The organism is Alphaproteobacteria bacterium LSUCC0684, from assembly GCA_041228335.1.
GTDB lineage: Bacteria > Pseudomonadota > Alphaproteobacteria > Puniceispirillales > UBA1172.
In genome coordinates this window covers 2,006,725-2,064,395 of the sequence record CP166130.1, presented here as the reverse complement: position 1 = coordinate 2,064,395, position 57,671 = coordinate 2,006,725, and the positions used below count along the sequence as shown (strand labels likewise).

Here is a 57,671-nt window from a genome sequence, read left to right as displayed (position 1 = left end):
ATAAGCAGAATGGTGGTTAGATACGGCAAACGGTTGGCGATGAAATCCCATCCCTTCAGGCTGGTATTTGCTGGCGTGCCCGGGCATTCGGCGGAGAAACCAATAAAACAGAAATCCCATAGCAGAAAAAAGATCAGTATAAACATGCAGAAGAAGGAAACGATAATGGATTGATTTATCTTTTCTGCCTTTTTCCTGTGGTTTTCTGATGTCTCAAGATGTTTTTCGTGATTTTTAGTGGTGCGTTTTAATCCTTCGGCGGTTTTCTGGCTTTGCTGCCGGGCCAAGGCGAAAGAAAGATTTTTGACATAGTCTTCATTGCGTGGGTCAAGACGGATTGCTTCCTGAAAATCAGCTATAGCCTCATCAAAACGCCCAAGGTTAGTTTTTGCAAAGCCTCGATTGGTCCAGGCGTTGGCAAATTCCGGATTAAGCCGAATAGCCTCATTCAGGTCAGCAATTGCCTCATCAAAACGCTCAAGGTTATTTTTTACAAAGCCTCGATTGGTCCAAGTGGCGGCATTCTCGGGATCAAGCCGGATGGATTCGTCAAGGTCGAAAAGGGCCTCATCAAAGCGCCCAAGCTTATTTTTTGCAGAGCTTCGATTGTTCCAGGCGGAGGCATTTTCCGGATCAAGCCGAATAGCCTCATCATGGTCAAGTATTGCTTCTTCGTAGCGTCCAAGTTCACTTTTAGCAGAGCCTCGATTGGTCCAGGCGGCGGCATTTTTCCGATCAAGCCGAATAGCCTCATCATGGTTAGGTATCGCTTCTTCGTAACGCCCAAGGCGGTGTTTATAAGTGCCCCGATCATTCCATGCAATGGCATTTTCCGGATCAATTTGGATGGCTTCATCAAGATCGACGATTGCCTCCTCAAGACGCCCAAGTTCACTTTTAGCAAAGCCTCGATTGGTCCATGCGGCGGTATTTTCCGGATCAAGCCGGATGGATTCGTCAAGATCAGTGATTGCCTCATCAAAACGCTCAAGTTCACTTTTTGCAAAGCCTCGATTGGTCCAGGCGGCGATATTTTCCGGATCAAGCCGGATGGCTTCATCAAGATCGACGATTGCCTCATCAAAACGCCCAAGTTCACTTTTAGCAAAGCCTCGATTGCTCCAGGTATAGGTATTTTGGGGATCAAGCCGAATAGACTCATCCAGGTCAGCAATTGTCTCCTCAAGGCGCCCAAGTTTATTTTTTGCAAAGCCTCGATTGCTCCAGGCAATGACACTTTCCGGATCAAGCCGGATGGCTTCATCAAGATCAGCGATGGCGCCTTCATAATCCTCGGATTCTATTTTGGCATTGGCGGAAACAACAAGGGCCTGGGCACGTTCCCAGTCATCTTCGGCCATGTGAAATCCTCCTTATTCTGCCGTCAGGGGCAGTTCTGGTAGTTGCTGGAAAGGCATTGCCGGGAGAGCCGCTGCGCTTCAAGAAGGGCATCGGGGGAAAGTTCTGCGGCAGTAATATCCCTGGCCTTTAGTGCTGTGGCATCCCCATGGGTGGCGGCGATATTGAACCAGACATAGGCTGCCACATAATCCCGGGGCACACCCTGCCCAAGAGCATACATCACCCCCAGATTGACCTGTGCCTCGGCAAATCCCTGATCGGCGGCGCGGCGATACCATCGGGCGGCTTCGGCGTAATTTTTGGGTACGCCCTGCCCAAAAAAATACATCACCCCCAGATTGAACTGTGCCTCGGCAAGCCCCTGATCGGCGGCAAGGCGGAACCATTGGGCGGCTTCGGCATCATCCTGAGGTACGCCATCACCATTGAGATACATCACCCCCAGATTGTGCTGTGCGCTGGCATCTCCCTGATCGGCAGCGCGGCGATACCATTTCGCGGCTTCGGCATGATCCTGGAGCACGCCCTCACCCTTGTCATACATCCACCCCAGATTATACTGTGCCTTGGCAAATCCCTGATCGGCGGCAAGGCGATACCATCTGGCGGCTTCGGCGTAATCCCGGGGTACGCCCTCACCCTTGCGATACATAAGTCCCAGATTGAACTGTGCCTCGGCAAGCCCCTGATCGGCAGCGCGGCGATACCATCTGGCGGCTTCGGCATCATCCTGGGGAACGCCCCACCCCTTGTCATACATCACCCCCAGATTGTGCTGTGCCTCGGCATCGCCCTGTTCGGCCAGGGGGCGAAACACTGAAAGGGCGGTGGCGTAATCGCCCCGATCAAGGGCGGCCAGTCCCTTCTCAAGGTCCTGCGCCATTGCCGGCAGGGCCAGCAGCAGCGCCATCATTGCGGCGATAAAGGTTTTCTTGCATATTCCCATGGGTATCCTCCTCCAGAGAACGGGTTTCCCGGAGCAGAACGGATGGGCGCCGATACACATTCAGGCAAATAAAGACACGTATCTTCTGGAAGAAGACAGATGGATTCCTCCCTGCCGCCCGCGCGGGCAAAGGGATAGTCTATCAGGGTAAGGTTAACAAAACCTTAATGCCGCGGCCCTTTTAAGATGAGGGGCGGATCATCCGGCGGGGGTAAATTCGGCTGTGGCGGTCATGGCCTGCTGGCCCTGATGGTTGCGGGCTTCAAGACGGGTGAAATCATCGCTCGCGCAGAGCCCGACCCGGCGCGCAACATAAAGCGCCTGGGTGCCGCGGAAACGAAACCGGCTGAGCCGCCGTGCCGACGCATCCCCGGTTGCCATCCGGTCCGCGCCACCGCTGATCAGCGCATCGCCCGCCGCCGGGCCGAGACCGCCTGCCGCCAGCAGGGCCAGATGCATCGCCGTGAACGGCCCGTGGGTGATGATATCGGGGTAGCCTTCGGTGTGGCGGCAATGGTCCGCGTCGTAATGAATCCGGTGGGTGTTCCAGGTGAGGGCGGAAAACCGGAAAAGCTGGCCGTGATCGGGACGCCAGGCCGCCTTTTCGGTGAGCGTCTCATCCCCCTTGAGGGGCAGGCTGTCCGGGGCGTCACCCTGGCCCTTCTCACGATAGACGATGGTGCGGGTTTCCATCACCTTTCCGGCTCTGCCTTCCATCTCCCGGTCCACGGTCACGAAAACAAGCGGGCCGGTGCTGCCCTCCTTCCTGGCAATGGCGGTGATGGTGGAAACGCGGCGGATCGTCTCCCCCACGGTGATGGACCCTTCAAAGCGCATGTCGCCCGCGGCCCACATCCGGCGATGAAACGGGCCGGCCGTCGTCACATCAGGGATGAAACGGCCGAGAATCTCATGCCCGTCGGGGGAAAGCCGCGTGGCGTCGGTGGGGTTGTTGGTGAAAAAGAGATGAAAGAGCGGCGGCAACGGCGCGCCATCACGGGCAAGGGCGTTGATCCCTTCCTCCCCGAGACCGAGCATCGCCGCGGCCTGGGCCATGCGCGCCCGGTCAATTCTGTCTTCGGATGTCTCTTTGCGGCCGATGGCTTCATCAAACATATGAACTCTCCTTCCTGGTGGCGGTGCGCCACGATATCTTTTCCGCTGGCCTTTTGGCGGCAGTCGCGGTAGGTATCCGGCCAGCACCAGCCCACCGAGGATAGAGCATGAACCCGAACTTGCGCAATATTGCCATCATCGCCCATGTTGATCATGGCAAGACAACGCTCATCGACAGCATCATGAAACAGGCAGGCATGTTCCGCGAAGGCCAAACCGTGGCCGAACGGCTCATGGATACGGGCGACCTTGAAAAGGAACGCGGGATCACCATTCTGGCCAAGCCGACCTCAATTCGCTGGGGTGAGATGCGAATCAATATCATCGACACCCCCGGCCATGCCGATTTCGGGGGCGAGGTTGAACGCGTGCTTCACATGGCCGATGGCGTGATCCTGCTGACCGATGCCGCCGAAGGGCCGATGCCCCAGACCAAATTTGTCCTTGGCAAGGCGCTGGCCCAGGGGCTCCGCCCCATCGTCATCATCAACAAGATCGATCGCAGCGACGCCCGCCCCGATGAGGTGGTGAATGAAGTCTTTGATCTCTTCGTTGCGCTCGATGCCAGCGATGAGCAGCTGGATTTCCCCATTCTCTATGCGTCCGGCCGTGATGGCTGGTGCGTCGATGAGCTGAGCAAGCCGCGGGAGAATCTGCATCCGCTTCTGGATCTGATCATCGCCCATGTCCCGCCGCCGGGCCTGCCGGAAGACAAGCCTTTTGCCATGCTGGCAACGCTTCTGGACCGTGACCCTTTCCTCGGCCGCTGCCTGACAGGACGGATTGTCCAGGGCAAGGCTTCGGTCAATGACATGGTAAAAGCGATCGGTCTTGACGGCAAGGTGGTGGAACAGGGCAGGCTCACGAAACTGCTTCGATTTGAAGGCACGGAACGGGTGCCGGTGAAGGAAGCCGCCGCCGGGGATATCATCTGTGTCGCCGGGCTGGCCAAGGCATCCGTATCGGATACGCTGGGCGCGCCGGGGCTGGATGCGCCGGTTCCTTCAACGCCGATCGACCCGCCGACCATGGCGGTGACGATCACGGTCAATGACAGCCCCTATGCCGGACGCGAAGGCACCAAGGTGACCTCAACCATGATCCGGGAACGTCTTCTCGCCGAGGCCGAGACCAATGTTGCCATCACCTTTCGCGAAAGTGCGGGCAAGGATGCGTTCGAGATCGGCGGGCGGGGCGAGCTTCAGCTCGGCGTGCTGATCGAAACCATGCGGCGGGAAGGGTTCGAGATGACGGTATCACGCCCCCGGGTGCTGCTGCGCGAAGACGGCGGCATGAAGATGGAGCCCGTCGAAGAAGTCATCATCGATGTTGATGAAGGCTATGCGTCATCGGTGATCGACAGCCTCAACCGCCGCAAGGGTGAAATGGTGGATATGCGCAGTGCCGGGGCAGGCAAGACACGTCTTGTCTTCCATGCACCATCCCGGGGGTTGATCGGCTATCAGTCCCGGTTTCTTACCGAAACCCGCGGAACCGGAGTTCTTAACAGATTATTTCACGACTACGCGCCATGGCGGGGCGATATTCCCGGCCGCCGCAACGGAGCGCTCATTGCCAATGACCAGGGCGAGGCTGTCGCCTATGCCCTTTTCAACCTGCAGGATCGCGGCATGATGTTCATTCACCCGCAGGAACCGGTCTATATGGGCATGATCGTGGGCGAACACAGCCGCGACAATGATCTTGAGGTCAATGTTCTCAAAGGCAAGAAACTCACCAATGTCCGCGCTTCGGGAAGCGATGAAGCCGTGGTGCTCACCCCGCCCAGGCGCATGTCGCTCGAAGAGATGATGGCCTATATCAACGAAGATGAAGTGCTTGAAGTGACGCCGAAGAATCTGCGGCTCAGGAAAATTCATCTTTTTGCCCATGAGCGCAAGAAATACGCAAGAGCGGCATCCTGATCTAGCCCTTGAACGCCTCAAGACGCCGGGGAAGGCTTGAAATGGCCTCCTCTCCGGCATTGGCAAAGGCAAAACGCAGATATCTTTCCTGACCACGGCCGAAAAATCCCCCGGGAATGGTGAGGACCCCTGTGCGTGAAACAAGGTCTTCGGCCACTTTGATACTGTCCCCTTGCCCGGGGTGGCTTACATAGCCGAAATACGCCCCAAGCGAGGCAATCTCCCAGCCGTCCAGATGTTCAAACACATCCCTGAAGAGGCGGGCGCGGGTGGCGATCATGCGGCTGTTCTCCTGCCGCCATCCGGTGAGCGCGTCTATCATCGGGGCTACGGCACGCTGGGCTGCCCGGGGCGCACAGATCTGGATATTATCCATCACCTTGGCCATTTCAGCGATGATATCCGCCCCGGCGGTGACGGCACCGAGACGATGGCCCGGAATACAATACGCCTTTGAAAAACTGTAAAGCAGAATGACGTTATCCCGCCAGTTGCCATCCGGCCTGTCCTGCGCAAGCAGGTGATGCGGCGGGGTGGCATCAGGCAGAAAATCCCGATAGGTTTCATCAAGGATCAGCCAAATGTCGCGGCTTGCGCAAATCTCATGGATGGCATCGAGCACATCGGCGGGGTAGACGGCACCAGTGGGATTGTTGGGGCTGACCAGGGCCAGCGCTCTCGTGGCGGGGGTGATGGAAGCGCTGATCCGGGCCGGATCAGGGATGAAACCCTGTGCGGCGTCGGCGTCGATATAATTTGTCCGGATGCCCATCATCTTGAGGGTGGCTTCATGGTTGAAATAGCTTGGCCGCATCATCAGCACTTCATCCCCCGGGGCGGCCACGGTAAGCGCGGCGGTGATGAAGGCCTGATTGCACCCAGACGTGATCAGGGTTTCTTCTGCGGCAACCGGGGCGGCGTAAACCGAGCTCATATGGCTCGCATAGGCCTCACGGAGTTCATCTTCACCTTCGATGGCGCCATAGCCAAGCGAGGCCGGATCGGCGGCATACCGGCCGAGACGCTCAAGCAGGTCTGGATGCGGCGGGTAGCCGGGCACCGCCTGGGACATGTCTACAAGCGGGCCGAGGGCGCCGGAATATTGCGCAATCCAGTTCTGCACAACCGCAACCGGAGGTGCGGTGAGGGCTTTTACGGCAGGGTTCAGCATCAACACTCCATAACTTGATCTGCGATGATTAGAGCGCCGTATAAAGGGATGGTCAAGGTCAGGATTGAGGCCTGGTGGTGCCTTCGTACATCGCTTCGTTCTGCGCTGCAAGAATGCGTTGATGCAGTGCTATCGCCTCGGGGCTGAGATCATCTTGTGGCGGGTCGATCAGCTCAAAATATCCATATCTGTCTTCCCCGCGGACAAGCATGGCGAAATCGGTCTTTGCCACCTGCTGGCGGACATGGGGGGCGATGAACTGCACCGCAAGGCCGATGCGCCGCCTTCTCGATCGATTGGGCGGCGATGCGTGGAGAAGTTTGCCATGATGAAACGAGGCCTGCCCGGGGGCAAGCTCGACATGCCGGATGGCATCTGGATCGATTTCAACATCAGCTTCCTGCCCGCGGGTCAGGATATTGGTCTCGCTGAAAGTGTCGCGGTGATCCAGCATCTCGCCTTGATGCGATCCGGGCAGAAACTGCATGCAGCCGTTTTCCTGATCCACCTTGTTCAGCGCGATCCAGGCGCTGACCTGGCCGTTTGTATCGCTGAGCCCCCAGTATTTCATGTCCTGATGCCAGCTGACATAGCTTTCGGTTTCCGGCTCCTTGATGAAGAAGGTGGAACCCCAGACGAGAATATCCGGCCCGAGTATCGATTCAACCACATCGAGAAGCCGGGGGTTCCGTGCCATGGTATTGGCAAATCGAAAGAGAACATGGGGATAATTGAGCTGGCTTTTATTGCCGGCGTTGATCGCGTGTAGACGTTGTTCAAGCTCTTCCAACTCCTGGCGATGGGAGCAGATTTCCTCTTCCGTGAAAATATCGACGGGCATCAGATAGCCGTCGGCAAGGAACCGATCACGCAAGGCAGGTGAAACATGAGGGGTGATGCTGTCGGGCATGGCGGCCTCCTGCATTGGGCATATTCTGCAACGCTAGGCAAATTTCAACATTCGGGCAAACAGAATCTTCCCCCCTGATGGGGGTATTGAAGGGCCGGAATATGATGATGCGATTCCGGCTTGGCGGCGGCCGCAAGGAAGCGCATAGTCGGGGAAGTTTCTATCTCTTGGTTGGCATGTCATGATCTTTGGACCTGTTTCCCGTTTTCTAGACCAGATGCCGCCTGCGAGCCGAGGGGCTGTGCTGCTGGTGACCGGGATTTCGGTCTTCGGTTTTACCGACAATCTAACCCTTGGGGTGTCGGACATGGTCGGGGTGGGGCAGTTTCATTTCAGCCGGTCGCTGATCGCGGTCGTGTTCGTCTTGCTGATGGGGCGGATATTCCGGCTTTCGGTGGTGCCGAAAAACCTGAAGGCAGTGGCGGTCCGGACCACGTTCATCGTGATGTCGATGCTGCTCTATTTCAGCGTTCTGCCGATGATGCCGATCGCCGAAGCCGGGGCCGGACTGTTCACCTCTCCCATCTTCGTCTTGCTGTTCTCGATCCTGATTTTTCGGGAAAGGGTGGGGTTTCGGCCCATTCTCGCGGTGGCGGTTGGCAGTGCCGGTGTTATTCTGGTGCTCAAACCCGGGGCTGAAGGTTTCAGCGTCTATCACCTTCTGCCTGTTCTGGCCGGCGCGAGCTACGCCATCGGCTCCATCCTTACCTGGCGATATTGCCGCGAGGAAAGCCCGCTTGCCCTGCTGATGAGTTTTCTGATCGCCATCGGCGGTGCGGGATGCATTTATACAAGCCTGATGACCGCCTTTCCGGTGCGAGAGGAGCTGCTCAAGGAAGCGGCGTTTCTTTTCCGCGGCTGGCAGGACGTGGATATGCGGTTCTGGGTCTGGATGGCCTTCATCGCCCTCGGCGCATCGGTAGCCCTTTCCATGATGACCCGTGCCTATCAGCTGACCCGGACGTCCTATGCCACGATCTATGAATACGCCTATCTGCTTTCGGCCGGGGTGTTCAGCTGGCTCTTCTGGGGTGTTGTGCCAGGCGTGATGAGCTTTCTCGGCATTGCGCTCATCATTGCGGCAGGGGTGGTGATCACCATCGCCCAGATAGACCGCGGCAGTTCGGCCTGAACGAGGTCACGGGCATTCGGGAAGAAGGGCGGCCGGAAGCATCAGCGCAAGCCGCCCCGATTTCAGTTCGGTTTGCATCCATCCTTCAGGCAGGGATGATGTTGTGCTCCGGGCCATAGGGAAAGCCGGTGATATTTCTTGCCCCGGCCTCGGTGACCACCAGAATATCATGTTCACGATATCCGCCTGCCCCGGGCATGCCCTCGGGGATGGTGATCATCGGCTCCATGGAAACAACCATGCCGGGCTCGAGCACGGTGTCGATATCCTCGCGCAGCTCAAGCCCCGCTTCGCGGCCGTAATAGTGGCTGAGCACACCGAAAGAATGGCCGTAGCCGAAACTGCGATATTGAAGATAGCCAAGCTCGTCAAAAAGCGCGTTGAGTTCGGCGGTGATCTCGGCGCAGGAGATGCCCGGCCGGATCAGGGAGAGGCCCTTTTCATGAACCGCCACATTGGCCTGCCAGCAGGCAAGACTGGCCGCGTCGGGTTCACCCAGGAAAAGGGTGCGCTCGAGGGCGGTGTAATAGCCGCTGATCATCGGAAACGTGTTCAGCGAGAGAATATCGCCCGCTTCAAGCTGCCGGCATGTCACCGGATTATGGGCGCCGTCGGTGTTGAGACCGGACTGAAACCATACCCAGGAATCGCGCATCTCGCTGTCGGGGAACCGTTCGGCAATGGCCAGTTCCATGGCATCACGACCGGCCATGGCAACATCGATCTCGCGGGTGCCGGGGCGGATGGCGTCACGGATCGCCGCGCCGCCGATATCGGCAACCTCGGCGCCGGCGGTGATCAGGGCAATCTCTTCGGTGGATTTGATCATCCGGCTGGACATGGTGTCGGCTGCGATATCGACAAGTTCAGGCTGGCCGAGCGTCTCCATCATGGCCGCGCGTGTGGCAAGAGTCACATGATCAGCTTCAATGCCGAGGCGGCGGGACCCGGGAATGAGGGTTGAGATAGCGTGGAAATAATTGCCGCGCTGCCAGTCGGTATAGATGATGTTCTCGCCATGGCAACGCCGCCAGGGCTGGCCCGCATCGATGGCGGCGGAAACCGTAGTCACCTTATCCGCTGTCACAACCGCCGCGTAAGGGCGGCCGAACGAGCAGTAGAGGAAGCCCGTATAATACGCGATGTTATGCATGGAGGTGAGCACGGCGGCATCACAGTTGCGTTCAGCCAGGATTGCACGAAGACCGGCAAGGCGGCGTTCGTATTCCGGGGCGCTGAACGGCAGGGGGGCTTTATGACCATTTTCAAGATGCATGATCTGTGGACGTTGCATCGTCTTGTCCTTTCCTGAAGCCCGGGCTTTACGAAAAAGACAAACGCCCGGGGTTTTCATCCGGGCGTACAGGATGTGTTACATATTGCTGTAACTGGCCATGTTAGGGATGCATCCAAAAGTGTGGTGCATCCAGAGGCCAATGATCGACGCCATCGATCAAAACTTGATTTACCATAAAAACAGATGCACCGGAAGAGCGCTCAGCGCAGGAAATGTGATCAGGCGGAAAAATCTGGGTTGTGCAAAAAACGCATCACCCTGCCGTAAAATAAGCAGTATTTGTTTTCGCATTTACTGGATAAAACAAAATTGTTCTCGCCTCAACGGAAGGGAAAGGCCGCGCCCCAAAGACGGCCACCAACCTCACATCACGGAGCTGGAGATTATGGAGCTCTTGTATATTTCCGGGGTTCTGTTCCCGGCCATTCCACTTGCCATGGTGGCGATTGGTGCGCGGTACACTTCGGTTGCCGGGCTTATACGGGCGCTTCATACACAGATCATGGGCGCGTCGCCTGCCACGGGCCCGGCCGACGTGCTGACGGCGGAGCTCAAATCCCTCAGACTCCGGATCGAGCTGGTGAAATACAGCCAGTTCTTTGCCGCCGTTTCCTTTGTGCTCAACCTTGTTTCGGTGCTTCTCTTTGCCCATGGGGCGGAGATGAAGGGATTGTTCACCTATTCCGGATCGGCGGCGACGCTGACGCTCGCGATGCTGCTCTTCATGGCGGAGATCTTCTTTTCCACCCGTGCCCTCAACCTGCATATCAGCGGGATGAAAGCCCTTGGGTGATGTGCCTTCCTGGCGCCTATATTAGATGCGCTTCATAAGATTTCGCGGCGTTGCGTATTTCTCTAGACTGAAGAAACTGCACCTTTTCTTTCAGGCATGAAAGCTGGAAAGGGGGAGAAAGATGAGCACGCATAATCCGGTGAACTGGTTTGAGATCTATGTCCATGACATTGACCGGGCGCAGGATTTTTACGAAGGTCTGCTCGGGGTTGAAATGTCGCCGTCGCCAATGTCAGGCGGCGAGATGGAAATGCGCATGTTTCCTGCTGAAATGGGGGCGGCCGGGGCTACAGGTGCCCTCATCCACCATCCGATGCGCCAGCCCAGCACCGACGGGAATCTTGTCTATTTTTCGGTTGAGGAATGTGGCCTTGCGGTGGACTGGGCACGGGGGCAGGGTGCCATGGTCTTTGTTGAAAAGCAGTCCATCGGGGAATATGGCTTTATCGCCATCATCGGCGACAGTGAAGGCAATTCCATCGGTCTGCATTCCTGGTCTTGACCTGATCTGCTATAATCCTTTTGGTAAAAGGACGTGATATGTCCGCGCCGGGATGCGGCGGGCGCGGGATGGTTGCAGGATCAGGAGGGTGTTGGGGGCGTGACGCGGTTTTCAGCAAATCTGGGGTTGCTCTGGCGTGAGCTGGATCTTCCCGTTGCCATCCATCAGGCGGCGCGGGCCGGATTTGATGCGGTGGAGTGCCACTGGCCTTACGCAACCCCTGCACGCGAGGTTGCGGCGGCGCTGGCCGATACCGGCCTTTTTATGATCGGGATCAATACCTCGGCCGGCAATCGTGATGCTGGGGAGTTCGGGCTTGCTGCCCTCCCTGGCCGGGAAGTCGAGGCATGTGCCGCTATCGAAGAGGCGGTGAGATACGCCGAGGCAATCGGCGCCGAAGTGGTGCATGTCATGGCGGGCTGTGCCGCCGGCGATGATGCTGAGGAGGTGTTTTGCAAAAACCTTGACCATGCGGCACGTCTTGCGGCCGGGGCGGGATTGACCGTGCTGATCGAGCCGCTCAACCCCCGGGATGTGCCGGGATATTTTCTTGATGGGACAGCGCGCGCCGAGCGGGTGATCTCTGCCGTGGGTGCGCCCAATCTCAAACTGATGTTTGACTGCTACCATCTTGCGCTGATGGAAGGTGAGCTTGAGCCGTTGCTGAAAAAATACTGGCACCGGATTGGCCATATCCAGTTCGCGGGCGTGCCGGATCGAGGCCACCCGGACAGGGGAGATATTGATTATCCGGCCCTGTTCCGTCATCTGGAAGGACTGGGGTATACGGCCCCGCTGGGGGCTGAATATCATCCCGATGGCGGCGATACGGATGCCAGTCTTGACTGGCTGGACGCGTTCAGAAAGGCGCGGTCATCCTGAACCTTGCGCCGCAGCCCTTTCAGCGAAGCCGATGCCGCAAGCCACCGCCCTAGCGCAAGCGGGGAAAGGCCATTTCAGGTTTGTATTCAGCAAAACTTTCAAGATTCTGGCGGTTGCACTGCTCCTGCAGGTCCGTGCCAGGCTGAACCGCGGTGATGCAGGGAAAGCGGGTTCGGTATCCGGCGGTCTGGGCGTTGCCTTCCATGGCGATGGCAACGAGCCCTGCAACCTTGCCGCCCTGTTTTTCAATCAGGCGGATGGCGCCGTCCATGGTGCCGCCTGTTTCGATCCACTGATCCACCAGAAGAACACGGGTGCCTTCAGCAAAGGCAGGTTTGCGGATTTCCATATCCTGGGTGCGGCCGGAATAGTTCGAGAAACTGACGCTGTCGGTATCAACGCAGAGTTTGCCTGCTTTCCGGATCGGCAGAAAGCCGACGCCAAGACGTGTTGCCAGTGCCGAGCCAAGGACAAATCCCATGGCATCAAGCCCGCCCACCACATCACATTTCACCTCGCCGAGATCGGCCATGAGGTCATCAAGCAGATCATGAAACGCCTCGCCGTTGATATAGATGGAGGTTGGATCAAGCCAGGCAAATTTTTCGCCTTTTGTATTCGGTGACATGATACGAAGATACCAGCGGTCTTTTCGTGCCCCGTTATCTTTCGTGATGGTGGTTTCGGTCATATCTGATCCTCCATTTCCTGGCAGCGCAACATAAGCTGGTGCAGTTTCGCCGGGTCAATATTGTAAAAATCATTGTCAATATTGATGCCGGTCGCAACCATGAAACAATCAACCATTCGATAATCTTCGGCGTTTTCTGGAGTAATGCCGGAGGCAAGCGCGATCGGTGTATCCGGCAAGGCCGAACGGAAGGTCGCGATTTTGCTGATTTCGGCGGCGTTGCCGGTCGCAATGCCCGAGGTGGTCACCACATCCATGTAACCGCCGGCGATGTGGGCGGAAGTTGCGTAATCATCGGGGTTGACCGGACGCTGCTTCTTGAATGCGGTGCCGCCGAAATAAAGCCCTTTCCAGCCGGATTCAACCCGTGTCTTACTGATGGCTTCTGCTTCGGGCTGATCATCTGTTCTTTCGTCGATGCGGGCATCGTCTCCCCAATAGGCATCGATCCTGAACCCGTCACGTTCAAGCAAGGCCAGTACAGGAAATGCCTCAAGGCCGGTGACCGCCAGAAAATTGATCCCGATCCAGAAATCCGGATAGCGGGAACGAATCGAACGGATGATGGGCAGGAAGGTTGCCACATCGAAATCATGATTTATCAGAAAACATCCGCTGATCCCGGCATGGACAAGCTTGTCGATATTGGCTGCGGTCTGGCCGCGGTCAATGACATGAATGACCGGCAGGATGACCGGACCTTTTGTGTTAAATAAATGATGGAATTCAAACCTGTTCATCTTATTTTGCGGCGCCTTTTCCCTCGATATCTGGCCGGACCTGGCCCAGGTGATCTGATACAGAAGCCCTGACCCTAATGGATAGATTCTCCTGCCTGATGCTAACCACAGGATGAATGTTTTTGCAAATCTGACCGAATTGGTGAAAACTTGGTTTGCATAACAAGAATATTTGGAGGATTTCTGGCATGAAGAACAAAAGTTCAATTCTGACGCATACGCCATCACGGCGGCAGGTACTGGCTTATGGCGGGGCAACTGCACTTTCAACGCCGTTTATCTCACGCGCATGGGCCGCACCGGTTGAGATCAACATGCTGGCCTGGTACGGCCATGGCGAGCCGGATATCGTCAGCGAATTCGAAGCGGCGAACAACGTCAAGTTCAAGCCGAAATATTATGCTGGCGGCGATAACATGCTCGGCCTGATCGCCCAGTCTCCTCCCGGTACCTATGATGTCATTCTTTCCGATGGTGAATTTGTCCAGCAGCTCAACGCGGCGGGATATATCGAAGAGCTCAATGCTGCGGATTATCCTTTTGACGATATGCTCTATGAGGATTTCACGAAATTCCCGGGGCACTGGAAGGACGGCAAACTCTTTTCGATGATGGTCCGCTTCGGACATCTCGGGGTGTCGTATAACAAGAACGCCATCACCGCCGAGGAAGCGATGAGCTATTCCTGCTTCTGGAAGCCGGAAGTCAAGGGCAAGGTCGGCCATTTCGACTGGCATCTTCCAAGTCTCGGCATGATGAGCCTTTACAACGGCAATGGCGCCGGTCTCTGGGATCTTTCCGACAGCCAGTGGGACAAGGTTCAGGACACCACCCTGTCGCTTCGGCCGCAGGTTGGCGGGTATTTCGATTACGGCGGGACATTCAACTCGCTGAAGAACGGCGAGATGCTGGCGATGTGCGGTATCGGTGACTGGATCACCGGGGTGCTGGAAAAGGACGGTGCGCCGGTTGGTTCCGTGGTGCCGAAAGAAGGCGGCATCCAGTGGACGGAATCCTACTGTATCGGCAAAGGCTCCGAGAAAGCTGATATCGTGAAGAAGTTCATCCAGTACATGCTGTCTCCGGAAGGTCAGGTGAAATCGGCGCAGATGGCCGCCTATCCCGGTTTCGCGATCACCAAATCCGGTCGCGCCAAGCTGATCGAGGTTGACCGGAAGGAAGCCGAACGGACAGGCCAGATCGATGGCATGTCCAATGATCCGATTACCCTGGTCAAGGAAGGCCGTATCCATTACCGGAACATTCCTGTTCAGCAGTCGCTGGAAGACTGGAACGATTTCTGGTCCGAATACAAGAACGCATGATCGATATCGATACTGCGATACAGGGCAGGGAGCAATCCCTGTCCTGTGGACCTGATATCAGATCAGCCATTCCAGGATAGTGGTGAAATATGCCTGTTTCAGGCAAATCATCGGAAACAGGAATAACGGAGGCCGGATCTTCGGGGCTTTTCGCGCGCCTGTCTCTTTTCAAGTACAGTCTGCGTCTGCCGATCGTGATATGGCAGGCCCTTTTCTTTATTGCGCCATTGATCTTCATGGTGGCGATGTCGTTCTTCATCGTGCGCAACTACCGCATGACCGAAGCCTTCGTGATGAAGAACTGGCTCAAGATGATGAGCCGGGACTATTTCTGGGACAGTTACGCGCTGACCCTTGGTCTTGCGACGCTGGCAACGCTGGTGGTCATGACGGTTGCCTTTCCGGCCGCCTATACTCTTGCTTTCCGGGTGTCGGAGACCACCCGCCGCTGGGCGGTGTTTCTGTTGATCATCCCCTTTTTCACCAGTTATCTTGTGCGGATATTTTCCTGGTATGTGATCCTGGCGGAAAGTGGTGTCATCAATGCCGTGCTGGGCTATATCGGGCTTGGGCCCTATGTGATGCTGAATACCAAATTCGGCACCATCATCGGCTACATGACCCTGACCCTGCCGCTGGTCATCATCCTGCAGACGTTTTCGCTTGCCAATATTGACCGGTCGCTGGTCGAGGCGGCGCATAACCTCGGCTGCCGGCCTTGGCGCACCATCTTCCGTGTCGTGCTGCCGCTGGCGCGCACGGGCCTCATCATCGCGGCGGTGTTCTGTTTCATCCTGTCTTTCGGTGATTTCGTGAGCCCCTATTATCTCGGCGGATCTAAGCCGCCAACCCTGCCGATCCTGATTGTCGATACGGTCAAATCCGGCCAGCAATGGCCCCGGGCGGCGGTGGTGGCGGTGGTCATGATGGTCACGCTGTTCATCGTCGCATTTGCCGGGATTGCGGCGGCCTACCGGCGGAGAGTTTCATGAAAAGTGACCGTCTGCTCAAAGGGTTTCTGTTCGGCTATCTCGGGCTTGTCTTTGTTTTCATCTTCGCGCCGATTGTCTTCAGCATCATTTTTTCCTTTAATTCGGACCGGTTCCCGACCATTCCGCTCGGCAGTTTCACGCTGAAATGGTATGAGACAATCTGGCAGGACCCCGATGTCTGGGAAGCGGCCAGAACAAGCCTGCTTGTGTCGCTCTCGGTTGCCTTTCTTGCAACCTTTCTCGGCTTTACCACCGCCTATACGGATTATCGCTACCGGTTCAAGCTCAAGCCGCTTTATCTGGCGTTGATCCTCTTGCCGCCGACTATACCGCTGATCATCATGGCGCTGGCCATGCTGGCATGGTTTGCCAAGATCGGTCTTTCGGGGCAGGTCGTGTCGATCATCATTGCCCATACCGTGCTGACGGCACCTTTTGCCATGGCCATCATCCGTCTGCGGTTGAGCCAGATGGATCCAAGTCTCGAGGCGGCGGCCTGGAATCTCGGGGCAGATCAGTGGCGGGCGCTGAGGCGGGTGATCATCCCCTTCTGCCGTCCTGCCATTATCTCATCCTTCTGTCTGACGGCGGCTGTATCCTTTGATGAATTTGCCATTGCCTGGTTCATCTCAGGCCTCAACAAGACGATACCGGTTATCATTCTTGAAATCGTGACCGGCAATATTGATCCGCAGGTCAACGCCATCGGAAGTTTTGTCTTCCTGACCTCCATGACGCTGGTCATCATCGCCCAGGTGGTGCTGATGACACGGCAAAAGAAAGAAAAGGGAAATCATGGCTGATGCATTGGTAGAATTTGATTCGGTGGTCAAGAGATTCGGTGATTTCACCGCCGTGGAAACCATGAATTTCACCATTGATGAAGGTGAGTTCATCGCCATCATGGGGCCGTCGGGCTGCGGCAAGACGACAACCCTGCGGATGCTCGCAGGGCTTGAGGCACCGTCGGAAGGAGAGATCCGGATGCAGGGCCGGGTCATGAACACGGTGCCGCCGCATGAGCGTGATACCCCGATGGTCTGGCAGTCGCTGGCGCTGTTTCCTTTCCTGAACGCCCGGGAGAATGTCGAGTTCGGGCTTCAGATGCGCGGGGTGGATGCGGCGACGCGGCGACGCAAGGCTCTTGAATGGCTTGACCGGCTTGAAATCGGTGAATTTGCCGAACGTGACATCAGCAGTCTTTCGGGCGGCCAGAAACAGCGTGTTGCCCTGGCCCGTTCGCTGGTGACGGAACCGAAAATCCTTCTTCTGGATGAACCTCTTTCAGCGCTCGATGCCAATCTTGTCATTCGGATGCAGTCGATGCTCACCCGCCTGCAGCGTGAATTGGGGATCACCTTTGTCTATGTGACCCATTCCCAGTCCGAAGCCTTTGCCATGGCTGACCGGGTGGTGATCATGTCACGGGGGCATATCGCGCAGATAGGTGCGCCAAAGGATATCTATCGTGCCCCGGCCAACAGGTTTGTGGCTGAATTTGTCGGCCGCAACAACATCATCAGCGGCAAGGTGAAATCGGCCAAAGGCAAGACGGTGACCCTTGAGGGTGATCTCGGCACGTTTACGCTTCATCTCGGGGATAGGCCGAAGCCCGCGCCGGGCGATGCGGGGAGTTTCGTCATCGCGGCTGATCTTGTCCATCTTTCCGCAACCCGGCCAAAAGCCGCCAACAGCATTGAGTGCTCGCTGATTTCCGAGGAATTCATCGGCTCGGTGGTGACGCTTTTCCTCGAAGCCCCTGACGGCAGCGAGTTCAAGGTGCAGATCCAGGAACGTGAACTTGCGGATATGGATTTAAAGCATATGGGCAAGGTTTATGTTTCTTGGGCATCGGAACGTGCCCATTATATTGGTGCCGGATAAGTAGATGAGGAGATTTTGATGATCAGCAACCCTGTACCCTGGCCGAATGGCGCCCGCTGCGCCTGCGTGATATCCTTTGACATGGATGCGGACAGCCTCATTCATATCACCCGCCCCGATGATTCCAACGATCGGCTCTATCCAATCAGCATGGGGCGTTACGGGCCGACCGTGGCCGTGCCGCGGATTCTTGAAACCTATCGGAGGCTGGGCATCAAGCAGTCCTTCTTCATTCCCGGCTGGTGCATTGAAACCTACCCTGACGCCGTTGAGGCCATTCTTGAGGGCGGGCATGAGATCGGCCATCACGGCTATCTGCATGAAGACCCGATTGACGCACCGGACCAGCGTGCCTGGTTCGAGAAAGCGCTGGCGGTGCATCATAAATACTGCGGCGGCACCCCGGCCGGATATCGGGCGCCGGTCTATAACATCAATCAGGAAGTCGTCGATCTTCTGATCGAACATGGCTTCCGGTATGATTCGTCCATGATGGCCGATGATATTCCCTACCGGCTTGAGACAAAAGATGGCGGGCTCTGGGAAATGCCGGTACATTGGGGGGGCGATGACTGGCCGCCTTTCGCGCATTACGCCGAAATCGGATATATGATGCCGGTCAAGGCGCCGTCGGTGGGCCTGTCCGGTTTCTGGGAGGAATTCGAGGCCGCCTATGAGGCCGGAGGTTTTTTCATGCTCATCCTCCATCCTTTCCTCACCGGCAGGCTGGCCCGCTGGAAACAGGTCGAGGCCTGGCTGGAAGAGACGCTAAACTCAAAACATGTCTGGTTTGCCCGGCTGGACCAGATCGCCGATCATCTGGATCAGGTGGTGGCCAGTGGTGCGTATGTGCCGCGGCGGGATAAACTCCCCTATTACACCGCACCAATAGGACGCTCGAGCTAGAAAAGGGAAAATCATGATCACGGATATCGACAGGGAAATGCTGAAGATTGCCTATGCCGAGGCGAAGGCAGGTTTTGATGCCGGGGGCTGCCCCATCGGCTCGGTACTGGCGCGCGATGGCCGGGAGGTTTCGCGGGGGCATAACCAGCGGGTTCAGCAGGGTGATCCGATCGCCCATGGAGAAATGGATGCCCTGCGCAAGGCCGGGCGGCAGAAAACCTATCGTGACACCGTGCTTTATACGACGCTGAGCCCCTGCATGATGTGCAGCGGCACCATCGTCCAGTTCGGTATCCCGCGGGTCGTGATCGGCGAGAACAGAACATTCGGCGGCAATGAAGAGTTTCTCCGCCAGCGCGGGGTTGAAATCGTCATCGCCGATGACCCCGACTGCATCGCGCTGATGGAGAGATTCATCCGCGAGAAACCCGAACTCTGGGCCGAAGATATCGCCGAGGACTGAGAGATGAGCCTGCCTTTATATGACCCCGCCTTTTCCGAAGGGGTAAATGCCAGCCTGACCGCAGCTGTTTCGCCCGACGGCACGCCCGAGACCGGCATGCGTTACCGTATCCCGCCCCGATGTGGCGTCGCGGTCCGCCTCAAGGCAGGGCAGTTGTTGCGGGTAGAGAATACCCACGGCACGCAGGTCTGTGACTTCTGGGCCTATCTGGGATCGGATATGGGGCAGTTTCTTTCCATGTCGCATTGCCGGACCTGGCTTCAGTCCGTTTTCCCGAAAGTCGGGGACAAGCTTGTGACCAATCGGCGCCAGCCGCTGCTTGAAATTGAATGCGACACCTCGCCGGGGGTGCATGATACGATCATGTCCTGCTGCGACTGGCCGCGGTATCAGTTGCTGGGATGTGACGAATATCATGACAACTGCGCTGATAATCTGCGGATGGCACTTAAGGCAATCGGGCTCACGCCGCCGCTGGTTCCCGATCCGTTCAATCTCTGGATGAATATTCCCATCACGGATGAAGGTCGTACCTCTTTTGAGCCGACGGTCTCATCCCCCGGAGATGTGGTGGGTCTCAGGGCGCTTGAAGACTCCATTGCCGTGATGTCCGCCTGCCCGCAGGACAAGAACCCGATCAATGGCCGTGACGCGGTGCCCACCGAACTGCATTTCACGGTCGAGGCGTAGGGGCTGACGTGACCAGGCCGGCCTCCAATAGCGCCAGGACAAGGAGCGGGGCGGAAATGAGGGCCCGTATCCTCAAGGCCGCTGAAACCGTTTTTGCCCGGCAGGGCTTCAGCGGAGCAAGGCTGATGGAAATCGCCGCTGAAGCCGGTCTGCCAAAGGCTAATCTTCTCTATTACTTCCGCAGCAAGGAAGAGATTTACCGTTCTGTCTGCCAGGATATTCTCGAAACCTGGCTTGGAGCGCTCGGCGATATTTCGGCGAAGGACAAGCCGGAGGATGCTTTGCGAAAATATATCGAAGCGAAAATGGATCTGTCGCTGAAACGGCCGAATGCCTCCAAGGTCTTTGCCATGGAGATTATCGCCGGTGCTCCGGTCATCGGCGACTATCTGGCCCATGATCTGAAAGACTGGGTCAGCAAACAGGCCGAGGTGTTCGAGATCTGGCAGGCGCGCGGGGAGATGGCTGAAGTTCCGCCCCGGCATGTGCTCTTCCTTATATGGGCGGCTACCCAGACATACGCTGATTTCAGCACCCAGATCACCGCTGTGCTCGGGAGCGAGACGATCAGCGCCGATGAATACGCAAAAGCCGTTGAAACCGTTACCGAAGTGATCCTCCGCGGCCTTGGAACAAGATAAGAGCTGCTGATCTGCCTGTGCAAAAATAAAAGTTGACCAAATGGTCAAGTTATATCTAGGCTAGTTGATGATCAGCAGGGATGGGGCAGCAAGGCCGGAATCCGGCCCAGGTACCATCCGAACTGGAACGGATAAGACAGCGCCAGCGGAAAGGCTTTCGGAAAGAGGTAATCAGATGTCCAGCCCTCGCCATATCGTATTGACGTCCCATTCAAGGTCGAACTATTTCTCCCCGATCCACTGGGGTGCGGAAGACGCGCGCAGTCGCGGCCCGGTGATTGGCAGCGTATCCAATCCCATGCATCGAAATGTCATCGGGACGCATTCCGGCAGTTATTCCGTGTATCGTGCCGTTTCCGTTGCTGCTGGCAGGCTTGATCCCGCGCATGTGCCGGACCTGACCAACACTTCCCCGGTCACCCGCATCGGCCCGCATCCCCAATGGAGTGAACCGGAGAAAATCGTCTCCTTTGATCCCTGGGGGCATGTGGTGGCGGATGAATTCAAGGAACAGATCAGCGAAGGGTTTGATATCCGCCCGACGATTGCCATCACCCAGGCCAGGCTCAAACTGATGGAACTTCGCGATGCTATCGATCAGGGCAGGCTGAAGCCGGATGGCCGGGTGCTACTCGGCAACGGCGATGTGAATGTCACGAAGATCGCGATTGATCCGGTCTGGTATATTCCGGGTCTGGCGCGGCGGTTCGGGGTCGATGAACACGCGTTCCGGCGAGTGATTTTTGAGCAGATGGGCGGGATGTATCCGGAACTGGTGACGCGATCGGATCTTGAGGTGTTTCTGCCCCCGATCGGCGGTATTACCGCCTATATTTTCGGCGATCCTGAAACTCTTCATGATCTGGCGGTACCGCTCGCCTGCCGCGTGCATGATGAATGCAATGGCTCTGATGTGTTCGGCTCGGATATCTGTACCTGCAGGCCCTATCTTACCCATGGGATCGAGATCTGTGTCGACATGGCCCAGAAAGGGGGCAACGGGCTGGTGGTCTATAACCGCAAGGAAGGCCGGGCGCTGGGCGAGGTGACCAAGTTTCTTGTCTATAACGCCCGCAAACGCCAGGAAGGCGGAGATTCCGCCGCCAAGTATTTCGAGCGGACCGAATGCGTCGCCGGTGTTCAGGATGCCCGCTTTCAGGAACTGATGCCGGATATCTTCCACTGGCTTGGGATCACGCGGATTGACCGCTTTGCTTCGATGAGCGACATGAAACATGATGCACTTGTCGCCCAGGGTATCGAAATCGGTGAGCGGCTTGATATCCCGGAAGAGTTGATCCCCGAAGATGCGCATGTCGAAATGGAAGCCAAGAAAGCGGCCGGATATTTCACCAAGGAGGCCCCGAAGAAAGGGGAGGATCTCGATGGGGTCAAGGGCAGGGCAATCGACGAATGATGACAGGGGATCAAGATGCCGTCACCGCTCTGCTGACGCCTGAATCTGTCCGCCAGCGTTGCCATGAGCTGTTCGATGCCGCCACACTCGGCGAGGTTGATCATTTTCATCTCCACCTTGAAAACCTTGACGCCGCAACGGAACTGGTGCTTGAGGAAATACGCACCAACTATCCTGATGGCAAGGTGCCGTTCCACAGCCGGTGGCGGCATTTTGAGCTCGGTGGCCGAGATCTCTGGGCAGAACTGGCGGCGGGGCTTGCTGATGTATCCCCAGAAGAGAAGGCACGTCGGCGGATGGATCTTGCGGTGGTGTCGGTTCTGCTCGATGCCGGGGCCGGGGCGGAGTGGCAGTATGCCGATGCCGGAACCGGGCTTGTCTACGGCAGATCCGAAGGACTTGCCCTTGCCAGCATTCGTCTGGTGGAAAGCGGCAGGCTCAGCCGGTATGGAGTTGATGACCCTCTTCGTGTCGATGCAGTAGCGCTGGAAGCCATAAGTGCGGCAGATCTGGCTGAAGTCTTCCAGGTCAGTTCCGAGAACCCGCTTGTCGGGCTGGAAGAACGGGCAGGGCTTCTCAACCGGCTTGGGGCTGCCCTCGGCGGGGCGGCGGAGATGTTCGGCCGGGATGGCGAGCTGCGCCCGGGAAATCTCTATGACTATCTGACCGCCCGGCAGGAAGGCGAGGGGCTGAAGGCGCGTGAAATTCTCATCGCGCTGTTGCGCGGGATCGGCAGCATCTGGCCGGAAGGCGTGCGTCTGGGTGATATCCCGGTTGGCGATGTCGGCCATCATCCGAAGATCATCCGGCAGGATATCACCAATGGTGTCCTGCCTTTTCATAAACTCTCGCAATGGATGGCTTATTCCTTGATCGAACCTCTTGAAGAGGCCGGGATCAGGGTGGTGGAACTCGATGCACTGACCGGGCTTGCCGAATACAGAAATGGCGGACTATTTATCGACACGGAAGTCCTTTCCCTTAAGGATGCCGACGCGGCGGCTCTGGCGCATCACCCGAAAAGCCCGCTGGTGGTGGAATGGCGCGGGCTGACCGTGGCGCTGCTCGACAAGGTGGCGGCAGCCGTGCGCCAGCATACAGGCGATGACGCGGAAAGCCTGCCTCTTGCAAGCGTGCTTCAGGGCGGTACCTGGACCGCTGGACGAAAGATCGCAAGAGAGTTTCGCCCCGATGGCGGCCCGCCGCTGACGCTTGACAGCAGCGGCACGATTTTCTGACCATTCCCTTGATCTTTTGAAGAAGGAGGACTCCCCGATGACCGACCATAACGCCAGTATCGTCCATCACCCGCTGATCCAGCATAAATTGTCCATCATGCGGGATGTGGAAACGCCAACGGCGAAATTCCGCCAGCTTCTGCGGGAGATCAGCCTGCTGCTCGCCTATGAGGTCTGCCGTGATCTGGAAACCGAAGAGGTGGATATCCAGACCCCGCTTGAAGTGGCAAAACTTCCCAAGCTTGAGGGCAAGAAACTGTGTTTCATCTCCATCCTGAGGGCGGGCAACGGGCTTCTCGATGGCATGCTTGATCTCGTTCCCTCGGCGCGTGTCGGTCATGTCGGTCTTTATCGCGACCCGAAGACGCTGGTGCCGGTGGAATATTATCTGAAACTGCCGGAAAGCCTTGATGAACGTGTCTGCGTGGTGGTTGACCCGATGCTGGCCACGGGCAATTCAGCCGCCGCCGGGGTGCAGCGGATCAAGGATGCCGGCGCCAAGCGGATCAAGTTTGTCTGCCTTCTTGCCGCACCGGAAGGGATTGCATCCTTCTCCGCCGAGCATCCCGATGTGCCGATCTACACCGCCGCCATTGACCGTGAGCTCAATGACCATGGGTATATTCTGCCTGGTCTTGGTGATGCGGGCGACCGGATGTACGGCACCAAATAGACGGGATTGGCTGAATGTCCAGGAGGGTTCTGTAATTTATGCCCCGGCCTGTTCCGCCTGGTGGGCCTTGACGAGTTCCGCCATGCTGTTGAAGCAGAAATCATAGTGCGGCATATCGCCGGGGTTCATGGTTGCCCCGAATCCTTCCTTGTCGTGGCGACGGTAAATCCAGCAATTCGCCAGTCCATGCCTGTTTGCCGGTGCGTGATCATGGAACATGCTTTCGGCCGTGTGCAGGATCTCGCGCTTCTCAATCCCCTGGCGGCGAAGCGTCTCAAGCATATATTCAAAATTCCGGTCATCGGGTTTGTAACTGCCGATATCCTCGGCGGTGAAGACGCCATCAAAAGCCACGCCAAGGCGGGCATTGGAGCCGGAAAAACTGGTATTGTCCGTGTTGGTCAGGACAATCAGCTTGAAATGTTGTTTCAGGTAGGCAAGCGCGGCGCGGCTGTCATCGAAGGCGGGCCATTGCCGGACGGAAAGGCCGTAAGCCTGGCACTCTTCCCAGGTTACCTCAACTCCCCATTCCTCGGCCAGCCGGCGATACACGACCCCGAGCAGATCCGAGTATTTTTTCGCCGGCGTCCAGCGCTGCGTTGACGACTCGTGATAGGCGTGGGCTTCCAGAATTTCATCACGGGAGAGCGGGCGGCCGACTTTATCCGTCAGGGGTTTCAGCCCCTCAACCATGCCGCTTTCCCAATCAATCAGGGTTCCGTAGACATCGAAGGTCAGGGCCTTGTAGTCGCTCAGCTTCATGGGTTCTGTTCTCCATCAGGAAGGCGTGGGATGGCAAGGGGTAAGCAGATATCGCCACCACCGGTATCATAGGGTATCGCGGCGGTATTTATCAAATAAATGATGGTCTTATGATGATGCTATGCCCGTATTGCCTGAAATCAGCGCTTCGCGGGAGGGGCATAACTTGATTGGCGCACCCGAGAGGCTGGTTCACTTATTATGCACCACAGGCCAATCAATCTGTAGTAGTTCGGCCATCTTAGGTGTCACAGACCTGCTGTCAATACGAGTAAATGTTTCTCACTTTGTTTCAAAGTGAATAATATTGACTAGAAATCATCAGGCAATGGAAAGGGTGTTTGTTTGATGCCAAATCAAGAAGATTTTGAAAAAAGAATATCAACATTCTGGTCTTTGCTAACTTGCCAACGGATTTTAAATCCTTGTGAAGTCATAAAATCTATAATGGCAAGATTATCATTATCTATTTCTATGAAGACTTCTTTTATTGATTGAGATTGAAGTATATTAATTGCGCCTTTCAATACTTCGTTTTCCGCTCCATCAACATCAATCTTTATATGGGTTGGCGTAACATTATTTGATTTTGCAAAATCATCTAATGCAAGAGACATTACTTCATACTCGTAAGTGACATTCTTTTTATGTAATGACGGTATATGCGTATCAGAGTTAGCCGTGATATTTATTAATTCCCCTGATCTTGCCCCAACTGCGGCAAATATGAACTTAAATCTGTCGTTATTGAGTTTCTTATTTAATGCACAAAAGTGACTTTGATAAAGACTGCAATCAAACCCAAAGACCTTTACATTTTTATTTGTTAAAGATGACGCTAGTGAAGATTCTTGGCCATAACTTGTTCCGATATCAAATAAAATGGAACCATCGTCCAAATTATTCAGCCATTCATATAACACTGGTTCTCTTTTTTGTTTTGATATGTCAATTAAGTCGTCACATACATAATGGTTATTTATCGGAACAAAGAAAGTGGCATTCATATCAAGCAAATGTACCTTCTTTGTCTTTGGCAAATATCTGAATATTTTTGCAAAAAAATAGAAAGTAGAAAGAAGCATCCAAGTTCCTTAATGATAAATAAAAATATGTTATAATTCATTAAATTGGTTTAAAATATACAATTAAATCATAAGGTGCATTTTTGGTTTTATCTATTCTGTTTACAGTTTGTTTACAATTAGAACTCATCCCGAGAAACTTAAACAACACAGACTTTAGATAGTGTTTGTGTTTATAACCCCCAAATCACTCAAGGATGGAAAATCAGAAGGAGCTAGCGGGCCAGTTTGCTCCTTCAGGAACCGTGAAAACATGGTCTCTGCATTGCGGCGGCGTATCTGCCACCATTCATCCTCAAGGTCTTCATTTAACCGCTGTGCGAGGCGTGAAGCCCGAGAGAGTGCTTTGGTTTTCAGCGAACACATGATGCGTTCAGTGTTGAAATGCCCCTGCACATCCTTGGGAATACGCCGGGAGAAATAAAAGGTCCCGCGTTTGGTATAGATATACGGCGGAAAATGGTCTCCCATTTGGTCTACCCTCTGGACAGCAAAACACTAGGAACTGCGTGATTCCAATGGGTTACATCAGGGTTTCATGGGGTAAATGGTGCACCCGAGAGGATTTGAACCTCTGACCTCTGCCTTCGGAGAGCAGAGGATGTAAAGATATTTTGATATTTTTAAGGTGATCAATATTACTATATAATATTAAATACAATAAGTTAAATACATTATGATTTATTTGCTTTGATTGACATGCATAACGATTTGCTTACTATGTGATTACTTTAATGTAAAGGATCTGACCAGGAGAGCAAAAGTTGTCTGGAAGATTAACCAAAATTAAAATTGATCAAGCTGCACCAAAGGAAATGGATTATTTTCTATGGGATGGTGAGTTAAAGGGATTTGGCATAAAAATTTGTAAGGGTGGTCGAAAGGCATATGTATGCCAGTATCGTCTGGCCGGAGGGCGCGCTGGAAAGTCCCGAAGATACACAATAGGTGCTCACGGTTCACCTTGGACAGTTGATCAGGCAAGGGTCAAGGCGAAGCAGATTCTTGGGCAGGTTGCCCAGGGACAAGATCCTTCGGAATTAAAGCAAGAAGCAAAAAAAGAAATTACGGTCTCAGAATTGTGTGATCTATATCTTAAACACGGGATTGGTTCGAAAAAAGATAGCACAATCTCCACTGATAGAGGTCGTATTGAGCGTCATATTAAACCGTTAATAGGCAGGAAAAAGGTCAGTGAGATTAACCGTGCTGAGATTAAGAAATTTCTCAATTCGGTGGCGATGGGAAAGACGGCAGTCGATCAGAAAACTGGATTGAGAGGTCGTGCAATTGTCACAGGTGGGAAAGGAACAGCTTCTCGAACGTTAGGATTACTTGGAGGGATTTTTACTTATGCAATTGACTTGGGAATGCTGACATCTAATCCAGTCCATGGTGTAAAAAAATATCCTGGGAAAAAATCTGAGCGCTTTTTAAGCCATGATGAATTTATTCGTCTTGGTAAAGCGCTTGATGATTGCCAGAAGCGTGGTTTGAATTTAAAGGCGCTGACCATAGTTAAATTACTTATATTCACAGGCGCTAGAAAAGGGGAGATCGAAACACTCAAATGGGAGTCAATAGATTTCAGTGCTGGCTTTCTTCGATTTTTTGACTCAAAAACAGGTCAAAAATCTGTGCCTATGAATTCAAACGCGGTCGATATATTAGCCAAGTTTCCTAGATCAAAATTTTCTCAATTTGTATTTCCTGCCGAGAGTGGAGCAGGTTATTACACTGGAACTCCGAAAGTCTGGAGAATTATTAGAAACAATGCGAAACTTCAAGATGTGCGGTTGCATGATCTTCGACACAGTTTTGCAAGTATCGCTGTTTCTGAAGGTGCTAGTCTTCCTATGATTGGAGCGCTCCTGGGACACTCAAATAGTGAAACAACTCTTCGTTACGCGCATCTGCAGGATGACCCATTAAAAGCGGTAAGTGAAAACATCGCATCAACAATTGGCAAAGCAATTAAAGGGTAAGAACTTGGTCATTTGACGAGATATATTAATTTAGAATTACCAATCATTTTAGGGAGAATTTGTTAGTGTCATCGAATCAAGGTTATCCGCCTGATGTAGATAAATCTCCTAAGATCAGAACTCTAAGAGAATACCTGCGTATACGAAGGGAAGAGCCAGAGAAATATATTGGATTAAATTTTTCGTTTGGACTGGATTGGTTGCTTGCTAATGAAAAAATACTAGAGAGACATGACCTCCAGCTCCAAGATATTGCTAGATCTCTCGATGGTGATAGTGAGGCAGTTTCAAGAATTTGTTTGGACTTGATGGATAGGGTCTTACAACGCAAAGATCTAGAAAAAAGTGGCGCAACACACGTTGTTAGTTCTAAGCAAGGTATTTCAGATGCTTTGGTCAACTATCTGATTTGGATAATGCTTGAATCACTGGTTAAAAATGAAATCCATTCACTTCCAACTGATTTAATTGTTTTGATTGGCTATCAAATCGGAACATTTGAAGGAAACAAATTTGATGCAAACATCGAACACGATGGAAAGCGTTTCGCGATACTGTTTTTGGCAATAGAATGTTTGATGAATAATCAAACACCCACAATGCGAAAACTAGCATCTGAATGTGGTTTGAATGTTTCAACAGTATCGAGAATGTTTCCAGAAAATTCCCTCCAAAGGGAAGCTGAGGAACTGCTCCCAATAGTCAGGCATCTTGGGCAGTTTTCTGCAGACTTAGCGAAAAAAAATCGATGAAGTAGCGATAATGCTCCAAAGACCAAATTGGTGTTGCTGCAAATTTAGAGTGCGCAACAGCAATAGTGATTGATAAAACTTCCATGAAATATCAACTCATTGTTTTTAGTTCATGGAGATATATCGATGCTTCCTCAGCAACCAATAATTCTAAGCACATCTCAGGCCGCTAAGAACCTAGGGCTTTCAAAATCCACTTTGGCAAAAATGCGCTTGTCAGGTAGAGGGCCAAAGTACTGTAAGTTAGGAAGGCGGGTATTTTATTCCCTAGAAGATATTGCAGACTGGATTAACTCAAATCAATTTCTCTCAACATCCGAGTATGAGGGGAGAAATCATTGAAATGAATGATACGATTGTCCAAAACGCAAAGCACCTAACTGCTAAGATTGGAGGGCGATGGCATGGTTCTTATGGAACTGGACCGTGTCCAATATGTCAACCAACAGGCAGAAAAGACCAAAATGCATTAACGCTAAGAAATAGTGCCACTGGCGTTTTACTCCTATACTGTCATAAATCAGAATGCCCCTTTATTGATATTTTAGGATTGTTCAAATTACACTCTCAAGAACCTAAAAGTAATAAAAAGTCCTCAGTTGAAAGACCCGCTCCTGAAGTAGGAAATAATAATACTATTGGTTCCAAATTAGCTTACAAAATTTGGCGAGAATCGATACCTGTTTTAGGTTCGCCTTCCGAGGCATATTTTCATAATCGAAATATACATTGTAATATTCCCACTGTAATACGCTATCACCCCTCAATAAAGCACTCTGAAACAAATCAGAAGCTTCCGGCACTAATTTCTAAAATTGAAGGGTGTCAAACATTTTCAATCCACAGGACATACCTTAACAGAAGTAGTAGCCAAAAAGCTGACATTTTATCACCAAAAATGATGCTTGGTAAATGTGCAGGAGGGGCCGTTAGATTGTTTGGTTCTCCTGGACCTTTGGTGGTTGCAGAAGGAATTGAAACAGCACTAAGTCTTGGCTGTGGTTTATTGAATTTCGCTGGCTCAATATGGGCTGCTTTGTCTTCATCAGGTATGAAAAATCTGAAATTACCGGAAAATGCCGGTCATCTTGTTGTTGCAACCGATGGCGATGATGCGGGGCGAAATGCTGGTTATATTTTGGCGGAAAGAGCATTTCATTCAGGCTGGACAGTTTCTAAATTGCAAGCTCCTGAGACGATTGACTGGAACGATGTTTTGAGACATTTGAGAAGCAAATGACTCATCTGGAACTTGAAAACTTTCATCCAGAGCATCCGATTTCCTTGATCAACGATGATGACAATATCAGAGAATTTCCAACAGATGCATTGGGTCCCCTTAAGAGCATTGTTGAAACCGTGCAGGGTATGACACTTGCTCCCATAGCTATCCCTGGGCAATCCGCACTTGCTATCGCCTCGCTTGCAGTGCAGGGCTTTAGTAATGTGAGCACACTGGGGGGCGTTCGGCCTCTGTCTTTGTACAATCTAACAATAGCACGGTCGGGTGAGCGAAAGTCGGCTTGTGACTCGATTTTGCTTGCGCCCTTAAGGAGGTTTGAGATTGATCAATCAAGGCAACGTGAAAAGGATATGTCAAAATGGAAAGTTAAACATGCTCTGTGGGAGTCAGAACTAAAACAAATTCAAAAGGAAACAGCCAACAATTTTGATATTCAAAAGGATGAAATTCCGATTGGCCATTTAGATAGAATAAAAAATGAGCCAAAAATGCCGCCAATTACGGATCGTATAGTCTCTGAACCTACATTCGAAGGTTTAACCAAATTGTTTGCGATGGGCCAGCCGTCACTCGGAATGTTTTCAGATGAAGGGGGACAATTTTTAGGTGGTTTTGCAATGCAAGTAGAAAACAAGCAAAAAACAATGGCCGCCTTGAATGACCTTTGGCAAGGTAACCCAATAAGGAGAACTAGGCAGGGTGATACACTAGGAACTTATTATAACAAGCGATTAGCCATTCATCTCATGATTCAACCGGATGTGGCGCATAAATTGATATCTGACAAATTTGCAAATGGGATTGGGTTTTTGTCGCGGTTTCTTGTGTGTGATCCGCCAAGCACAATCGGAACAAGACTCCAGGCAAATGTTCGATTTAATGAGCCTGAATTAGAGTCATATTCAGACCATCTCCTAAATATTCTTGATCGTGACTTGCCTCAGAAAAACTGTTCCGACATTGGTCTGATGAAGACTTTAAAAATGTCTGAAGCATCTAGAAAACTTCTAGTTAATTTTGCAGATAGTGTTGAGAAAGATCAATGCTGTGGGGGTAAATTTGAGGAAGTTATTCCCACAGCTTCAAAGGCAACAGAGCAAGCCAGCCGCATTGCTGGTGTTCTAACTCTATGGGCTGATTTGAATGCTATTGAAATTGAAGCCCAAATAATGAGCAATGCTATAGAACTTGCAAAATACTATCTTAGCGAAGCTTTGCGACTGACTGGTCAATCAAAACTGTCTGATGACAAATTCAATGCAGAAAAACTTAGGATTTGGCTTTTGCAAAACTGGAAATATCCTGAAATTACACTCAGGGAAGTTCTTCAATATGGACCAAATAATCATAGAGATAAAAAAAGAGCTAAAGCATCAATTCAATTGCTGGAAGAAAATGGTTGGTTAATCAGTTTTCCTGCTGGAACTGTAATCCGTGGCACTCAAAGAAAGGAGGCATGGCAAATTGTGGGATTTGAGATACAGGAGTAAGGCATTAACCATCTAATCAAATGAAAATAACAAATAGCGATATGCTACGGTTGCTACATCGCTTCAAAACTCATTTGTGTAGCAACAATAGCAAAAGTAGCGGTGCAGTTAGTAAGTATCAGCGCTGTTGCTTGGCCTGGTACCCTAAGTCGTCAACTCCGCTGAATTTGTCGCATAATTTCCAATCAAGTTGGAAAACTTTTCAATAAATTTAGATAAAAAAGGAGAATAAGTTTGGGTGGAAAGGGGTCAGGCAGGTTCTGTAGTTTCGAAACTAAGAAGATAGAAAATTATATATTTCTTGATGTTGGTCTACTGAACAAGAACGGATGTCTTCATTCAGGTTGGAATGGATGCTGGTCCTGGAAGGATGAGAGTGGGAAGAGTTGTTCAATTTCTATGAATAGGAATAACATTGGAGTGAAGTTGAATTACTGTTTAAAAGTTGGAGAGGGTGATTGGGAAAAAGTTGAACAAGATATATCCGTAATTCACACCCCATGCTGCTTTGGTGGGAGTAGACCCTATTTCATTTGCCCAGGTCAGTTCCATCCAAAACATCGTTCCCGAAAGGCTTTAAAACTTTACATTATCGATAGATATTTCCTTTGTAGACACTGTCATGAATTAAAATACTCAAGTCAATTTGAGTCCAAATGGGAAAGACAGCTGAGAAAAGCTAACAAGTACAGATTGAAGGTTGGTGGAGAGAATGGCTTAGGATCTGATTTTCCAGATAGACCTAAGGGTATGTGGTCAAAAACTTACAGTGGGATTTCTGACAAATATAATCATGCTGAAATGATGGTCTATCTTGAGTTCCTTTCAAAGTAGAGGATAAATAATTGTTTGTAGAAAAGATTTAATTTAACCATATGAACTTATCCATCCTTCCCCTGAAAAGTCACTCTACCTCAAATTATAACGCAATCTATGAAATGACAGATTGAAAATGTAAATAAAATTTATCGATTTAAATTCCCGTTGTTTCTGACTATGAGAAATCTATTTTCATTTCATGATTAGTGTCTTAGTTGAGATCAGAGATGAAAATTTTTGCCTGGAAAAGCAAACGATCGATATTGAGGAATAAACAATCAGTATATGTTGTGTTGAAACCTAAGTTATCAGCACCAGGGGGCAAGATATTTCTTTGGCTTGAAAGAAGAAACAACATGCCAGTTTGGCAAACTATTTTCGCTAAAAAATCGTCCTACGATAAATCGTAGAAAATTAACGCATCATCCTTAGGTATCCTCGCAAAGATGAACCGATAGCGAACCCGATTCCAACTTCTATGATGGAGAGGGGTACATAACGCCAGTCCACTAAAATGTCTCGTGCAATTAAAATCAAGACAAGTATGAATGCGGAAATAGTCAACATAAGGCTCATGTTACTGAATTTGAACTCATGCCGGTCAATTTGGGGGATCAATGAAATAAAAAGCCCTAAAGTTACATACAATAAGATGTAACCCAAATATAATTCAGGTAGCTGTGGATTTATTAGGCAAAACCAACATTCACTTTGATCTTTCATAAATTACCCTCCTAAGATTTTTCCCTGAGATGATAAATGCAGTCATCTCAGCATGGCTTGTTTTGAGCAATCCAAAATCAACAAATTATACCATCAGAAAATGTCGGTTACATTTATCCGTCCATTCTATCGTTTTTCGAAACTGCCATCAGATCTAAACTTCACTATATATGTTAGTTTTGAGGCATGCATATTGCATGATTGATGCATGGAAAAGGGTCGTGTTAGATGGCCACTAAAGGCATTGGACTATAAGAGTAGACAAACTCAATTTCTTAAGCTTTTTAATGACGATATAAAGCTTGAACTCCTTTTCATTATCCAAAAACATGAAAAAGAATTTCATTGGAACATTTCTAAATACCTGTATTCATTGCGAACCTCGCCACAATCAGACAGCCGTATGAATTTGTTTGTCAGAGAACTATTAGAAATTGGCGCATTAGAGTCTTGTTCGGAATTTAAGGCCACTAGCAAGCATTTGCTTTTAAGTAGCGTCTTAAGATCTGAGTTAAGAAAGTTTCTTCTCATATGGGCTGGAAAGTATCTCGAAACAGTTTCAGATGAGGAAGCTGCAGCCTTACTGTTCGCATTCAAGGTTGGTGTAGATGATCGATAAAAACCAGGTTCGCGCCCAAGTTTTATGGTTTGACCGAAATAAGGGTTATGGGTTTTGTAAATGTTCCAAAATAGAGAGAGACATCTTTTTTCATAGATCAGCCCTGACAGAAGCAGGTCTGTACAATGTTAATAAAAATGATGTTCTTCTAGGGACGCTAGTTTCTGAAAAAATGGGACACTTTAAATTGTGCCAAATAACCTATTGGGAAAAAGCACCTGAAATTTCTGAAATACAATATTTAGAAAGTTTCCCAACTGCAGTTTGGGATTTCTTTAGAATTAAATGTTACCTTATCCGCCGTGGATATGGGTTCCTACACCCTAAAGATAGCATTAATGAAGATGTATTTTTTCATTTTGATTCTGTCAGGGGGCTTGGTTCTGAGGATTTAAGGCCGGAGAATAAAGTTTCAGTTTTTTATGTCCCGTCTGACCATCCAAAAGTTTTAATTGTCACCAAGGTGGCAGAAGCAGTTAGGAAAATGTAGAACATTTTTTGTATGCGTGATTAATCATAAGCGGTCTTTAAAATAACAGAATTCGCATAATTTCTGTGAAAAAATATTCGTCCATTTAAGATCAGATGGCGGGTTTTATTGAAATTGTTCCCCCTCATAATTTGAAATGCTTGGGGTCATGCAATTAAGCGTGCGTTGTTAAACCTTGTTAAAAGACCGCTATAATTTGTTGATATAATTTCACATGGAAAAGTCTGTTCGATTTCCGGCATGGTGATGGTTGGTTAATTAAAAAAAAAGAATTTGAGTGCCTTGATAGAGTCAAAAATAGAATAACCCATTTTGGTAAATTAACGATCAAGAGGGCATTTGAAGCGCAGTATTTCTCTTTTTATTTAATAGAGGGAGAGTGCAAATGAGAAGGTATTCGTTAGGAGCGAGAGTTTTCCCTTCCATTATTTTTCTGGGTTTGGTTGCTCTTTTGTACTTGCTGACAATCATGATTATGTCCAGTTATGCGCATGCATCTGAAGATATAACGGCAATAACAAAAAGAGAATTTATAGCCAATCATCCACAGGTAGTGGAGAGATGGGAGTTAGGTGTGCTTCACTGGAAATGTGCGGCAAATTCAGCGCATGACTCAGATGCTGCAATTTTTCACAGTGATGCGGGCTATTCTATAATTAAAGAGGTGATCAAAGAGACAAATTTCCTACAGGCATTTTTTCCCGAACATCAGCTAAGAAAATGGATGCCCTATCACGATAAAGAATTTTTTTTGGGCATCTTATATGCCGATGCTGAAGCAGAGGCGTTAAGAGAGGCTCAACACAAAAGGATCAGTCTCCAAGATGCCTATAAAGAAAATAACTGTAAGTTTCTAATCTCCAAGCAGGCTGCAGTTCAATGATAATCGAGATGGGTGTGATTCTATGGTTGATCTTTGTGTTTATCGTGGTCGTTACGATATCCAGAAAGATGGTTCGTTGGTCTGATTACGAAAAATGGAAGTGGGCGCGTAAATATGCAAACAACAGAAGAAAATAAATCGGTCGGATACGGCCTCTTTCTAGCATTTATAGGCGTGGCAGTGTTTTCACTAACTCTGCCATTGACGAGTGCGCTAACCGATAATCTCTCATATTATGATATTGGAATCGGACGCAGTCTGATAGCGGCTGCCGGTGCCCTGATCGCGTTCGCGTTGTTTGGTGTTGGCGATAAACTTCCAAAGGGTAATCAGTGGTTTAAGTTATTGATCACATCCATAGGTATATCCTACGGGTTTCCTATATTGACTGCGGTTGGTATGCAATCGGTTCCATCTAGTCATGGTGCTATTATTCTGGGTGGATTAACGCTCGTAACCGCTCTGTTTGGTGCTTTTCTTGATAAAAAAAGACTATCTTCTGCGTTTCTATCTGTTGCCATATTGGGCTTCGGCGTAATCGTTATCTTTGCCCTTGTAACCAATAAGGGCACAGATCTGTCTTTTTACCATGGTGATATTGCTCTCGTAGCCGCGGTGATATTGGCCGGGCTGGGCTATGCCCAAGGCGGTATACTTGCGCGAGATCTGGGCGGCTGGCGTGTCATATGCTGGACACTGATTATCAGTTTGCCCGTTCTAATCTCTTTGGGCTTATTTCTAGTGGATATAGACAATGTTCTGCGGCTTGATAGTCATTCATGGGTACAGTTTCTTGTTCTCGGACTATTCAATTCACTGATAGGGTTTTTCTTCTGGTTCAGGGGGCTGGCTCTTGCCGGTGTTAGCGCCGCAAGCCAGGTGCAACTATTACAACCATTCTTAACCTATTATGTCGCTGTTATTTTCCTTGGAGAGCAACAAGATGTGGTTGTCTTGGGCTTTGCCCTGTTAATCGTGGGCATAATTGCATTGGCTCAAAAGATCCTTAGAAGTGAACGAGGGGGTTGATATGAATAATATGGCAAATAATGACTATACTAGTCGATATTCCAAATACGGGTACGGGATTGATGTTCGCCAAACCTATACACATTGACCGGCTCAGTGGTTTTGGACATGGTTAACCGGTAAAGATCACCGTGATTTAGAGCCTCGCAAACCCAAAGAAACGCTTTTATCTCCGTTGCAGCTTTGTTTGCAAATTCTTTATTCATGGTCAATGATCGCTATTTTTATCTATTTAGGCTATTGGTCGCTCTCACAAGAGCCGCTTGTGATGGTTCCTTGCCTGTTATTATCGTGGATAATGGTGACAAATCGCACCAGGGGATTGCTTCACACATTCCATTATACTTCTCATGGTGCCGCGATTGCCAATAAGCCCCTTGCTCAATTCCTGGCAAAGTGGTTCATGTCCATCCCCATACTTCATTTGTCGTGGGATAACTATGTCCAGATTCACGCACGAGATCATCATGGTCTAAACACGCTTTGCACGGACGATGATCCAGATGAGAATTTCGTTACAGATCACGGTTTCTATCCCGGTATGCCGGAATGGAGATATTGGGCTACTCTTATTCTAGCCCCATTCCACCCAAAGAACATTTGGGCTCATATCTGGTTTAGAGTGAGGCAGAATTTCTATGATGCAAATATAGACGAGATTTTCTCAAGGGTTTGCTTTTGGGGTTTAGCCTTATCGGCCGTTTCAATTCTAGAAATTTGGAAAGAGTTCGCGATTCTCTATTTGATTCCCTTGTTCTTGGTAACCCAATACAGTTCCTGGCTTCAGCATACTACTGAGCATCTATGGTTTGCAAAGAAGCCAGATGGCGTAAGTCCCCTAGTCTACTACGGATCTCTCACTTGGGGTAGATTTCAGGGGCGGCCATTCCCTCACGGGAAATCAGTATTTCATAAACTGGTGTGGTGGCTATCAATATTTCTAATCGATGTTCCCATCAAAGTGTTTAGTTTCATGCAAGATCTTCCATCTCACGATTTCCACCACAGATCGCCGCTTGTGAATTTCTGGTCTATAGCAAGAGAGCGCAGAGCGAACGAGGGTAAGAAATCTCGCTTTGGTCCCATGGCTGAAACATGGGGATTGATAGAGAGTTGGAAAGTTATTCGCGACCATGTTTGTTACTGGGAAAGTGATCCGTTCGGGCTTTGGGAGTGGTCAATTCAAAAAAACAAGTCCGGAGAGTTAGTACAATGACTAAAATACAAGATTATAAGAAAACAGGTATAGCCATCTTTAAGGCTGGCGAAATCTTCACTAAAGATGAGGTTGATATGTTGAGTGTTCACGCCTCAACTCTGCCAGAAGAGCACGTCATCGTTGGTGATGCCGGCGAACCAAATGATGTTTATGTCGGCCGGGTGAAAATTGATCGCGCTGGCGAGTGGTCACGAATTGTTCCCGGTGCCGCCCCAATGGCAATTATAGAGATACTTCTTACCAAACACCATATCTTCACCGATTTGTTTGGTTACGATATGCACCTGCGTAGATGCCAGGTTAATAGATTAGGCGAGGGTGCCTTTATCGGCCGCCATCTCGATGCCGTTTCTAACCCCACATATCATGCAGCCGTTGTGATTCAACTATCCAAAGATTATGACGGTGGTGAATTCGCTATTTATCCTGAAGGAGCAAAAAAGCCAATAGTCAAAAAAACGGGCTATGGTGATGTTGTCGTGACTCGATGTGATGTTGAGCACGAAGTCTTCAGGGTAAAGGGTGGTCAGCGTATCTCCTTAGTATATTTCTATTCTGAGTTTGGTGGGGTTAATCCCCGCGCTGATCTTGTTGAATCCAAACTAGCCGTAGGAGGGTAAAATGATTCCAATGATTCCATAATATAAACCTCCCCAACGGATACCAGCCGCACCCAACTGTGGCTGGTATCTTTAACCACCAGACACCACACTATAGGAAATAGAATCGTCCCTGATTGGTTCAGGATATCGAATTGATCTCGTTTTATCAGTGAAAGACAATTCTGTTACAGACTTTAAATGTGCAACTGAAGGCTCTTCATCATGATGGCAACTTCAACAGTAGACATGCTTCGATTGTGCTAGGGTTTGATTTGCGTGATTACTATGTGATTATTTATGAAATAACGCCTTTGTGGAACCCCGCATAACGCATTGAAAAGATTGGCGCACCCGAGAGGATTCGAACCTCTGACCTCTGCCTTCGGAGGGCAGCGCTCTATCCAGCTGAGCTACGGGTGCTGAAGGTGAGCGACCTTGCCCATCCTTTTACACAGATGAGGCGCCGATGCCAAGGCTTATCCTTCTCGCCTGCCGAGAGCTTGTCCCTTCCTGCTCACACAGGGCTTATCCTCCCACCTTCCCGGAGCTCATGCTTCCCGCCCACCCGGGGCTTATCCTTCCCGCCTGCCGAGAGCTTGTCCCGCCGGGGTAGCCGGAGGATAGGTTGCAGGTATCGATTTATCCTTCCTTGGCCGGGGAGGTCAGGGCGAGAAAGACATCCTCGAGATCAGGCTCTTCGATGGAAATATCGGCGATCCTGAGACCGGCTGAACTGATCCGGCCGAGGATATCCTCTGCCTTCAGATCTTCGGGGGAAAAATTGATCCGCAACTCGCCTTCGCCAAGGGTGACGTTCAATCCGGCCAGCGTTTCAGGCACGGCGCGCGGCATTCGTTCAAGCCGCACCACCATGTCCTTGCTGCCGGCACCCGCCAGCAATCTTGACGTCGTGTCTTCGCGGATAAGCCGGCCATGGTTTATGATGGCAATACGGTCACAGAGAGCTTCGGCTTCTTCGAGGTAATGGGTGGTCAGAATGATGGTCACGCCCTTGCGGTTGAGCGTGCGGATCATCTCCCACAGGCGCATGCGCAGGGCAACATCGACCCCGGCGGTGGGTTCGTCCAGCACCAGCACCGGCGGCTGATGCACCATGGCCTTGCCCACCAGAAGGCGCCTGCGCATGCCGCCGGAAAGCGTGCGGGCATAGGCATTGGCCTGTTCCGTCAGCCCGATATCTTCAAGGATTGCATCGGTCTGTCTTTCATGGCTGGGCACGCCGAACATGCCGGCCATCATCTCAAGCGTTTCCCGCGGGGTGAAGAATGCGTCGTTGTTGAGCTCCTGCGGCACCACGCCGATACTGGCCCGGGCCTGGCGCGGATCCGCGTCAATATCCACCCCCCAGACACGGGCGGTGCCGGATGTCTTGACGACGGTTCCGGCGAGAATGTTGATCAGGGTGGATTTGCCGGCGCCGTTGGGGCCGAGAAGACCAAAGATCGACCCGCAGGGAATATTGAGGGACATGTCGGTGAGCGCATGTTTCGGCGGCCGCCCGTTGTGGCTGCGATAGATTTTGCTGACCCTGTCAATGACAACTGCGTTGCCATCCGCGGGTGATGTGCTGAATTCCGGTGTCATGAAAACACGTGGTCCAATGGGCTGATGGTATTCTTAAACCGTATATAGACCCTGCAGGCATGACTTGCAAATCCGGCGCGTATTGGGGATGATGGGAGGAACCCATCACCCCTTGAGCGAGAGTCCCATGGCTGCTGAAATTCCTTCCCAGATTGTTGATGAAACCGGTATTTCCGGTGACATCGTGCGCGTTACTACAAAACGTGTCGCCTGCAATGGCGGTGGCGGCGCGCTCGGGCATCCGCAGGTCTGGCTTAATCTCGGCGAAGACGGGGCCATCATGTGCCCGTATTGTTCGCGTGAATTTGTCATCGAAGGAGCAGCGGCAGATGGCGGCCATGGCGGAAAAGGCTGATGCCATCAACGCAGCTCATCCTGGTTGACGGCTCGGCCTATATTTTCAGGGCTTTTCACGCCCTGCCGCCCATGAACAGAAAAGACGGAACGCCGGTAAATGCGGTGTTCGGCTTTACCTCCATGGTGCTCAAGCTGATGGAGGATATGGCGCCGGATTTTGCCATTGTCGTGCTGGATCAGGCCCGGGAGACCTTCCGCAATACGATCTATCCCGATTACAAGGCCAACCGGTCCGAGCCGCCCGAAGATCTCATCCCGCAGTTCCCGCTCATCCGTGAAGCCACGAAAGCGCTCAACCTGGCCATGGCCGAAATGCCCGGCTATGAGGCCGATGACCTGATCGCCACCTACACGAAACAGGGGCTTGCCGAAGGCATGGAGGTGGTCATCGTCTCATCGGACAAGGACCTGATGCAGCTGGTCCGGCCCGGCGTCACCATGCTTGACCCGATGAAGCAGAAACGCATCGGCCCGGATGAAGTGGTGGAGCGTTTCGGCGTTGGCCCGGAAAGAGTGGTGGATGTGCAGGCGCTTGCCGGTGATGCCACCGACAATGTCCCCGGTGTTCCGGGGATCGGGGTCAAGACGGCGGCAGAGCTGATCAACACTTTCGGTGATCTTGATGCCCTGCTGGACCGGGCTGGCGAGATAAAGCAGCCCAAGCGACGCGAAAGCCTGATCAATTTTGCCGATCAGGCGCGGCTTTCCCGCCAGCTTGTTCTGCTCGAGGAAAATGCGCCAACGCCGCTGTCTCTCGAGGAGGCAAGGCGGGTGCCGCCGGAGATGGATACGCTCACCACTTTCCTTGAGGCGCAGAATTTTCAGCGTCTTCTGGCCCGCCTCGGGGTTGAAGCAAAACCCGCCACGGCCACATCCGGTCTTCAGCAGGGAGAGGCAAGCCCTGTCAAGGCGCTGCAACCTGAAACAACGTCCTATGAAATGGTGACGAAAATCGAGCAGCTCAAGGCCTGGGTGGCGACGGCGTTCGAGGCAGGCGTGGTGGCGATTGATACCGAGACAACCTCGCTTACGGCATCGCAGGCGATGCTGGTGGGGATATCGATGGCAACCGCACCGGGCAGGGCCTGTTACATTCCGCTCCGCCATGGCAAGGGAAGCGATGATCAGGGCGGCCTTGATTTTGGGGCCGAGGCAGCGAACATGCCGGATCAGCTCCCGCTGGCCGAAGTGGTAACGCATCTGGCCCCGCTTCTGGCGTCACCCGATGTGCTCAAGGTCGGGCATAATCTCAAATACGATGGCCATGTGCTCGGCCGGGCCATCAATGGCAAGTTCCGGATTGCGCCGGTGGATGACACGATGTGCCTTTCCTATGTGCTGGATGCGGGGCGGCAGTCTTCGCACAAACTCGATGACCTGGCGGAAATCCATCTTGGCCACAGCATGATCAAATATGAGGATGTCTGCGGCAAGGGTGCAAAAAAGATCACGTTTGACGAGGTCAGCCCTGAGGATGCGATGAACTACGCCGCCGAGGATGCCGATATCACGCTCCGGCTGTGGCAGATCCTGAAGCCACGGCTAGCGCAGGAAGGAAAAACATCGGTTTATGAACGTCTTGAACGCCCGCTCATCCCGGTGCTGGTCCAGATGGAAAGCGAGGGCATCCGGGTAGACCGGCAGGCATTGGCCAGCATGAGCCAGCATTTCGCGGCCCGGATCGCGGAACTTGAGCAACGGATACACGCCCTGGCAGGTGAGACGTTCAATATCGGATCACCCAAGCAGCTCGGGGAAATCCTTTTCGGTAAAATGGGGCTCGAAGGCGGCAAGAAATCAAAGACCGGCGCATGGTCTACCGGCGCGGATGTTCTGGACGACCTTGCCGCGAGCGGTGTTGACATTGCAAGAGAAGTGCTGGAATGGCGCCAGCTTTCCAAGCTCAAATCCACCTATGCCGATGCGCTGGTGACGTCCATCAACCCGGAAACCCGCCGTGTCCACACGTCGTTTTCCATGGTCGGGGCGTCGACGGGGCGGCTGTCTTCGAGTGATCCCAATCTTCAGAATATCCCGATCCGCACCCCCGAAGGCCGGCAGATCAGAACAGCTTTCGTGCCCGAAGACGGCGCGGTGCTGATATCGGCGGATTACTCGCAGATCGAGCTTCGGCTGGTGGCTCATATTGCCGGGGAAGCCAGCATGATCGATGCCTTCAGGGCCGGGGTTGATATTCATGCCCAGACGGCCTCCGAAGTCTTCGGGGTACCGCTCGATGACATGACGTCGGAAACACGAAGGCGGGCCAAAGCCATCAATTTCGGCATTATCTACGGGATTTCCGGCTTTGGTCTTGCCCGCCAGCTCGGTATTCCGCAAGGCGAAGCCAGATCCTATATCGATGCCTATTTTGACCGGTTCCCCGGCATCAAGCAGTATATGCAGGACATGAAGCTCAAAGCCCGTGAAGACGGATATGTGGAAACACTCTTCGGTCGGCGGCTCTATATTCAGGGAATCACTGCCTCCAATCCGGCGCAACGCGGCTTTGCCGAGCGTCAGGCGATCAATGCCCCGATCCAGGGAACGGCGGCGGATATCATCAAACTGGCGATGGTCATGATGCCGCCCGTACTCAAGGAAGCAGGATCACCGGCACGGATGCTGCTGCAGGTGCATGACGAGTTGATCTTCGAATGCCCGGAAGCAGAGGCCGAAGACGCCATGGCGCTGATCCGGCAGGTGATGGAAAATGCCGCCAGCCCCAGACTGGAGCTGGATGTTCCACTTGTTGCCGATGCCAGTTTCGGCAAATCCTGGGACGAAGCGCATTGATGTTCGGCTGAGGCTGATCAGGAATTTCGGGCCGCTTTGGCAAGAGCGGCAAGGTTGCGGCGGGCATCGCCCGGGCTCATCATCCGCTCGTCTGTCTGAAGGCGAAGATACCGGCTGCCGTCATGCAGATCAATTCCGTCGGTGTCGATCCCGATCATCCGCCAGTTTTCTCCCTGATGTCCATGGGCTTTCGCGTAGGCAAATATGGCGTCGGCGTGATCGGTGTTCATGTGCTCGATAATCTCATCGGCTGCCTCGTCAAGCCGGGGGGCGGAGGCCAGCACATCCCTGGCATCGATCCAGTGGATCATGCCAAATCCGCCGATAAGATGCAGGCGGGCAGGCGTAACCAGATAGAGGTTGAAATCGGCAAAACCGGCATAGATCGCGGCTTCCGGATGGCGGGCGATGAAGCGTTTTGTGGCCGCCTCATTCTCAAGCCTGCTGATATGTCCTTGCAGGGTCAGGCGCATGCCGGCCATGGTCTCGCTGCCGTCGTCCATGCCATCGATCATGAGCGAGCAAGCCCGGTTGGCAGCGATATTCCGGGTGTGTTCGGCAAGATCGGAAAGAAGCATCACCGGGCTGCCATCAGCCAATGGCGCAAACAGAACCAGGCTCGCATAGGGTGAGCCGTCGTTGCGGTCAAGGGTGGCCAGACAGGCTTTGCCGGATCGCCGGATCAGATGTCGAGCGTGAAGTGAGGGAGGGATTTCCTGCATGGGTTTTCCTGCTCTGTGAATACGGCAACAGGTGCCATCGCCTTGCCATGTTCTTGCCGTTAATATGGTATGATATGATCAAGTTACCAGTGCTTGTGAGGATGCCATGGCCCAGCGTATTGCTCTTGTCGATGATGATCAGAATATCATAACTTCCGTCTCGCTTCTGCTGGAAGCCGAAGGGTTTGAAGTTGACACCTATACCGATGGGGAGCAGGCGCTGATCGGGTTAAGGCGGCGGCCGGCTGAACTTGCCATTCTTGATATCAAAATGCCGCGGCTTGACGGGATGGAATTGCTGACAAAGATCCGGGCCAGCAGCATGATGCCCGTCATCTTTCTGACCAGCAAGGATGACGAACTTGATGAAGCGCTTGGGCTTCGCATGGGTGCTGATGACTACATCACCAAGCCATTTTCCCAGCGTCTCCTGCTGGAGCGGGTTCGGGCGGTGCTCCGGCGGGCCGAAAAATCCGACGCGCCTGGCGGGGAGGGCACGATCAGCATTGGCCACCTCAGCATGGATCCGGATCGCCATTCCTGCAGCTGGAAAGGCAAGGACGTGCGGCTCACCGTTACGGAATTTCTCATCCTGATGGCGCTTGCCCGGCGCCCGGGTGTTGTCAAGAACCGGGATCAACTTCTGGATGCGGCCTATGGCGAGACCACCTATCTCGACGACCGGACCATCGACAGCCATATCAAGAGGCTGCGCCGCAAGTTCCGGGAAACCGACCCGGATTTTGACGGCATTGAGACACTTTACGGGGTAGGGTATAAATATACGGAGACAGCCTAACCCGGGTGGACCCCAACCTCATGGCCGCACAAAACATGTCGCCGCAAAAGATGGCCTCCAAGGATCATAATCGAAGGCGGTTTTCGCCACTTACGTTGCGAATCTTCGTTATTGTGATTTTCCCGACGGCCATGTTTCTCATCGGCCTGCTCCACCTTGATCAGTACCGCCAGACCGTCCTGCAGTCGGAAATTGATGCGCTCTACCGGCAGGGAAATACCCTGGCCCGGACCATTGGTCTTGCCGACAGCGAATATTCGGAACTGGCACAGCGCAAGATCTCATCGCTGACCCTGCAACGCGCATCGCAACTCATCGCCAGTATTCCTGATGCCCGTATCCGGATCTTTCAGCCTGACGGGCTCATGATTTCCGACAGTGCACGCGCCGGCAGTGCCCTGCCGCGGACCACCCTGACGCCGAGGCTGACCGAAGACCTTGACCTGATGTCGCCGTTCCGGAAGATGGTCGGCAGTATCGCAAAAGCGCTGGCGCCACCGGACAATTACCCTTTCTACCAGGAGAAGCCGGTCCAGTCGGCAAGTGATTTTCCGGCGGTGCTGAATGCGCTCAGCGGTGAGCCTGGCCGACTTATCATGCGTGATCGCAAAGGCAAGCTAATCCTCGGTGTTGCGGTGCCGATCCGCCATCTTCGCGTGGTGCGCGGCGCGTTGCTCGTCACCGCCTCGGGTGCGCAGGCTGAGGCCGATATCCGGGCCGTCCAGCAAACCTTTATCCAGATCTTTCTCGGGATCATGGTGGTGACCATCGGGCTCGGGGTCTATCTGGCACGTTCCATCATCGGCCCCATCTCTCAGCTTGCCCGGGCGGCCGATGACGTGCGCCAATCCAGCGGCCAGAAACTCTCTCTTCCAAAGATGATGGACAGGCGTGATGAAATCGGTGATCTGGCCCGTGATCTTGCGGCCATGACCGATGAGCTCCAGACAAGGATGCAGGCCACGGCCTCCTTTGCCGCCGATGTCTCCCATGAGATCAAGAACCCGCTCACCTCACTGCGCAGCGCCGTTGAAACCATCGCCCGTATCGATGATCGTGATCAGCAGAAGAAGCTCATGAATATCCTGCTTGAAGATGTCAAGCGACTTGACCGGCTGATCACGGATATTTCCGCGGCGAGCCGACTCGATGCCGATTTGTCGGTGGCGGAATTCACCCGGGTTGATCTTTGTGAACTCTTCCGGAATTTCGTTGCATCACGCCGGATGGCGCTTGGGGATGACCGAGTTCATTTCAACGTCAGTCTTCCCGATGAGCCGGTTTTTGCGGATATTGCCGTGGACCGGATTGTTCAGGTGCTCGACAACCTTTTTGCCAATGCCAAATCATTCAGCCCGGAAGGCGGCGAGATCAACCTTGCTCTTGAGCAACACGAAAATAAAGCCGTGGTAACCATGTCGGATCAGGGGCCGGGCATTCCCGAAGGCAAGCTTGAGGCGGTGTTTGACCGGTTTTACAGCGAACGTCCCAAGGAAGAGAAATTTGGCCAGCATTCCGGGTTGGGGCTTTCCATTTCCCGGCATATCGTCGAGGTCCATGGCGGTAGGCTGACGGCATCCAATATTGGTGATGCCAAGAAAGGTGGGCCGAGCGGCACCCGAACCGGGGCCCGAATGACGATGAGCCTGCCGATTTCCCATGTTCAGGAGCCTGACCCTGTGGCATAATCCATGGTCTGCGAGGTATGACCCATGAAAAGCGATATGGAATGGGAGGCCGAAGTTCCCCCTGACATGCGAAGGCTTGTGCTGATCTCCGGCCTGGCCGGATCAGGCTATTCCACGGCACTGACCGTGCTTGAGGATGTGGGCTTTCTTGCCGTGGACAATCTGCCGCTTGCCCTGATGGATCACCTGATCAGTGTTGAGGTGGAAACAGCCGGCAAGAAAGTGGCGGTTTCAATTGACGGTCGCACGTCGGGCTTTGATGTGGCCGGGCTTGCCGGTCTGCTCGAAGATCTCCGCCGTCGTCTTGGCCCGAAAGTCAGTCTTGTTTACCTTACGGCGGAGGATAACGAACTCTACCGCCGGTACAACGCGACACGCAGGCCGCATCCGCTGGCGCCCCGATATCCGGGGTTCAGCCTTTCCGATGCGATCCGGCAGGACCGAAAGGATATGGAATCACTTGAAAAACTGGCGGATGTATTCATTGATACGACCCGCTCATCGCCGTCGGATTTCCGTAAAACACTCCTCGACAAACTTGGTATCATTTCCCACGATGTGCTGTCGGTGACCGTGCAAAGTTTCTCCTACCGTCGGGGCGTGCCACAGGATGCGGATATGGTTCTTGATATGAGGTTTCTCAAAAACCCGCATTGGGAAGAGGGTATGGCTGAACTGACCGGCGAGGACAGCGCGGTTCAGGCCTTCATCGAAAAAGATCCGGCGTTCCGCCCGTTCATCGATGCAGCGGTTGCCATGCTTGAAGAGACCCTGCCCCGATATCATCAGGAAGGGCGGCCAAGATTTGTTCTTGCAACCGGATGCACTGGTGGCAGACACCGATCTGTCTTTGCTGCCCTGACATTGTCAGAGGCGCTCAAAAATAGGGGATATTCCATCCGTCTCAACCATCTTGAGATCTGATCCTCCGTTGCAATGGACTTCGGGTTCTGGTATCAAAATTATCGATTTGAAATGAGGATTAGTGCATGACACAAGATTATCAGATTGCTGACATTACCCTGGCTGACTGGGGGCGTAAGGAAATTGCCATTGCCGAAGGTGAAATGCCCGGTCTCATGGCATTGCGTGATGAATATGCTGGCAGCAAGCCTCTGGCTGGCGCGCGCATTGCGGGATGCCTGCATATGACCATCCAGACAGCTGTCCTGATCGAAACTCTTGCTGATCTCGGTGCCGATATCCGCTGGTCATCATGCAATATCTTTTCAACCCAGGATCAGGCGGCGGCCGCTATTGCGGCAGCTGGCATTCCGGTCTTTGCCCATAAAGGTGAGACGCTGGAAGAATACTGGGATTTTGTTGACAAGATCTTTGACTGGGCCGATGGCAAGCCCGCCAACATGATCCTCGATGATGGCGGCGATGCGACCATGTATATTCTGCTTGGGGCACGGGCCGAAGCTGGCGAAAAGGTTCTGGAAAACCCTGCTTCGGAAGAAGAAAGATATCTCAAGGCCCAACTGGAAAAAAGACTGGCGACAAGCCCGGGCTGGTTCACCGCCCAGCGCGATGCCATTCGCGGCGTGTCGGAAGAAACCACCACCGGTGTTCTCAGGCTGTATCAACTGGCTGAAAAGGGTGCCCTTCCTTTTCCGGCAATCAATGTCAATGACAGCGTGACCAAGTCCAAGTTCGACAACCTCTATGGCTGCCGTGAATCCCTTGTTGACGGGATTCGCCGTGCCACCGACGTGATGCTGGCGGGCAAGGTTGCCGTGGTCTGCGGTTATGGTGATGTGGGCAAGGGCTCGGCCGCGTCGCTCCGCCAGGGCGGCGCCCGGGTGATGGTGACGGAAATTGACCCGATCTGTGCGCTGCAGGCAGCCATGGAAGGCTATGAAGTTGTCACCATGGAAGAAGCGGCGGCTAAAGCTGATATTTTCGTGACCGCGACCGGCAACCAGGATGTCGTGACCATTGATCATATGCGGGCCATGAAAGATCGTGCCATCGTCTGCAATATCGGTCATTTCGACAACGAAATTCAGGTTGAAGCCCTCGCCAATTTCGGCTGGAGTGAGGTCAAGCCGCAGGTTGATGAAGTGGAATTCCCCGATGGCAAGAAGATCATCCTTCTGGCCAAGGGCCGGCTGGTGAATCTCGGCTGTGCCACCGGGCATCCATCCTTTGTGATGTCGGCTTCGTTTACCAATCAGGTGCTGGCGCAGATCGAACTCTGGGAACGGGCGTCCTCCTATGAGAACAAGGTCTATACCCTGCCACGCCATCTTGATGAGAAAGTGGCCATGCTCCATCTTGAGAAAGTTGGCGCAAAACTGACCAAACTCACGGATTCCCAGGCCGGGTATATCGGCGTCAGCGCCCAGGGGCCCTTCAAGTCCGATCAGTATCGCTACTAGTGCCGGTCAGCATGGCGGATGACCTGAACAAGATCGCCGCCTTGAGGAGCGAAAGCCCCGAGGCCACGATGGCTATCGGGGAAGCGCTGATCCCGCATCTTGAGCCAGGGGATATTCTTGCTCTTAAAGGTGATCTCGGCGCGGGCAAATCCACCTTCGCCCGCGGGATGATCCGGGCCGCCCTCGCCCGTTTCGGGATTGATACCGATGATATCCCGAGCCCGACCTTCACGCTGGTGCAGACCTATCCCTTTGCCAAGGATGGGGACAGGGAAACAGAGATCTGGCACATGGACTGCTGGCGGCTTGAAACCCCGGATGAAATCCTTGAACTGGGTTTTCAAGAGATTGAAGGGCGCCACATCGCCCTGATCGAATGGCCGGAGAAGATTGCCGGATATCTGCCTGGCGATGCGTTGACAATCTTGATGGAAGAGGCGGAGGGTCCATCGGCACCGGCGATCCGGCAGGTGAGTTTCCTTGCCGGGGCGGAACACGCATCAAGATGGCGGGAAAAACTTGTTGCTGCAGGTTTGATGTAAACCCTGTCCTTTCGGACAGGTTGCCGTTCAGCACGGGCTTTCCATATGCAGGATTGATCACCATGGATGCAGCGATAAGCGATGGCAATCCAGGTAAAATTCCCTAGACTGGAACGATGACCTCACAACCGGGATTCATTCATAATATCGAGGCTGGTGAACCCTTTGCCGATGATCTGGTGCGCGGGGTGCTGGAACTCGCCAAAGGCCCGGAAGATCTTGCGGACAGTTTTATCCTGTTGCCCAATCGCCGGCTTGCCAATGCAGTCCGGGGAGCGTTCCTGCGCCAGGCATCAGGAAAAGCCATGCTGCTACCTAGGCTGATGCCGATCGGTGATGTGGATACGGATGCCGAAGAACTGATCATCTCCGGCTGGGACCGGGATGACCTGCCGCCGGTGATCGACCCGCTGGAACGCCAGCTTCATCTGGCACGACTTATCCCGAAAGGAGATCTTGCGCTGGCAGATCACATGGCGCTGGCACGGGCACTGGGGGAATTCCTTGATCAGGCACAGACAGCGGGATGTTCCTTTGACCGGCTGAACACCCTTGCCGAAGATGAATACGCCTCCCACTGGCAGCGAGTTCTTGCGGTGCTCCGGATTGTGACCGAATACTGGCCGCTCAAACTCGAACAGCTCAACCGAAGTGACCCTGCTGCCTGGCGCAACGCCGCCATTCTCGCCCGGGCTGAGGCCTGGCGGAAAAAAGCACCACCCGGCCTGGTGATCATCGCGGGCTCCACCGGGTCTATCCCGGCTACCCAGGAGCTGATGCGTGCGGTGCTGGAGCTTGAGCGCGGGCATGTCGTGCTGCCCGGCCTTGATATGGACATGCCGGAAGAAGACTGGCAGGCGCTTCTGGGCGAGGATGAAACCACCATCTGCCATCCGCAATATCCTCTGGCCCGGCTTCTCAGCACTCTCGGGGTTGACCGGGGAAAGGTGCTGAGATGGCCTAAACCCACCGGAGATGATCGAGGTTCAGCCCGGAAGGCGCGGCAGGTACTCCTGCGTGAAGCGATGCGGCCCGCCGAACAGGCAGGTGCGTGGCGGAAAATCCCGCTCAACCGCAAGATCGGGGTGGCAAGTCTTGAGGGGCTCAGCCGGATTGACTGCTATGATCGGCGCGAGGAAGCCGAGGTTATTGCGCTGGCCATGCGTGAGGTGCTTGAAACCCCGGGCCGGACCGCAACCCTCATTACGGCGGACCGTGCGTTGGCGCGGATGGTTTCAGGGGAGCTGGTGCGCTGGAATATTCACATCAGCGACAGCGCAGGCATTAAACTTGGCGATACCAACGAGGCGCAGTTTCTGCGGCTGATTGCCGAGGCCTGGACCGGGGGATTTGCTCCATCGGCACTTCTGGCCATGGGGTTTCATCGGCTGGCATCGGCCGGTCTTGGGCGGGTGAAGTTTCGCCAGCGCCTGCGGCAGCTCGAATTACTGGTGCTTCGCGGCCAGCGGATCCCGGGAGGGCTTAAAGGTATTGCCGAAGCAGCAGGGCGGGTCAGCCCTGACCTTGGGAGATTTGTTGAGGAGGCGCTGATCACGCCGCTCAAGCCCCTGTCAAAATTCACCCTTGGTGTTGAGGTGCCGCTATCTCGCCTGACGGATGCGCTTGGGCAGGCAGCGGAGTTGCTCGCGGCCGACCCGGATGAGCCGCTTCGTCCCTGGCAGGGGCAGGCGGGGGTCAGGCTTGCACGGTTTCTGCATCGGCTCACGGTGAGCGGTGATAAGACAAATCTTACGCCGGAGGATCTGCCGTCGGTGCTCACCCAACTGATGGCCGGAGAGACAGTCTATCCCGAAGAGGTGGGCCATCCGAGGCTTTCGATCCTTGGAGCCGTGGAAGCCCGGATGCAGACCGCGGACCTGGTGATACTGGGCGGGATGAACGAGGGCACGTTCCCGTCCCATCCCCCGCCCGACCCATGGATGAGCAATGCCATGCGAGCATCGTTTGGTCTGCCGCCGGCAACCTGGCGGATAGGTCTTGCCGCCCATGATGTGATGATGGCGCTGGCCAGACCTGAGGTTCTTATCACCCGCGCTGAACGCGAAGACGGCAGCCCGACTGAAGTTTCACGCTGGTTGCGACGGCTTGAGGCGGTGCTGGATGTGGCAGGACTCAACTGGCCGGAACCGCCAGCCTATCGGGAGATTGTGCGGCGCCTGCATGTTCAATCCGGCCCGCTCCGCCCCTATACGTGTCCTGCCCCGCGGGTCTCTGCTGCGTTGCGGCCAAGGCAGTATTCCGCCACCGAGATTGATATGCTCCAGCGTGATCCCTACGCCATCTATGCTAAACGGATACTCAGGTTGAAGCCACTGGATCCGCTCGACCAACTGCCGACGGTGGCAGATCGGGGCAATCTCGTTCATGAAGCGCTGAAAGTTTTCATCGACCAGTTTGGCAAGGGCAGATTTCCCGCTGATTCGTATGATCGCCTGATCTCTATTGGCGAAGAAGCGTTCAAGGCCTATCGCGGTGATCCATGGGTGAAGACCTTCTGGTTCTCCCAGTTCAGAAACATTGCCGCGTGGTGGATCGAACAGGAAATAACAGCACCGGAAATGCGACAACGGAGCTTTGCCGAAAGGCGGGGGGAGATCAGAATCACCCTCCCGGATGGGGAGATCATACTGACCGCCAAGGCGGACCGGCTTGATCTCCTCGCCGATAATCGTCTGGTGGTGATTGACTACAAGACGGGAAGTATCCCCAGCCGAAGCAATGTTGCCCGCAATCAGGCACTGCAGCTTCCGGTTGAGGCGGTTATTGCCGCCCGTGGAGGGTTTCCTGAAATTCCTGCTCCCTGTCTGGTTGAGCGTATCGAATACTGGCAGCTCAAGGGGCGGCGAAGCGATCGCGGGAAGATCATTGATGTCACCCCGGAAGATGACTGGATCACCCGCGCCGAAGAGCATATCACCGATCTGGTGCGGCGCTTTGCCCTTGATGAGGAGCCGTATCTCTCGGAGCCGGATCCGGGCCAGGCCAACCCCTACAGCCCGTACAAGCATCTGGCGCGGGTGCGTGAATGGTCGCGGCTGAGTCCGGATAGTGACGCGAGCCCCGGGGAAGGAGATGACCGGTGACAAAGGACCTGCGTTCATTAAGGCAAGAGGTGATCGCCTCGGCAACCGCAGCCCAGCATGCGGCGGCAGACCCGATGTCCTCGGTCTGGGTTTCCGCCAATGCCGGAACTGGCAAGACACGGGTGCTCACCAACCGGATTTTGCGTCTTCTTCTTGGCGGCGCGCGGGCAGCGGACATTCTGGCGGTAACCTATACCCGGGCGGCGGCGGCGGAAATGCGCAACCGCCTTTATGAGCGATTGTCAAAATGGGCCGTTGTCCCGGAAAGCGAGCTTACCGATTCTATTCGTCTTGTCGGGGTTGAGCGTCCCTCCCAGAAAGAGATTGCCCGGGCCCGCCAGCTCTTCACCCTTCTGCTTGACGATCCTGTCGGTCTCCGGATTGAAACCGTGCATGCCTTTGCCCAGTCGGTCCTGCGGCGGTTCCCGATCGAGGCAGGCATCCAGCCGTATTTCGATCTGGCGACAACCAACCAAACCAAAACCCTGCGCATGGAAGTCGCGGATGAGGTGATGCGTTCGGCAGACCCGGTGATCACGGCGGCACTGGCACGGCTTGCCGAAGACATCGGGCAGGACCAGATGATGTCACTGACCAAAGACATTTTTGAATATGCTGAATTCATGGAGGTACTGGCGCGTGACCCGGTCCGAATAAAGCGCGGGCTTTTCGTGGCCCTTGAAGTGCCTGAGGCCGCCGATGATCCCGCAAAAGCAATAGATGAGCTGCGGCAGGAAATCACCAAACTGGGGAGAGGTCGAAAAGAGCAGCTTCAATATTTTGCCGCCGCTCTTGAGACGGGAACAGATAAGGAGAAAGAAAAAGCAGGCAGGCTCAGGGCATGGATGGAAATGGATGATGAGGCACGTGAAGCGGCTTTCGAAGATATTTCGATGTTTTTCCTCACCAAAACAGATTTCTTGCCACTTAAAAATCAAGCGACCAAGGCGGTCAGGAATGCCTTTGCCGATGCGGTTCTGTTTGCTGAAAGGGAAGCTCACCGTCTTGTGGATGTTTTCAGCCGGATCAATGCCATTCAGACAGCAGAGCGCAGTTTCCCGCTCCTTCTTGTGGCCGAGGCTATGTCACGCGGGTATCGGAAGCGAAAACTCCATGCCGGGCTGATGGATTACAACGACCTGATCACCGATACGGTGCGGCTGCTGGAAGCCGATGGCGGTGCGGCCTGGGTAAGGTACAAGCTTGATGAGGGCATCTCCCATATTCTGATCGACGAAGCGCAGGATACTAGTCCAAGCCAGTGGCGCATCCTGTCCCGGCTGGCGGCAGAGTTCTTTACCGGCGACGAAGATATCCCGAAAGACCAGCCAGGCCGCAGCCTTTTTTCGGTGGGGGATTACAAACAGTCCATCTACAGTTTCCAGGGGGCCGAGCCAGATCTTTTCCATGATCAGGAAGTGACCTTTCAAGGCCGCGCGGCGCAGGCGCGTAAACCTTTCCGCCGGGTCGATCTTGATACCTCTTTTAGAAGTGCGGGCCCGGTTCTCCAGCTGGTTGATCAGGTGATCGGGGCATCAACTCTCCCTGCTCATGAAGACAATAGTGGTGAGGATGCCGCGCGCCAACCAGGATTACCCGGGCTTGGGCAGGCAGCCCGTCACGGGATCAGCCGGATTGGGGAAAGCGGGTTTGTCACCTTGCTTGATCCGGTGACTTCGGATGAAGAGGCGGGGAATTCTCCGCCTGAACTTGTCATGGCAAGGCAGATTGTCGAGGTGCTCAAATCCTGGATCGGCAAGAGGTTTCTGCCCGCAAGAGGCCGGATGATGCGGCCAGAAGATATCCTCATCCTTGTTCGCAAGCGCAGGGGATTTGCCCAGATCCTTGACCGGGAGATCCGTCTTGCCGGCCTGCCGATGGCAGGCGCGGACAGGGTAAGGCTGAGGGATGATATCGCGGTAATGGATCTGATTGCGCTTGGGCGGGTGATGTTGCTGCCTGAAGATGATCTTACCCTTGCGGCGGTGCTGAAATCGCCGGTGTTCGGCCTTGGGGAAGAGCATATTTTCAGGCTTGCCCATGATCGGGGAGAGGCCCGACTGTTCCAGCGCCTTGCGGCTCTCGCACAAGAGAATGAGGAGTTTGACGCCGCCCATGAAAAACTGCTCGCGCTCATGGGAAAAGCGGAGTCTTTTCGCCCCTATGAGTTTTACCGGGCTGTTCTCGACAAGGATACCCGCAAGGCATTTGCAACTCGGCTCGGGGCGCATGTCATGGATGTGCTGGCCGAGTTTCTCGATGCCGCCCGCCAGCATGAAAAGCTCCATTCGCCAAGCCTGCTTGGGTTTATTGAAACCATGGAAACCACCGATGATGAAGTCAGCCGCGAAAGCCTGACAAGGGGCAGCAATGAAATCCGGATGATGACCATTCATGGCGCCAAAGGTCTTGAGGCGCCGGTGATCGTTCTGCCCGATACGCTGCGTGATCGCCACATCGCGGGCCAGATCGTCACCATATCGCATGAGGGGGTGGATTTCCCCGTGCTTCCGGCGAGAACAGGACGCCTTTCTTCGATCATCGAGGCTGCCATCGAGGCCAAGAAACAGAAGGCGGAGGAAGAAGAAAACAGGCTTCTTTATGTTGCCCTGACCCGGGCCGAAGATGGTCTTCTTATCGCGGGATATGAAGCGAAATCTCGCCGGATGATGGAGGGTAGCTGGTATGAGAAAATTGCCGCGGCGATGAGCGAGTTGAAACCGGGGCCTTGTATCGAAGCCGGGCTTTCCGGCGTGACGCTCACCTCATCCCAAGAAGAGCAGGTGCCGGAAAAGGATGTGGTGGTCACCGAGCCTCAACTTGTGCATGAGCCTGAATGGATTGATGCGATGGCGCCTCCTGAAGAAACACCGCCAAGGCCGCTTTCTCCTTCCTCCTATTTTGCTCCGGAACAGGCCTCTTCCCCGACGGGTGAGAGCCGCCGGCGTGCCATGCTGCGCGGGAGTCTTGTCCATCGGCTGCTCGAGCTGCTACCACGCCATGAGGGCGAAGCCCGGGACAGGGCTGTTGCGCGCATTCTTGAGGTGATGACTTCAGATATGCTGTCTCCGGCCGATGTGGAAAAAGCGCTTGCTGATGCGGAGCGCGTGATGGCAGATCCGGCACTTGCAGATATATTTCATCCCGATGCCCGCGCCGAAGTGCCGGTCTCTGGTCTGGTCGGAACGCGAGTGGTCACCGGAATTATCGACCGGCTCAGAATTACCGAGAAGACCGTCACGCTGGTGGATTTCAAGACAGGCCAGCCACCTGAAGAAAAACTGCCACCGCATTTTCTTTCCCAGATGGGCTTATATGCAAATCTTCTCGGCCAGATCTGGCCGGGGCACGATATCCGGGCTGGCCTTGTCTTTACCGAAGATGGTTCGATCAGGTGGTGTGATCCCGGAGATCTTGCCGAAGCTCTTGAGGGTGTTTGCCAAGGTTCTTGACGCTTGAGAGGGCAGTTCTTACATTATTATGAGATTCAAATTTTTTGGAGAAGTGCCATGCCCACAACCAAAACCACCGATGCTGATTTCGATGCCGATGTGCTCCAGTCCGATAAGCCGGTCCTGGTTGATTTCTGGGCCGAATGGTGCGGTCCCTGCAAGGCTATCGGCCCGGCGCTGGAAGAAATCGCCGATGAGATGCCGGATAAGGTCAAAATCGTCAAACTCAATATTGATGAAAACCCGATAACCCCTCAGCAATACGGGGTTCGCGGCATTCCCACGTTGCTTATTTTTGAAAATGGTCAGGTGAAAGCCGAAAAAATCGGTGCATTGCCGAAAAGCAAACTCAGCGAATGGGTTGAAGAATCGATTTGAGCGCAGACCCTATCGGGGTGGCGTTTCATTGACATCAAGCACATGCCCGGCGAGGTAAAGCGAGCCTGCAATCACGATATGGCTGCGGCTGTCGCCCCTGATAGTTGCAGCCTTTTCCAAAGCATCTTCAATACTGGTGGCGGTCACAGCCCTGATCCCGCAGTCTCTTGCCGCTTCGGCCATGGTGATGGCATTGAGGCTGGCTTCCTGCCCCGGAATAGTCAGGGTTATTGCGCTCATGATCGATGGTTTGAGCTGATCGAGAAAGTCACGTGGCGGCCTTGTGTTGAGGGCGCCGGTCACCAGGATCCATGGCGCATCGGAAATCGTGCCTAAAGTGGTGGCCAGCGCTCTTGCGCCATGGGCGTTATGTGCTCCGTCAAGCCAGAGCTGACACCCTTCGGGCAGCAGCGACCGAAGCCTGCCTTCGGCGAGATGCTGTACCCGGCCGGGCCAGATGGCATTTGCAAGACCACGGGCGATGCTGGCGCTGGATATCTCCGGGAAAACCGAGGCAAGCACGGCAACCGCAAGGCCGGCATTGTCCTGCTGATGCGGGCCCATGAGCCCGAGCGTATCGGCAGCAATTCTTCGCGGACCCAGTTCAATATCGATCCCAAGACTGCGGGGATGAAGCGTAAAACCATGATGAGGGGTGATAAGCGGGCTGCCCAGACGCTGCGCCTCACGTTCAATGACGGCGGCGGCGTCCTTCTCCTGTGTCGCGCTGAAGACCGGGACATCGGGACGAAGGATGCCGGCTTTCTCAAGGGCGATGGCGCCCAGAGTATTGCCGAGGAAATGTTCATGGTCACGGGCGATCGGGGTGATGACGGTTGCCAGCGGCTTCGGGATCACGTTGGTTGAATCGGCACGCCCGCCAAGCCCGGTCTCAAGAAGGACAACATCAGCGCGGCTACGGGAGAAGGCCAGCATGGCCGCTGCCGTCGTCACTTCAAAAAAGGTGATGGGATCCCTGCCATTGATATGCTCAACCTCTTCGAGGAGAGCGATCAACTCATCATCGCTGATCAACTCTCCGGCAAGACGGATCCGTTCATGAAAACGGACAAGGTGCGGTGACGTATAGGCATGGACCCTGAGGCCGGCCGCCTCCAGCATGGCGCGAAGAAAAGCCAGTACCGAGCCCTTGCCGTTTGTTCCCGCCACATGAATGACCGGTGGCAGGCTCAGATGAGGATTACCGCATTTTTCAAGTATCCTGAACGTGCGATCAAGCCCCAGATCAATGAGTTTCGGGTGCAGGCGGGAAAGCCGCTCAAGAGCGCGGCTAACGGCGGGCGAATTCGCGGTATTTGTCATGAGATTATTCGGCGGCGCGGGCGGGTGACGCATCCATCAGCATGGAAAGGATACGGCCAATGGTTTCAGCCTGCTTGGCGCGTGGGACCACCATGTCCACCATGCCATGTTCTTCGAGATATTCGGCAGTCTGGAAATCATCGGGAAGTTTTTCGCGCACTGTTTCCTCGATGACGCGTCTGCCCGCAAAGCCGATGATCGCCCCGGGCTCGGCTATCTGGATATCCCCCAGCATGGCAAAGGATGCGGTGACGCCGCCGGTGGTGGGATGCGCCAGCAGAACCAGGTAGGGAAGGCCTGCTGTTTTCATCTTGTTGACGGCAATAATCGTCCGTGGCAGCTGCATCAGCGACAGAATACCTTCCTGCATGCGCGCGCCGCCCGTTGATGGAATGGTGATCAGCGCAGCCTTGCGCTCAAGAGCTTCCTCGGCGGCGCGGAGAATGCCGTCACCAACAGCCCGGCCCATCGATCCGCCCATGAAGCGAAAATCAAAGGCGGCAACAACAACCGGATTACCCTTGATTGTTCCCGCCGCTACCATGATCGCGTCATCAAGGCCAGTTTTGGAACGGGTATCCTTGAGCCGGTCGTTATATCGCTTCAGATCACGGAAATTGAGGGGGTCATCTTTCTTGCTTTCGAGGGAAATGACCTCGGCCTTGCCGTCGTCGAAGAGAAGCTGCATCCGGAGATGCGTTGCCATCGGCATATGTGCCCCGCAGGTATTGCAGGTGTTGAACTGTTCTTCGAATTCCCGGTGAAAGATCATCTGGCTGCAGGACGTGCATTTGATCCACATGTTTTCCTTGACGCTGTCCTGGGCGACAAGCGCCTTGATTTTCGGCAGCACGGTTTTCTGAAGCCAGTTCATGTGTTCTTCTCCTCCATCACGACCTCGGTGGTCCTAGCGGGCGCATCCCTTGGCAAGTTCCGAGACCAGCGCAAGCACCTCGCTTGCGGTATTGGCGCTGGCGCTGTTGCCTTCTGTCAGTGTTGCGGCCAGCGTGTCCACCGCTGCTGACCCGACAACCACGCCATCGGCATGTTGGGCCGCTTCATTAACCTGGGCTGCGGTCCGGATGCCAAACCCGACTACGGCCGGAAGATCACTGGCTTTCCGG

54 protein-coding genes and 1 tRNA gene (2 of these 55 only partly in view) are annotated in these 57,671 nt (G+C 53.5%); 38 read left to right on the top strand and 17 right to left on the bottom strand.

The features are described from left to right. The 3 genes from AB8880_09905 to AB8880_09895 all read right to left on the bottom strand — a co-directional run. Positions 1 to 1,361, bottom strand: partial view of a tetratricopeptide repeat protein gene (locus tag AB8880_09905; GenBank protein ID XDZ65234.1) — the 5' portion only. 295 nt of this gene lie to the left of the window's left edge; the window shows 1,361 of its 1,656 coding nt (coding positions 1-1,361); its start codon is at positions 1,359 to 1,361; its stop codon lies off the left edge, out of view. Positions 1,362 to 1,384: 23 nt separating this feature from the next. Next, entirely contained in the window at positions 1,385 to 2,308 is a 924-nt protein-coding gene (locus AB8880_09900; GenBank protein ID XDZ65233.1) for an SEL1-like repeat protein, read from the bottom strand. A 198-nt stretch (positions 2,309 to 2,506) separates the two neighbouring features. Further along, positions 2,507 to 3,424 carry a MaoC family dehydratase N-terminal domain-containing protein gene (locus tag AB8880_09895; protein ID XDZ65232.1) on the bottom strand — a complete coding sequence of 306 codons (918 nt, stop codon included), beginning with the start codon at positions 3,422 to 3,424 and terminating at the stop codon, positions 2,507 to 2,509. 107 nt (positions 3,425 to 3,531) lie between these two features. Between AB8880_09895 and typA the strand changes: the two genes are divergently transcribed. Further along, the gene (gene typA / locus AB8880_09890; protein XDZ65231.1) at positions 3,532 to 5,349 is read left to right on the top strand and encodes a translational GTPase TypA; all 1,818 of its coding nucleotides are present in this window, start codon (positions 3,532 to 3,534) and stop codon (positions 5,347 to 5,349) included. Position 5,350: 1 nt separating this feature from the next. On the opposite strand, the gene AB8880_09885 is transcribed toward typA, so the two are convergent. Together AB8880_09885 and AB8880_09880 are read right to left on the bottom strand one after the other, a co-directional pair. Continuing rightward, the gene (locus tag AB8880_09885) at positions 5,351 to 6,520 is read right to left on the bottom strand and encodes an aminotransferase (protein ID XDZ65230.1); all 1,170 of its coding nucleotides are present in this window, start codon (positions 6,518 to 6,520) and stop codon (positions 5,351 to 5,353) included. A 58-nt stretch (positions 6,521 to 6,578) separates the two neighbouring features. Further along, positions 6,579 to 7,430 (bottom strand): phytanoyl-CoA dioxygenase family protein, encoded by an 852-nt coding sequence (locus tag AB8880_09880; protein ID XDZ65229.1) that lies wholly within the window; start codon positions 7,428 to 7,430, stop codon positions 6,579 to 6,581. A 181-nt stretch (positions 7,431 to 7,611) separates the two neighbouring features. Between AB8880_09880 and AB8880_09875 the strand changes: the two genes are divergently transcribed. After that, a complete protein-coding gene (locus AB8880_09875; GenBank protein ID XDZ65228.1) occupies positions 7,612 to 8,562 on the top strand; it encodes a DMT family transporter in 951 nt (316 codons plus the stop codon). An 85-nt stretch (positions 8,563 to 8,647) separates the two neighbouring features. On the opposite strand, the gene AB8880_09870 is transcribed toward AB8880_09875, so the two are convergent. Beyond that, a complete protein-coding gene (locus AB8880_09870) occupies positions 8,648 to 9,856 on the bottom strand; it encodes an aminopeptidase P family protein (protein ID XDZ65227.1) in 1,209 nt (402 codons plus the stop codon). Positions 9,857 to 10,244: 388 nt separating this feature from the next. On the opposite strand from AB8880_09870, the gene AB8880_09865 reads away from it, so the two are divergent. The 3 genes from AB8880_09865 (at position 10,245) to AB8880_09855 (ending at position 12,036) form a co-directional block, all read left to right on the top strand. After that, a complete protein-coding gene (locus AB8880_09865; GenBank protein XDZ65226.1) occupies positions 10,245 to 10,652 on the top strand; it encodes a DUF2721 domain-containing protein in 408 nt (135 codons plus the stop codon). Positions 10,653 to 10,773: 121 nt separating this feature from the next. Beyond that, a complete protein-coding gene (locus AB8880_09860) occupies positions 10,774 to 11,154 on the top strand; it encodes a VOC family protein (protein ID XDZ65225.1) in 381 nt (126 codons plus the stop codon). A gap of 33 nt (positions 11,155 to 11,187) precedes the next feature. Next, positions 11,188 to 12,036, top strand: a complete 849-nt coding sequence (locus AB8880_09855; GenBank protein ID XDZ65224.1) for a hydroxypyruvate isomerase family protein — start codon at positions 11,188 to 11,190, stop codon at positions 12,034 to 12,036. A 49-nt stretch (positions 12,037 to 12,085) separates the two neighbouring features. On the opposite strand, the gene AB8880_09850 is transcribed toward AB8880_09855, so the two are convergent. Both AB8880_09850 and AB8880_09845 read right to left on the bottom strand, forming a co-directional pair. Then, the gene (locus AB8880_09850) at positions 12,086 to 12,727 is read right to left on the bottom strand and encodes a phosphoribosyltransferase family protein (protein ID XDZ65223.1); all 642 of its coding nucleotides are present in this window, start codon (positions 12,725 to 12,727) and stop codon (positions 12,086 to 12,088) included. Beyond that, positions 12,724 to 13,467 carry an adenine phosphoribosyltransferase gene (locus AB8880_09845; GenBank protein ID XDZ65222.1) on the bottom strand — a complete coding sequence of 248 codons (744 nt, stop codon included), beginning with the start codon at positions 13,465 to 13,467 and terminating at the stop codon, positions 12,724 to 12,726. The genes AB8880_09850 and AB8880_09845 overlap by 4 nt, the downstream gene beginning before the upstream one ends. A gap of 188 nt (positions 13,468 to 13,655) precedes the next feature. Here AB8880_09845 and AB8880_09840 point away from each other — a divergent pair, with 188 nt between their 5' ends. The 11 genes from AB8880_09840 (at position 13,656) to upp (ending at position 23,696) form a co-directional block, all read left to right on the top strand. Continuing rightward, positions 13,656 to 14,792 (top strand): spermidine/putrescine ABC transporter substrate-binding protein, encoded by a 1,137-nt coding sequence (locus AB8880_09840; GenBank protein ID XDZ65221.1) that lies wholly within the window; start codon positions 13,656 to 13,658, stop codon positions 14,790 to 14,792. 89 nt (positions 14,793 to 14,881) lie between these two features. Next, positions 14,882 to 15,784, top strand: coding sequence for an ABC transporter permease (locus AB8880_09835; protein ID XDZ65220.1), 903 nt, complete (start codon positions 14,882 to 14,884; stop codon positions 15,782 to 15,784). After that, positions 15,781 to 16,587, top strand: a complete 807-nt coding sequence (locus tag AB8880_09830) for an ABC transporter permease (protein ID XDZ65219.1) — start codon at positions 15,781 to 15,783, stop codon at positions 16,585 to 16,587. The genes AB8880_09835 and AB8880_09830 overlap by 4 nt, the downstream gene beginning before the upstream one ends. Next, positions 16,580 to 17,668, top strand: a complete 1,089-nt coding sequence (locus tag AB8880_09825; GenBank protein XDZ65218.1) for an ABC transporter ATP-binding protein — start codon at positions 16,580 to 16,582, stop codon at positions 17,666 to 17,668. The genes AB8880_09830 and AB8880_09825 overlap by 8 nt, the downstream gene beginning before the upstream one ends. An 18-nt stretch (positions 17,669 to 17,686) precedes the next feature. Then, positions 17,687 to 18,574 carry a polysaccharide deacetylase gene (locus AB8880_09820; GenBank protein XDZ65217.1) on the top strand — a complete coding sequence of 296 codons (888 nt, stop codon included), beginning with the start codon at positions 17,687 to 17,689 and terminating at the stop codon, positions 18,572 to 18,574. Positions 18,575 to 18,587: 13 nt separating this feature from the next. Next, positions 18,588 to 19,037 (top strand): nucleoside deaminase, encoded by a 450-nt coding sequence (locus AB8880_09815; protein ID XDZ65216.1) that lies wholly within the window; start codon positions 18,588 to 18,590, stop codon positions 19,035 to 19,037. A 3-nt stretch (positions 19,038 to 19,040) separates the two neighbouring features. Then, entirely contained in the window at positions 19,041 to 19,727 is a 687-nt protein-coding gene (locus AB8880_09810; GenBank protein ID XDZ65215.1) for a DUF1989 domain-containing protein, read from the top strand. Positions 19,728 to 19,783: 56 nt separating this feature from the next. Further along, positions 19,784 to 20,368: a TetR family transcriptional regulator C-terminal domain-containing protein gene (locus AB8880_09805; GenBank protein XDZ65214.1), complete on the top strand. Its 585-nt coding sequence runs from the start codon at positions 19,784 to 19,786 to the stop codon at positions 20,366 to 20,368. A 175-nt stretch (positions 20,369 to 20,543) separates the two neighbouring features. Then, a complete protein-coding gene (locus AB8880_09800) occupies positions 20,544 to 21,785 on the top strand; it encodes a GTP cyclohydrolase II (protein XDZ65213.1) in 1,242 nt (413 codons plus the stop codon). Further along, positions 21,782 to 23,023, top strand: a complete 1,242-nt coding sequence (locus AB8880_09795; GenBank protein ID XDZ65212.1) for a DUF1688 family protein — start codon at positions 21,782 to 21,784, stop codon at positions 23,021 to 23,023. Before AB8880_09800 ends, AB8880_09795 begins: the two co-directional genes overlap by 4 nt. Before the next feature lie 37 nt (positions 23,024 to 23,060). Beyond that, on the top strand, positions 23,061 to 23,696 hold the full coding sequence (gene upp / locus AB8880_09790) for a uracil phosphoribosyltransferase (GenBank protein ID XDZ65211.1): 636 nt from the start codon (positions 23,061 to 23,063) through the stop codon (positions 23,694 to 23,696). 36 nt (positions 23,697 to 23,732) lie between these two features. Here the strand turns inward: upp and AB8880_09785 are convergent, their stop codons facing one another. The 3 genes from AB8880_09785 to AB8880_09775 form a co-directional block, all read right to left on the bottom strand. Then, a complete protein-coding gene (locus AB8880_09785; protein ID XDZ65210.1) occupies positions 23,733 to 24,458 on the bottom strand; it encodes a haloacid dehalogenase type II in 726 nt (241 codons plus the stop codon). 356 nt (positions 24,459 to 24,814) lie between these two features. Next, positions 24,815 to 25,543, bottom strand: coding sequence for an FkbM family methyltransferase (locus AB8880_09780; GenBank protein XDZ65209.1), 729 nt, complete (start codon positions 25,541 to 25,543; stop codon positions 24,815 to 24,817). 156 nt (positions 25,544 to 25,699) lie between these two features. Next, the gene (locus AB8880_09775; GenBank protein ID XDZ65208.1) at positions 25,700 to 26,014 is read right to left on the bottom strand and encodes a DUF6538 domain-containing protein; all 315 of its coding nucleotides are present in this window, start codon (positions 26,012 to 26,014) and stop codon (positions 25,700 to 25,702) included. A 293-nt stretch (positions 26,015 to 26,307) separates the two neighbouring features. On the opposite strand from AB8880_09775, the gene AB8880_09770 reads away from it, so the two are divergent. The 12 genes from AB8880_09770 to AB8880_09715 all read left to right on the top strand — a co-directional run bounded on the left by AB8880_09770 (position 26,308) and on the right by AB8880_09715 (position 37,415). Continuing rightward, a complete protein-coding gene (locus AB8880_09770) occupies positions 26,308 to 27,528 on the top strand; it encodes a tyrosine-type recombinase/integrase (protein XDZ65207.1) in 1,221 nt (406 codons plus the stop codon). A 65-nt stretch (positions 27,529 to 27,593) separates the two neighbouring features. Further along, positions 27,594 to 28,280 (top strand): hypothetical protein, encoded by a 687-nt coding sequence (locus AB8880_09765; protein XDZ65206.1) that lies wholly within the window; start codon positions 27,594 to 27,596, stop codon positions 28,278 to 28,280. A gap of 126 nt (positions 28,281 to 28,406) precedes the next feature. After that, entirely contained in the window at positions 28,407 to 28,622 is a 216-nt protein-coding gene (locus tag AB8880_09760; GenBank protein ID XDZ65205.1) for a helix-turn-helix transcriptional regulator, read from the top strand. Between the two features lies 1 nt (position 28,623). Further along, entirely contained in the window at positions 28,624 to 29,520 is an 897-nt protein-coding gene (locus AB8880_09755) for a toprim domain-containing protein (GenBank protein ID XDZ65204.1), read from the top strand. Continuing rightward, positions 29,517 to 31,013: a YfjI family protein gene (locus AB8880_09750; protein ID XDZ65203.1), complete on the top strand. Its 1,497-nt coding sequence runs from the start codon at positions 29,517 to 29,519 to the stop codon at positions 31,011 to 31,013. The genes AB8880_09755 and AB8880_09750 overlap by 4 nt, the downstream gene beginning before the upstream one ends. A gap of 234 nt (positions 31,014 to 31,247) precedes the next feature. Next, a complete protein-coding gene (locus tag AB8880_09745; GenBank protein XDZ65202.1) occupies positions 31,248 to 31,847 on the top strand; it encodes a hypothetical protein in 600 nt (199 codons plus the stop codon). Between the two features lie 916 nt (positions 31,848 to 32,763). Continuing rightward, on the top strand, positions 32,764 to 33,174 hold the full coding sequence (locus AB8880_09740; protein ID XDZ65201.1) for a hypothetical protein: 411 nt from the start codon (positions 32,764 to 32,766) through the stop codon (positions 33,172 to 33,174). Next, a complete protein-coding gene (locus AB8880_09735; protein ID XDZ65200.1) occupies positions 33,164 to 33,664 on the top strand; it encodes a cold shock domain-containing protein in 501 nt (166 codons plus the stop codon). The genes AB8880_09740 and AB8880_09735 overlap by 11 nt, the downstream gene beginning before the upstream one ends. A gap of 385 nt (positions 33,665 to 34,049) precedes the next feature. Next, positions 34,050 to 34,547, top strand: a complete 498-nt coding sequence (locus AB8880_09730) for a hypothetical protein (GenBank protein XDZ65199.1) — start codon at positions 34,050 to 34,052, stop codon at positions 34,545 to 34,547. A gap of 114 nt (positions 34,548 to 34,661) precedes the next feature. Next, complete coding sequence (locus tag AB8880_09725; protein ID XDZ65198.1) at positions 34,662 to 35,576, top strand: DMT family transporter; 915 nt, start codon at positions 34,662 to 34,664, stop codon at positions 35,574 to 35,576. Positions 35,577 to 35,763: 187 nt separating this feature from the next. After that, a complete protein-coding gene (locus tag AB8880_09720; GenBank protein XDZ65197.1) occupies positions 35,764 to 36,792 on the top strand; it encodes a hypothetical protein in 1,029 nt (342 codons plus the stop codon). Beyond that, the gene (locus AB8880_09715; protein ID XDZ65196.1) at positions 36,789 to 37,415 is read left to right on the top strand and encodes a 2OG-Fe(II) oxygenase; all 627 of its coding nucleotides are present in this window, start codon (positions 36,789 to 36,791) and stop codon (positions 37,413 to 37,415) included. The genes AB8880_09720 and AB8880_09715 overlap by 4 nt, the downstream gene beginning before the upstream one ends. Positions 37,416 to 37,740: 325 nt before the next feature. On the opposite strand, the gene AB8880_09710 is transcribed toward AB8880_09715, so the two are convergent. Together AB8880_09710 and AB8880_09705 are read right to left on the bottom strand one after the other, a co-directional pair. Beyond that, positions 37,741 to 37,817 (bottom strand) — tRNA-Arg (locus AB8880_09710). 219 nt (positions 37,818 to 38,036) lie between these two features. Continuing rightward, a complete protein-coding gene (locus AB8880_09705) occupies positions 38,037 to 39,002 on the bottom strand; it encodes an ABC transporter ATP-binding protein (protein ID XDZ65195.1) in 966 nt (321 codons plus the stop codon). A 127-nt stretch (positions 39,003 to 39,129) separates the two neighbouring features. Between AB8880_09705 and AB8880_09700 the strand changes: the two genes are divergently transcribed. Both AB8880_09700 and polA read left to right on the top strand, forming a co-directional pair. Then, positions 39,130 to 39,357, top strand: a complete 228-nt coding sequence (locus AB8880_09700; GenBank protein XDZ65194.1) for a zinc-finger domain-containing protein — start codon at positions 39,130 to 39,132, stop codon at positions 39,355 to 39,357. Further along, entirely contained in the window at positions 39,357 to 42,155 is a 2,799-nt protein-coding gene (gene polA / locus AB8880_09695) for a DNA polymerase I (GenBank protein ID XDZ65193.1), read from the top strand. Before AB8880_09700 ends, polA begins: the two co-directional genes overlap by 1 nt. Positions 42,156 to 42,172: 17 nt before the next feature. Here polA and AB8880_09690 read toward each other — a convergent pair whose 3' ends face one another. Next, positions 42,173 to 42,877, bottom strand: coding sequence for a HugZ family protein (locus AB8880_09690; GenBank protein XDZ65192.1), 705 nt, complete (start codon positions 42,875 to 42,877; stop codon positions 42,173 to 42,175). Positions 42,878 to 42,983: 106 nt separating this feature from the next. On the opposite strand from AB8880_09690, the gene AB8880_09685 reads away from it, so the two are divergent. The 8 genes from AB8880_09685 (at position 42,984) to trxA (ending at position 55,224) form a co-directional block, all read left to right on the top strand. Continuing rightward, positions 42,984 to 43,676: a response regulator transcription factor gene (locus AB8880_09685; GenBank protein XDZ65191.1), complete on the top strand. Its 693-nt coding sequence runs from the start codon at positions 42,984 to 42,986 to the stop codon at positions 43,674 to 43,676. Between the two features lie 20 nt (positions 43,677 to 43,696). Next, a complete protein-coding gene (locus tag AB8880_09680) occupies positions 43,697 to 45,364 on the top strand; it encodes a stimulus-sensing domain-containing protein (GenBank protein ID XDZ65190.1) in 1,668 nt (555 codons plus the stop codon). A gap of 24 nt (positions 45,365 to 45,388) precedes the next feature. Next, a complete protein-coding gene (gene rapZ / locus AB8880_09675) occupies positions 45,389 to 46,288 on the top strand; it encodes an RNase adapter RapZ (GenBank protein ID XDZ65189.1) in 900 nt (299 codons plus the stop codon). A 65-nt stretch (positions 46,289 to 46,353) separates the two neighbouring features. Continuing rightward, complete coding sequence (gene ahcY, locus AB8880_09670) at positions 46,354 to 47,748, top strand: adenosylhomocysteinase (GenBank protein ID XDZ65188.1); 1,395 nt, start codon at positions 46,354 to 46,356, stop codon at positions 47,746 to 47,748. Positions 47,749 to 47,759: 11 nt separating this feature from the next. After that, positions 47,760 to 48,290: a tRNA (adenosine(37)-N6)-threonylcarbamoyltransferase complex ATPase subunit type 1 TsaE gene (gene tsaE / locus AB8880_09665; GenBank protein ID XDZ65187.1), complete on the top strand. Its 531-nt coding sequence runs from the start codon at positions 47,760 to 47,762 to the stop codon at positions 48,288 to 48,290. 116 nt (positions 48,291 to 48,406) lie between these two features. Next, on the top strand, positions 48,407 to 51,394 hold the full coding sequence (gene addB / locus AB8880_09660; protein ID XDZ65186.1) for a double-strand break repair protein AddB: 2,988 nt from the start codon (positions 48,407 to 48,409) through the stop codon (positions 51,392 to 51,394). Continuing rightward, complete coding sequence (addA, locus tag AB8880_09655; GenBank protein XDZ65185.1) at positions 51,391 to 54,846, top strand: double-strand break repair helicase AddA; 3,456 nt, start codon at positions 51,391 to 51,393, stop codon at positions 54,844 to 54,846. Before addB ends, addA begins: the two co-directional genes overlap by 4 nt. Before the next feature lie 57 nt (positions 54,847 to 54,903). After that, on the top strand, positions 54,904 to 55,224 hold the full coding sequence (gene trxA / locus AB8880_09650) for a thioredoxin (protein XDZ65184.1): 321 nt from the start codon (positions 54,904 to 54,906) through the stop codon (positions 55,222 to 55,224). Between the two features lie 9 nt (positions 55,225 to 55,233). Here trxA and AB8880_09645 read toward each other — a convergent pair whose 3' ends face one another. The 3 genes in view from AB8880_09645 to trpA are tightly spaced (at most 33 nt apart) and all read right to left on the bottom strand, a layout consistent with a single transcriptional unit that may run on beyond the window. Continuing rightward, on the bottom strand, positions 55,234 to 56,547 hold the full coding sequence (locus AB8880_09645; GenBank protein XDZ65183.1) for a folylpolyglutamate synthase/dihydrofolate synthase family protein: 1,314 nt from the start codon (positions 56,545 to 56,547) through the stop codon (positions 55,234 to 55,236). 4 nt (positions 56,548 to 56,551) lie between these two features. Beyond that, positions 56,552 to 57,421 (bottom strand): acetyl-CoA carboxylase, carboxyltransferase subunit beta, encoded by an 870-nt coding sequence (gene accD, locus AB8880_09640; protein ID XDZ65182.1) that lies wholly within the window; start codon positions 57,419 to 57,421, stop codon positions 56,552 to 56,554. A gap of 33 nt (positions 57,422 to 57,454) precedes the next feature. After that, a protein-coding gene (trpA, locus tag AB8880_09635; GenBank protein ID XDZ65181.1) for a tryptophan synthase subunit alpha crosses the window boundary here: on the bottom strand, positions 57,455 to 57,671 show its final stretch. Its footprint extends 596 nt past the window's final position; 217 of the gene's 813 nt are visible here — the last part of the coding sequence; the start codon falls outside the window, past its right edge; it ends in the stop codon at positions 57,455 to 57,457.

Excerpts from the sequence above, each read along its gene's own strand:
- AB8880_09900 (XDZ65233.1), bottom strand. The coding sequence starts at position 2,308 with ATGGGAATATGCAAGAAAACCTTTATCGCCGCAATGATGGCGCTGCTG.
- AB8880_09895 (XDZ65232.1), bottom strand. The coding sequence starts at position 3,424 with ATGTTTGATGAAGCCATCGGCCGCAAAGAGACATCCGAAGACAGAATT.
- typA (XDZ65231.1), top strand. The coding sequence starts at position 3,532 with ATGAACCCGAACTTGCGCAATATTGCCATCATCGCCCATGTTGATCAT.
- AB8880_09885 (XDZ65230.1), bottom strand. The coding sequence starts at position 6,520 with ATGCTGAACCCTGCCGTAAAAGCCCTCACCGCACCTCCGGTTGCGGTT.
- AB8880_09880 (XDZ65229.1), bottom strand. The coding sequence starts at position 7,430 with ATGCCCGACAGCATCACCCCTCATGTTTCACCTGCCTTGCGTGATCGG.
- AB8880_09875 (XDZ65228.1), top strand. The coding sequence starts at position 7,612 with ATGATCTTTGGACCTGTTTCCCGTTTTCTAGACCAGATGCCGCCTGCG.
- AB8880_09870 (XDZ65227.1), bottom strand. The coding sequence starts at position 9,856 with ATGCAACGTCCACAGATCATGCATCTTGAAAATGGTCATAAAGCCCCC.
- AB8880_09865 (XDZ65226.1), top strand. The coding sequence starts at position 10,245 with ATGGAGCTCTTGTATATTTCCGGGGTTCTGTTCCCGGCCATTCCACTT.
- AB8880_09860 (XDZ65225.1), top strand. The coding sequence starts at position 10,774 with ATGAGCACGCATAATCCGGTGAACTGGTTTGAGATCTATGTCCATGAC.
- AB8880_09850 (XDZ65223.1), bottom strand. The coding sequence starts at position 12,727 with ATGACCGAAACCACCATCACGAAAGATAACGGGGCACGAAAAGACCGC.
- AB8880_09845 (XDZ65222.1), bottom strand. The coding sequence starts at position 13,467 with ATGAACAGGTTTGAATTCCATCATTTATTTAACACAAAAGGTCCGGTC.
- AB8880_09840 (XDZ65221.1), top strand. The coding sequence starts at position 13,656 with ATGAAGAACAAAAGTTCAATTCTGACGCATACGCCATCACGGCGGCAG.
- AB8880_09835 (XDZ65220.1), top strand. The coding sequence starts at position 14,882 with ATGCCTGTTTCAGGCAAATCATCGGAAACAGGAATAACGGAGGCCGGA.
- AB8880_09830 (XDZ65219.1), top strand. The coding sequence starts at position 15,781 with ATGAAAAGTGACCGTCTGCTCAAAGGGTTTCTGTTCGGCTATCTCGGG.
- AB8880_09825 (XDZ65218.1), top strand. The coding sequence starts at position 16,580 with ATGGCTGATGCATTGGTAGAATTTGATTCGGTGGTCAAGAGATTCGGT.
- AB8880_09820 (XDZ65217.1), top strand. The coding sequence starts at position 17,687 with ATGATCAGCAACCCTGTACCCTGGCCGAATGGCGCCCGCTGCGCCTGC.
- AB8880_09815 (XDZ65216.1), top strand. The coding sequence starts at position 18,588 with ATGATCACGGATATCGACAGGGAAATGCTGAAGATTGCCTATGCCGAG.
- AB8880_09810 (XDZ65215.1), top strand. The coding sequence starts at position 19,041 with ATGAGCCTGCCTTTATATGACCCCGCCTTTTCCGAAGGGGTAAATGCC.
- AB8880_09805 (XDZ65214.1), top strand. The coding sequence starts at position 19,784 with ATGAGGGCCCGTATCCTCAAGGCCGCTGAAACCGTTTTTGCCCGGCAG.
- AB8880_09800 (XDZ65213.1), top strand. The coding sequence starts at position 20,544 with ATGTCCAGCCCTCGCCATATCGTATTGACGTCCCATTCAAGGTCGAAC.
- AB8880_09795 (XDZ65212.1), top strand. The coding sequence starts at position 21,782 with ATGATGACAGGGGATCAAGATGCCGTCACCGCTCTGCTGACGCCTGAA.
- upp (XDZ65211.1), top strand. The coding sequence starts at position 23,061 with ATGACCGACCATAACGCCAGTATCGTCCATCACCCGCTGATCCAGCAT.
- AB8880_09785 (XDZ65210.1), bottom strand. The coding sequence starts at position 24,458 with ATGAAGCTGAGCGACTACAAGGCCCTGACCTTCGATGTCTACGGAACC.
- AB8880_09780 (XDZ65209.1), bottom strand. The coding sequence starts at position 25,543 with ATGCTTCTTTCTACTTTCTATTTTTTTGCAAAAATATTCAGATATTTG.
- AB8880_09775 (XDZ65208.1), bottom strand. The coding sequence starts at position 26,014 with ATGGGAGACCATTTTCCGCCGTATATCTATACCAAACGCGGGACCTTT.
- AB8880_09760 (XDZ65205.1), top strand. The coding sequence starts at position 28,407 with ATGCTTCCTCAGCAACCAATAATTCTAAGCACATCTCAGGCCGCTAAG.
- AB8880_09755 (XDZ65204.1), top strand. The coding sequence starts at position 28,624 with ATGAATGATACGATTGTCCAAAACGCAAAGCACCTAACTGCTAAGATT.
- AB8880_09750 (XDZ65203.1), top strand. The coding sequence starts at position 29,517 with ATGACTCATCTGGAACTTGAAAACTTTCATCCAGAGCATCCGATTTCC.
- AB8880_09740 (XDZ65201.1), top strand. The coding sequence starts at position 32,764 with ATGGAAAAGGGTCGTGTTAGATGGCCACTAAAGGCATTGGACTATAAG.
- AB8880_09735 (XDZ65200.1), top strand. The coding sequence starts at position 33,164 with ATGATCGATAAAAACCAGGTTCGCGCCCAAGTTTTATGGTTTGACCGA.
- AB8880_09730 (XDZ65199.1), top strand. The coding sequence starts at position 34,050 with ATGAGAAGGTATTCGTTAGGAGCGAGAGTTTTCCCTTCCATTATTTTT.
- AB8880_09725 (XDZ65198.1), top strand. The coding sequence starts at position 34,662 with ATGCAAACAACAGAAGAAAATAAATCGGTCGGATACGGCCTCTTTCTA.
- AB8880_09715 (XDZ65196.1), top strand. The coding sequence starts at position 36,789 with ATGACTAAAATACAAGATTATAAGAAAACAGGTATAGCCATCTTTAAG.
- AB8880_09705 (XDZ65195.1), bottom strand. The coding sequence starts at position 39,002 with ATGACACCGGAATTCAGCACATCACCCGCGGATGGCAACGCAGTTGTC.
- AB8880_09700 (XDZ65194.1), top strand. The coding sequence starts at position 39,130 with ATGGCTGCTGAAATTCCTTCCCAGATTGTTGATGAAACCGGTATTTCC.
- polA (XDZ65193.1), top strand. The coding sequence starts at position 39,357 with ATGCCATCAACGCAGCTCATCCTGGTTGACGGCTCGGCCTATATTTTC.
- AB8880_09690 (XDZ65192.1), bottom strand. The coding sequence starts at position 42,877 with ATGCAGGAAATCCCTCCCTCACTTCACGCTCGACATCTGATCCGGCGA.
- AB8880_09685 (XDZ65191.1), top strand. The coding sequence starts at position 42,984 with ATGGCCCAGCGTATTGCTCTTGTCGATGATGATCAGAATATCATAACT.
- AB8880_09680 (XDZ65190.1), top strand. The coding sequence starts at position 43,697 with ATGGCCGCACAAAACATGTCGCCGCAAAAGATGGCCTCCAAGGATCAT.
- rapZ (XDZ65189.1), top strand. The coding sequence starts at position 45,389 with ATGAAAAGCGATATGGAATGGGAGGCCGAAGTTCCCCCTGACATGCGA.
- ahcY (XDZ65188.1), top strand. The coding sequence starts at position 46,354 with ATGACACAAGATTATCAGATTGCTGACATTACCCTGGCTGACTGGGGG.
- tsaE (XDZ65187.1), top strand. The coding sequence starts at position 47,760 with ATGGCGGATGACCTGAACAAGATCGCCGCCTTGAGGAGCGAAAGCCCC.
- addB (XDZ65186.1), top strand. The coding sequence starts at position 48,407 with ATGACCTCACAACCGGGATTCATTCATAATATCGAGGCTGGTGAACCC.
- trxA (XDZ65184.1), top strand. The coding sequence starts at position 54,904 with ATGCCCACAACCAAAACCACCGATGCTGATTTCGATGCCGATGTGCTC.
- AB8880_09645 (XDZ65183.1), bottom strand. The coding sequence starts at position 56,547 with ATGACAAATACCGCGAATTCGCCCGCCGTTAGCCGCGCTCTTGAGCGG.
- accD (XDZ65182.1), bottom strand. The coding sequence starts at position 57,421 with ATGAACTGGCTTCAGAAAACCGTGCTGCCGAAAATCAAGGCGCTTGTC.